The following is a 57,671-nucleotide window of genomic DNA, read 5'->3' as shown; positions in this document are numbered from 1 at the left end:
GGGTAAATATCGAATCGTTGAGGATCATATAGTCCGATTTAATGGATGTTTGGGCTTCGGTTTTTGAAAAGCTAAAAAGGCACAAAATCAAAACAAAAAGACTAAATCCAAATTTGGCTAAGGAATTTCTAAGACTGGTCAACAAACTATCAGAGGCTGAAATAAGATTAAATAAGTCCAAATGTAGCCAGAGTTCCCAATAGTTAAATAGATTACCGTGTTTTATAATAAAAATAATTGAACCTTTAACCAACACCATTCAAAATCAATCCCTCCCAAAGGGACAGATAAAAAATCCACAACTCAAGTGGGTCAAAAATTCTAAATATTTGGGGCAATATTCTAGTTTTATTCCTCCATGAACCGAGAGATTCTAATTGAAATAGTCACCCAAGTCATGCCCTTTGGAAAATACAAGGGCAGACTGCTTTGTGATATTCCCGAATATTATTTGGTATGGATGAAGGGAAAGGGGTTTCCTTCCGGCAAGTTGGGCATGCAGCTGAGTACGCTTTATGAAATTCGACTCAATGGTCTGGAAGGAATCCTTGCCGAACTGAAAAGAACCTACGGAAAGGGATAAAAACTTTACTTTATTCTTTCTTTTTGAAGCCGTTCAAACTCCTCAAGCAAAGCGATGAGTTTTATCCTCAGGTGTTTGTCTGAAATGTCCAAACCCATCGCAGAAAACTGGGTTTGAATAAATTTCAGGGCATTGTAAGGAGTCACTTGGATTTTATTAAAAGCGGCCTCTTCCGGGGTAAGAATATTATTGTACATGTCCATGAGGACATATCCCTTGTCAGAAGTACGCAATACCTCCAAGGCTTTGTCTATGACAGAGTTCCAATTCATAAGAAGAACATTCAGGCAGGAGCAGGTATACTCCGGGATTTGGTGTTAAGCAAGTCAAAAATAAGAGGATAAGTCCATTCAATGCATACCCTAAACCAAGTATTTGATGCAGTGTACACATTTTGTGAAAAAAAATCAGATATGAGCCAGAAAAAAAATTAAATGCTTGAAAGTCCTTATATTTGTCATACTAATTATTTGCATGACACAAGAACTATTTGCCCGCTATTCCTTCCTTCTCGACCGGACCGCGCGTCGAGTGAAGCAATATGCCCAACAGCAATTCAAGCAGGGCGAATTTGACGTGACTGTGGATCAATGGCTGGTCCTGAAGAATCTCTCCGAAAATGGAACGATGAGTCAGACTGAACTAGCCAATTTAGTCTTCAAAGACCATCCTACACTGACCAGAATTATCGACTTGCTTTGCAAGAAAGGGTACGTGGAGCGGGTCACGCATCCACAGGACCGGAGAAGTTTCCAGTTACATCTTACTTTCTCAGGGATTTCAAAAGTGAATGAACTCAAACCTCAAATTCTAGAAATCCGGGAAAAAGCCTGGGAAAACCTCAACGAAAAGGATTTCGAAGAATTCAAGCGGATTTTGAATACGATTTATGAAAATTTGGAAGGGCAAAAAATAGAAGATTAAAATAATTAGCATACTAATTATAATCACACAAACATTACTCCCCATCCGGGGTTAAAGGAGATAAGAAATGAACACCAATATGATCCATACAGATCTTTGCATCATCGGAGCCGGACCCGTGGGGCTGTTTGCAGTCTTCGAAGCAGGCTTGCTCAAAATGAGATGCCACCTGATTGATGCCCTGCCTCAGATAGGCGGTCAGCTTTCAGAAATTTATCCTCAAAAACCCATCTACGACATTCCGGGATATCCTGAAATCAAGGCTCAGGATCTGGTAGATAATCTGATGGAACAAGCCAAGCCCTTTCAGCCCACTTTCACCTTAGGAGAGCGAGTGGACCACTTGGATAAGCAGGCTGACGGGAGCTACATCATCACCACCAATGAGAAAACCAAAGTGCACGCCAAAGTGATCATCATTGCCGGTGGATTAGGCTGCTTTGAGCCTAGAAAGCCTGTCTTAACCAATCTGGAAAACTTTGAAGGAAAAGGGGTTACCTACATGGTCAAAAATCCGGAAACCTTTAGAGAGAAAAACGTAGTCATAGCTGGTGGGGGTGACTCTGCTTTGGACTGGACCATTTACTTGGCAAAAGTGGCCAATAGAGTGACTTTAGTACACAGAAATGAAACTTTCAGAGGTGCTCCTGATTCAGCATCCAAAGTGTTTGACTTGGCCAATAAAGGGAAAATCGATCTGATCCTCTCTGCCAACCTAAAAGAACTCGGAGGAAACGGAAAACTGAATTCAGTCACACTCGAAGGCAAAAATAAAGAGGAAATCAAGATTGACGCAGATTATCTGATTCCTTTGTTTGGTCTCAGTCCAAAGCTTGGACCTATCGCTGATTGGGGCTTGACAATCGATAAAAACGCCATAGAAGTAGATACCCGTGACTACTCCACAGGGGTGGAAAGAATCTATGCCATCGGAGATATCAATACCTATCCCGGAAAACTGAAGTTGATCCTTTGCGGCTTCCATGAAGCAGCCATCATGATGCACTCAGCATTCAAATATGTGTACCCTGACCAAAAGCTCAGCTTCAAATACACCACAGTAAACGGTGTCAACGCATTCTAAATCTACCCCAGCCATGATCAAATTCACCGTAGAGGACCAAGAAGGAAACAGACAAGAAGTCGAAGCTCCTGCAGATATGGGACTTAGCCTAATGGAAGTCCTCAAAGCATCGGAATACCCCATTTTGGCTACCTGCGGAGGTATGGCCTTGTGTGCGACTTGCCACGTGGAGATTTTGGAAGGAAAGGATGGGCTAGGAGATGCCACGGATGCCGAATTGGATCAGTTAGAAAACCTCCCAGAATACTTCCCTACTTCAAGACTTGCCTGCCAAATCCGCATCGGAGATATCCTAGAAGGAGCTGTGATCAAGCTGAGAGGAGAAGATGTGGTCTGATTGAAAATTAGAGATTGAAAATTTGAAAAAACCATCCGGAAACGGGTGGTTTTTATATTTTAGTCAAATGAAATACCTTCTTTTTGGATTCGTCTTTTTTCAGATCTTCACTGCTGAAGCCTGTATGTGTGCTCCGACCCCTATTACTGAAGATTTTCAAAATTCTGACTTCGTGGCTGTTGGAAAAATTCTCAAGGTTTATCCTAATGAATCTCATTAGGAGATTTACAAAGCAGACATTCAACTTATCGACCTAATCAAAGGACCTGAAATCTCTACACTTTCTGTACTGGGGAGAAGTGACGGGAAAACGGGGTCTTCCTGTTCCATTTTCACTCCGGAAAATACAGAATATGTCTTTTTTGGGAGAAAGGATGAGCAGGGTCGAATCTTCTTTGGGGCTTGTTCGGGAACAAGAGAAACTGAAAGGATAAAAAAGTACTCCCCTTACCTAATGGAATTATTTGACGTCTTGAAAAACCTTCAAGAAGATTATTCAGGAAAACCTGACCCGGGTTTTTACTTGAACATTCATGAAAGTTTGGAACAGTTTAAAGGAAAAACCTTTTCCCAAAAGTTTGCTTTGTATGAAGTCAATTTTAACGAAGACTTAACCGTAGAAAGAGTAAAAATCATTCATGGTTTTGGGAAAAAGGTAGACCAAGTATTGATGAAAGGGCTTTCCCAACCGGGTTGGATGATTCTCCCGAATAGAAGTCAGCTTAGCGTTCCTAGGGGAAGCAAAAAACTGGAAGGGATTTTTTACTATGAGTCCAAGGAGGGTAACCCAAGTTTTTTGAGTTCTTTTGATTTGTAGGATAATTTGATTTAAATAAACCCCAAATTTGGTTGATTTTTCCATAAAGATTCTTTCCTCATTTATCCGTATTTTGAAAAGGAAAAAAATGAATTCTCTATGAAAAATCTATTGTGGATAGTCTTTTTGATTCCAGGATTAGCCCTTTCCCAAATCACCTCAGATCAAAAAGATAATGCTCTGAAAATCCACCATCTGATCGGAGAATATTCCAAAGCACGGGAAACTCAGGACACCGTTTTGCTCAAAAAAATACTTACCGAAGACATGGATCAACTCGTTTCCTCCGGAGAATGGAGAAATGGAATCTCCGAAGCCATCCAAGGCATGCTGTCCAGCACCCAATCCAACCCGGGAACCCGGACCCTCGAAGTGGAAAAAATAAAGTTTCTTTCCGACGAAATCGCGCTGGTGGATTGCCGGTATTTCATCCAAAATCCCAATGGAGAACAACGGAAAATGTGGAGCAGTTTTGTGGTCATCTGGAAGAAAAAAGAATGGAAAATAGCCGCCATCAGAAATATGAGTCCTACCCGTCCCTCCGATTAAAAAAATCTGCAATATGCAGTAGCAAAATGCCGGCAAATCTCGTCTCTCAGACAAATTCTCCATGCAATGAAATCTCTTCTTTGGACCTCCCTATTTATCCTCTTGGTCAGCTTTAGCTGCATTGACGAAGAAGATGCCCGGCGTCAGGACCTTTTGGTCCTTGATCAGCTCAGGTCAGAAATCATTGCCCTTTCGGAATCTGTCTCTTGTACCAATGCCGATCAATGGAAATTTTCACCGATGGGTAGCAAAGCCTGTGGTGGACCTGAAAGATACGTCGCCTATCACCAAAGTGTAGAGACCTCTATTCTTGCTCTGATCGAGCAATACACCTTTCAGCAGGCGCAATACAATCAGGCCAATAATGTCGTTTCAGATTGCTTGCTCATCCTTACTCCGCAAGGAGTAAAATGCGAAAACGAAAAGCCGGTTTTGTTTTAGAGAGCTAGGTCTATTTGCCTAGGCTATCCTGATCAATGAGTCAAAGAGGTTTTTTAGCCCAAGACTACCTACAAAGCAGGTATATATCACCGTCCTTCAAATAGGCCAGTTGAAAGAAATTTCAATCGCCTTTCCAATTCATACAACTTGTCAGTTTGATCTTTATGCTCCGCATAAGGGTACCGGAGCCAAAGGAAGCTTTGCGTCATTTAGGTTGCTCTTTGCTTGGGGCAAGGGTAAGATTCGGGAGGAAAAGAAGGTCATCCAAAGTTCTCCATCCTCTTTTTTACTGATTTTTCAGCCTAAGATTTACCGGAGAATTTTGGAATTCCTTTTTCGGGCCGTCGGCTTTCATTTTTTTTTTCCTCCAAGTGAACCTTAGGTCAGCTTAGCAGCATAGAGCAAATAGAAACCAATTCAAAGATCCAAAAAAGGCCGGTTTCCCGGCCTTTAGTCGTCCTAGGACCTTGTGTTAAGTGCAATCAGGACAATTTTTATAAAATCCTCCGGATTTTGATTGAGTTTCTTTGAGTTGGAATGGTTTGAAAAAAACAGACTTTAGGAGCCGTATCGCTTATTGTTTCTCTGTGAGACAATAATAATTGCTTCTATAGAAAAATCCTACTTAATTAGGCATACAAAACCTGAGTTTATGTCTCTACCGGAATCTTCACAATACATTCCCCACTTGGCTTATGATTCGGTAGTCTTTGGATTTTCCAGAGGAAAGCTCAAGATTCTGCTCATGGAATACCATGATACAGGTCTATTGGCCCTTCCGGGGGGATTTGTCAAGAAAAATGAGAACCTTGATGACGCAGTAAAGCGTGGCCTTTATGAACGGACCGGGCTCAAGGAAGTTTACCTGGAGCAGGTTCATCTCTTCGGAAAAGTAGATCGATTTGATCCTGGAATCATGAAAAAGATCCTGGAAGCCAATGGCTATGCAGTTCCGGACCAGTATTGGATGCTCGACCGATTTTTTTCCATTGCCTATTACGCATTGATCGATTGGGAAAAAGTGACTCTCAAGCCCGACACGCTCTCCGATTCTATCGGATGGTATGAAATCGACCACCTTCCTGACCTAATCTTTGACCACAATCAGATCGTCAGCAAGGCGCTGATGACGCTTCGCGAAAACTTGGACCGAAAACTCATCGGTGGCAACTTATTGCCCGAAAAATTCACGATGAATGAACTTCAGTCGGTCTATGAGGCCATTTTAGGACAAAAAATGCGGCGGACCAGTTTCCAAAGAAAAATGCTTAGCATGGATATTTTGGACCGACACGAAAAGCTTTTTACCGGAAAAAGTCACAAAGCTCCTTACCTCTACAGCTTTAAATCCACCTAAAGCATGAAAAAATACGTCATTCATTCAATTCTATTCCTAGCCTTCCTTTCTTTTTCCTGCGAAAAAAAAACCAGCCCAATCCAAATTCAAGTGGAATCAGTGAAGGTAGAAGGAGGCTTGATTTCAGGAAAAACAGATGAGACGGGAGAAATCAAAATTTTCAAAGGTATTCCGTTTGCCGCCCCACCACTGGGAGATCTGAGATGGAAAGCTCCACAGCCTGTGACTCCATGGACGGACGTGAAATCCTGCATTGAAAACCCTCCTGCTCCTATGCAAAATCCCCCTGTTCCGTTTTTTGCATGGACCGAGGAGTTTTTGATCCCTAAAGAACCCATCTCTGAAGACTGCCTTTACCTCAATGTCTGGACTGCTGCTGAGCGCGCTGATGAAAAGCGTCCTGTCCTGGTGTGGATTTATGGAGGAGGCTTTAGTTCGGGCGGAAACACCGTCCCGCTATATGACGGAGAGGATCTGGCCAAAAAAGGAATTGTAGTCGTCGCACTCAACTACCGAATCGGCATGTTGGGATTCTTGGCACATCCCAAACTCAGTGCTGAAAACCCCGATCAAACCTCCGGCAACTATGGTCTATTAGATCAGATTGCGGGTTTGGAGTGGATAAAAAAGAACATCGCCGCTTTTGGAGGAGATCCGAACAAGGTGACCATCGCCGGCCAGTCTGCTGGAGCCTTCAGCGTCAATGCATTGGTCGTTTCCCCAAAAGCAAAAGGCCTTTTCCACCAAGCCATTGCACAAAGCGGGGGCATGTTCAGTCGGGGTACTGGATTAATTTCCGGTCTCCAAGGAGCTGAAGAACGGGGAAAACAACTGACCGACACCTTGGGAATTTCTTTAGCTGAGCTTCGGGAATTACCGGCGGATAGCCTGCTTAAGCTACCAGGGAGATTTGGACCTGTAGTGGATGGTAAGGTTTTGCCAAGCGTGAGGCAGGCTTTTGAAGAGGGCTCTTTCTCAGATGTTCCTCTTCTGACCGGTTGGAATGCGGATGATCGGGTTTCAGGAAATCCTCCTACGACTACTGCCGAATTCAAAGCCAATGCCAAGAAACAATACGGAGGTCGCGCCGGAGAATACCTTGAGCTTTTCCCTGCGGGAAATGAAGTAGAACTGGAAGAAACTCTGAAAACAATCGGAGTCCTCGGATTCGGATTTCAAAACTATACCTGGGCTAGAATGCAAACCGAAAAGGGTCAAAAAGATGCATACCTCTACTATTTCACCCGAGTGCCTCCTGGAGAGCCCAACTATGGCGCATTTCATTCGGCTGAATTTAGCTACGCCCTCCACACGCTCAAAAACTGGAACCGGCCTTTTGAGCAGGTGGATTATGACCTGGAAAAGATCATGAGTACGTATTGGGTGAATTTTGTAAAATCCGGAAATCCAAATGGATCTGATCTTCCGGAATGGCCGGTTTTTGATCCCGCAAATCCACTGGTTATCGAACTGGGGCCGGAAGTCAAAACCCGGGCGATGCCGTTTTGGCCTCAAATGAAATTTATGGAAAGCATGCTCCGCTGATGGTTTTCATTTCACCATGACCCCCAAAGTCAGCTCCAGCTCTATGGATTGGCCCAAGCTTTCCTCGATTTCACTTTTGATTTGAGAAAAATCTTCCGTGTGCAATTCCTTGTCTGAAAGAATGGTGACGGATATCCTCAGGGGACTGAGGTTTCTGATTTTCACTCCCCGAAGCGTTCCATGCGGGATGTGACTGCCGCTGAGCCTCTGAATCAGTTGATTTTCTCTCACCATCTCCCGAAAGCTCAAAACCAGAGGAGCAGTAACCAAAATCAAAAGCCCCAAGGAAATAAAGAGGCCTTTTTTTGCCAACTGAAAAGGACTGAATCCCAAAACCAAAAAAGTCAAGGCCGCAGCCAGTACAATCCCTGCGAGGTTAGTCCCAAGAAGAAGGGCGGCTCCCCAGAAAACATTCCACTCCCCCCAACCCAAACCGATTCCAGAGACAGCCAAAGGAGGCACAAGGGCCACTGAAATTGCTACTCCTGCCAAGGTTTTGGCTATTTCCTCCTTGGAATGAGCATAAGCCCCGGCCACACCAGAAGCCACAGCAATACCCAAATCGAGCAGATTCGGCCGGATACGTGCAAGAATTTCCGTATTCATGGTCTTCAAAGGGGTAATCCAAGTGATCACTACAGCAAAAATCAACCCCAAAACGATCCCCCAAAATAGGGTAATCAGACTGGATTTGATCAAAATACCATCTTGCCGGAGTGCTCCCATAGCCAAAGATATAATTGGGCCCATTAAAGGAGCCAAAATCATAGCTCCGATCACCACCGGGCTTGAATTGGCAAAAAGACCAAACGTAGCAATCAAGGTAGAAAGCGCCATCAAAACCAAAAACGAAGAAGTGGTTTCCGAATTTTTTTTCAACAGAGTAAAAAGCTCTTTGAATTCTTCGGTGGTGGCATGTCGTACCCAGGGCAAATATCCTCTGGTCAAAGCTTCCCGGAGCTTTCCCGTAGGAAGTCGGCTAAGGTTGATTTCTTTTCTTTTGACTTCCGCCTCTTTGGGCTGCTCGAACCCCGCAAGTATACTCACTTCCTGTTCGGAGACTTTAAGTTCAAGTTTTTCTGCCTGACCTTCCTCTCCATCCAAGGCATAGGTAAACCCTTTTTTGCAGGAAACTTCGAAGTATTCGGTGGAAACATAGCTGACAAAATCAGGGATTCTGCCTCCTTTGATGGGGAAAAACAGATTTTGAAGACCAAATTGGATGATGGAAAAAAGACTCTTCGGTGCCAGTATCAGTACATGCAGCAAGCCGTCATTCAGCCCAGAGTCCTCAATCAGCCGTTTAAATATAAGGCTGCTCTCGTTGTGCCCAGCCGCCAAAATCCCCATAGCTGCCACCTCAAGGACTTTTTCTTCTTCTTTGTTTTTTAATTTAATCCTGAAAGTCTCCAGTTTGACTTTCCGAAACAACTTTAAAAATCGAGAAAAACGCTTTCCAAAAGACCGAAAGAAGTCTGATTCGGTGGGATCAAAAAGCACGCTCAAGGACTCACCAATCACCAAAGAACTGATACAGATTTCCCCATTTACTGACAGAAGATCAAAGGTTTGGATTTTTTCCTGCTCCAAAAACCACTTGAATGCCTTTTCTTTGGAGGAAGCTATCCCAAGGGCTTTGGCAAAAAGCCTTAGCTCAGGATGAGGCAACAGCCCCAGACTTGGATTTTCCTGTTGTCTCAGTTTTACGAGAATATTCCTGCACTGCTCGTCGGACAGCCAAAGCAACAGGTGGTCCTCCGAAGAAAAATCCTCCAAATCAAACGCTTCCCAACTTATCCGTTTTTGAGGTTGGGGATCCAATTTTTCAAAAAAGGAGGCCCTTTCCTCATCGGGAAGAGCAGAATCAAAAATCAAATAATAGGTTTTCATAAAAAGGAAAGAAAAAGATCCATGGTCAAACCAAATTGGAAAAAACCCGGATGATTTAAAAATTGTCGAAAAACAAAGTTCTTAAATCACCCTTATTCAATGCCGAGATGCCCCACTATTCCTCCATAAGCTGTTTCAGAATCTCCGTAGCTGCCTCTGAAAGCACCGTACCCGGCCCAAAAACAGCAGATACTCCTTGATTTCTCAGATATTCGTAGTCCTTGGAGGGGATCACTCCACCCGCTACCACCATGATGTCGGGTCGTCCAAGATCCCGGAGTGCCTGGATCAATTGCGGAATGAGTGTCTTGTGACCTGCGGCCAAAGAAGAAGCCCCTACAATATGTACATCGTTTTCTATCGCCTGCTCAGCTACTTCCTGAGGAGTTTGAAAAAGAGGGCCGATATCCACATCGAAACCCAAATCAGCAAAACCGGTGGCAATCACCTTTGCTCCACGGTCATGTCCGTCCTGCCCCATCTTGGCAACAAGAATCCTAGGTCTGCGGCCTTCCAGAGTAGCAAACTTATCCGACAACTCCTGAGCTTTCTTGAATGATTCCTGATTTTTCACTTCTGATGCATATACCCCTGAGATGGACTGAGTTTGAGCTTTATGTCTCCCAAATACCTCCTCCATCGCCAGGGAGATTTCTCCCAAAGTAGCTCTTTTTCGGGCAGCATCCACTGCTAGTTGGAGCAAATTCCCTATTCCAGATTTGGCTGCTTGAGTGATTGACTTCAAGGCCCGATCCACTTCATCCTGGTTTCTTCGGCTTTTGATTTCTTTCAGTCTTCGGATTTGAGACTCCCGGACGGATTGATTGTCCACTTCCAGGAGATCTATTTCAGTGGAATCCTCTACCTGATAGCGGTTGACTCCTACAATGATGTCTTGGCCACTGTCTATTCTAGCCTGCTTTTTGGCTGCGGCTTCCTCGATTCTCAGCTTGGGGAGCCCAGCTTCGATGGCCTTAGCCATTCCTCCCATTTCTTCCACTTCCTCGATCAGAGACCAAGCTCTTTTTACCAATTGATCAGTCAAATATTCTACATAAAATGAGCCTCCCCAAGGGTCCACTACTTGAGTGATTCCTGTTTCCTCTTGGAGAACCAGCTGGGTATTCCTTGCGATCCGTGCGGAGAAATCAGTCGGAAGTGCGATCGCTTCATCCAAAGAATTGGTATGTAGGGACTGGGTATGTCCCATGACCGCTCCCAAGGCTTCCACAGCTGTTCGGGTGACGTTGTTGAAAGGGTCCTGCTCCGTAAGAGACCAGCCAGAGGTCTGGCAGTGGGTACGAAGGACCAGAGATTTGGGATTCTTGGGCCCAAACTGCCGGACGATTTTGGCCCAAAGCAATCTTCCTGCGCGCATTTTGGCAATCTCCATAAAATAATTCATCCCAATAGCCCAAAAGAAGGACAGTCTGGGAGCAAAGTCATCAATATCCAGCCCCGACTTAATTCCAGTGCGGAGGTATTCCAACCCGTCGGCCAAGGTATAGGCCAATTCCAAATCTGCTGTGGCTCCTGCCTCCTGCATGTGGTAGCCGGAGATGGAAATGGAATTGAACTTCGGCATGTACTTCGAAGTGAACTCGAAAATATCACCGATGATGCGCATGCTGGGCTGCGGAGGATAGATGTAGGTATTGCGCACCATGAATTCCTTCAGGATATCATTCTGAATAGTCCCACTCAGCATTTCCGGACTTATACCCTGCTCCTCCGCAGCCACGATATAAAAAGCCAGAACAGGGATCACTGCCCCATTCATGGTCATGGAAACTGACATTTGATCCAAAGGAATCTGTTCGAAGAGGATTTTCATATCCTCCACCGAATCAATTGCCACTCCAGCCTTTCCTACATCTCCCTGCACCCGCGGATGGTCTGAATCATAGCCTCGGTGTGTGGCCAAGTCAAAGGCTACAGAAAGGCCCTTCTGCCCCGCAGCCAGGTTTCTTCGGTAAAATGCATTGGATTCCTCTGCCGTAGAAAATCCAGCGTACTGCCTGATTGTCCAGGGCCTTTGGACATACATGGTACTGTAGGGTCCTCTGAGATAGGGTGGAATCCCGGCTGCAAAGTCCAATTGTTTCAATTCCAGGATGGCTTCGGCATCGAAAACGGAAGGTATAGTGATTTTCTCCGGAGCTTCCCATTCCACCAGCGGAGTGGATGGAGAATTGGATAGCTTAGGACCTTCCCATTTGTTAAAATCAAGTCTCATAGGGCAGTTTTGGTTTGAAGCTCAAACAGGTAAGAGGCCCTCGTGGGGCGGAGTTGGAAGCTTTTTTCTTCAAAAAACTCAAAGTCAAGGTCATTCCTGAGCTTTTCGCCAGCGGGGAATACATTAACCCCGATTTTGGATTTATTTTTCTCCAAGACCTGCTCCTGAATCTTTTCCCGCTCACTTCTGACTCTGGAATGAATAGTTTTGCTCTCCAGAGCCTTCAGCCACCCGCCGGAAGACTCCAGTTGTTGCAAGCCCTCACGGATTTCATTGAGTATTTTTGCCTGTAGCGTTTCCAGAAAAAAAGAACCCGAAGCAGGATCCATGACTTTGTCCAAATAGGCTTCTTCTCTGAGTACGGCAGATACATTTCTTGCTATCCTCCGCTCCCTTGTTCCGGCCCGGTCCTCCAGCAAAGGAGGTACCCAAAGCCAATTACAACCTCCAAGGACTCCAGCCATCGCTTGATACGTCTGACGGATCAGGTTGGTATTTATATCCAGGATAGACTGATCCCAATGAGCCGTTTTTACTAATAAGCTTACCTCCTGATCCGGTAAGTCCAGATGATACAGCTTTGCCAGTCGGCTCAAACCGTCCCGCAGAGCCTTAAGCCGGGCAATTTCACCGAAATAATGCTCCCCGACTGCTGCCTCTACCAAAAGCTTTTGGAAAATGTAATCGGGCTTCTGAGCCGATCGATCCAAAATCTCCACCAATTCTCCAAGTAGGAATACGGTCCCATCCACTGGACTAGCACCTGACTCGGTATACCTGCTCGATTGAAGGGTAAATGCTTTGAACTGGGCATACGGCTCCGTCATCTCGAAGATCTCTTCCAAAACCTCCAGACCCAATCCATAAGCTTCATTGTGTTCAAAAACCAACTCTGAAGGCGACCAAAGCAAAGCCCCATGGATCTGATCCAAGGAAGCATTTTGCCTATCCACCCAGTCAAAAAAGGACCTTAAGGCAGCTACAGGATTGCCAAGAGGACGAATGGCAATAGCAATATATTGGGGCAAAACACCGGAGAGGAGCTGATCCAAATCCTCCATTCCGGTCAAGTGAAGCACCAAACCTTCAGAGCCTTTTTGCAAAGCCTCCACTACCTCTTCAGAAGTGTCTCCAGGAAGCACACTTGTCATGTTTTGCCAAATCCGTGCAGATTCCCCTGGAATAGCCGATGCAGGGTGAAAATTGAATTGATGAGTAAAGGTCGCTTCCAAATCCTCCCGGGTATAAAACGGATCAATGGCAATCCTCCCCCACAAATTGGACTTTAGCTCCTTTTCAAAATCCTTTCCCTTCAAGTCTTTTTTTGCTTGGGTTATCCACTCGTCCTTGGTTGTCCTCGGAAAATCAAAAAAGTCTTTTTTCATGCGATTTGGGTTTATTTTCCTTCCAAAAATAACCAATCCATCGATGTACACCAGAAGAAATCCACCGATGCGCTTTCCCTATTCAGGAATTATTCAAATCACCTGAAAATCAACCCTTAACCCATTATGTCGACAATCTTCAAAAAAACAGTGAAAAAAAATGAAAAAAATCACCTTTACCGAAAAGACAACTGAATCCTATCCACACACCGAATAAAGTATCAAATCCTCCTTCCAAATATCTATTTATTCACTTTTTCAAGCCTTTTTCAATTTTTTATTTAGGTTAATTTTCCACAAATTTGACGCCCTCGTCTTAGCCAAGACGGGAGGTTTTTCAAGAAAATCTTTACTAATGAGTCTAGAAGCCAGTGCAGTTTGGAATGAATGCTTACGTGTGATCGAACAACACGTCAATGAGCAAAGCTATTCCACCTGGTTTAAGCCCATCAATCCCGTCAAACTCGAAGGGTCGAGTCTGACCATTCAGGTTCCCAGCCAGTTTTTTTATGAATGGCTGGAGGATAACTACGTCCAAGTACTGAAGTTGGCTATCAAAAGTACCTTGGGCCAAAATGGAAGACTGGAGTACGCTGTAGTAGTGGATAAGGGCAACTCGGCCAATCAGCCCTATGTGGTATCTTTTCCCCAAGGAAATACCACAGGAAAAAAACCTACCCATGCTCCAGCCGAGGTAAAGACCCCTTTCGAAATGCAATCTCTCGATGCAGATATGCTCACCCAAAGCAATCTGAATCCCAATTATACCTTCAATACCTACATTGAAGGAGATTGCAATAGATTGGCTCGCTCGGCAGGATTTGCAGTCGCTACCAAGCCGGGAATCACCTCTTTCAACCCGCTTATGGTGTATGGAGGAGTTGGTCTGGGCAAAACCCACTTGGTCCAAGCCATAGGCAACGAAATCAAAAATGGTCCTGAGGACAAGTTTGTACTTTATGTGTCCTCCGAGAAGTTTGTGAATCAATTCATGGATTCGATCAAAGACGGAAACGTGAAAAGCTTCACCAACTTCTACATGCAGGTCGATGTCCTGATCATCGATGACATTCAGTTTTTGGCAGGAAAGGACCGAACTCAGGAGATGTTTTTTCACATTTTCAACCATCTCCATCAGAGTAAGAAGCAAATCATCATGACCTCCGACTGTCCTCCGAGAGATCTCAAAGGACTGGAGGAGCGACTGCTATCCCGATTCAAATGGGGCTTGACCGCAGACTTGCAGATGCCGGATTTCGAAACTCGTGTGGCGATCATTCGGAGAAAGATGCAGTCTGAAGGGATTTTTATTCCTGACGATGTGGTCGAATACCTTGCCTACACCGTGGACACCAATGTAAGAGAGCTTGAAGGAATCTTGATTTCACTGATTGCTCACGCTTCTTTGAACCGCGTGGAAATCGACTTGGGACTGGCAAAAACCGTGATCAAAAACTTCATCAAGGACATCGAAACCGAAGTTGGGATTGAATTTATCCAAAAGGCGGTCTCTGAATACTTTGGCATCCATGCCGATGAACTGAAGGCCAAAACGAGGAAAAAGGAGATCGTGATCGCCAGACAGGTGGCTATGTTTTTCTCCAAGGAATTCACCAATCACTCGCTCAAATCCATCGGCTATCACTTTGGAGGCAGGGACCACAGCACAGTCATCCACGCCATTCAGACTGTCAATGATATGATGGAGACGGATTCCAGCTTTCGAAATTCAGTGAATGAGCTGAAGAAAAAGTTTAAGATCAGATCGTATTGATTTGAAATTTGAGATTTTCTCAAAGCTCAAACTTTTTATTCCCCTGCTTTTACCAGCGGACAATTTCTTTCAGTTCTTCTCTGGAAAATTCCAACTCGGTATAGCCCATTGCGTAAGACCCGATCTCATAGGGGATGTAGATTACCTTGAATCGATCTTCCTGAAAGCCCATGGCATTCGCCAGAAAAAAGCCAGTTTCAGGAAGGAAGAATTTCCCGGACTCTTCCAAAGAAACACCTTCCTCTACCTCGTGATACTCCCTGAATTTATGCTCGGTTAGCTTTAAAAGCTCCTTTTCATTCAAAACTAACTGATTACTCTCCAGGGCTTTACCCGAGGTATAGTCTAGGTTCAAGAAATAAACCATACTGTTGGGATGAGCTCCGCCGAGGTAGGTGTATTGGGAAAAGAAAATGCTCAGGGTTTGATCTGAGGAATAAGAGACCTCCCCTTCTACCTGGATTTCCCATTCTTGAGCAGATTCCGGGAATTCGGATCTGAAGCTGAGGAACTCTTCGAAAAATTGATCCACTCCCGCTTCCAAATCAGGAGAATCCTTCTCTCCGTATTGCATCAAATTCTTGACAGTTTCGCGGATTTGACTGTTGATCATATCTGCTTGGTCTCCACCTTTGGCCACCGGCCATACCAGACGGATTTGGGCACAGCTCTCATCGGCACATTGCTCCCGGATTAGGGAATCCTTTTCAAATTTCAACGGGGTCACGTCCTGATCCAGTCCCTGTCGGGAGATTTCTCTTGGACCGCAGGATAGGAGGAAAGCCATAAACGAAATGAAGAAGTAATTCATAGCTTAGGATTTTGAAAGAAAGAGATCCAGCAGTTGTTGTGCCAAAATCCGGGGATTCAATTCACCGGATTTGACTTTGGGCTTTTCGGCCTCCAGCTTTTGTTTCACTTCTGGATGCTTTAAAAATACCTGCGCCAGAAGATAGTAAACCTGGTCATCTAGCCACGTCAGTCTTTGTCCGGACCGATTCCTGTCCCAGAATCCCGAAGCTTTCATCTTCTGCTCATATTCCTCCAGATTTTTCCAAACCTGATCCAAACCAAACCCGGTCAGGGAACTGGCCAAAAGAACCTGAGGATACCAGTTATTCTCTGTCTCGGGAAAGAGATGAAGCGCATTTTGGTAATTGACTTTGGCTTTCTTGGCCGCATCCAGATTCTCCCCGTCGGCTTTGTTGATGACCAAAAGATCAGCCATCTCCATGATTCCTTTTTTGATTCCTTGAAGCTCGTCTCCCGCACCTGAAAGCATCAACAAGAGGAAAAAATCTACCATATTCTTAACGGCAGTTTCACTCTGTCCTACCCCCACGGTCTCTACCAGAATCACATCAAATCCCGCAGCCTCACAAAGCAGAATTGATTCTCTGGTTTTGCCACTGACCCCACCAAGCGTACTCCCGGATGGACTAGGTCGGATGAATGCCCGCTTGTCGGAGGACAGTTTTTCCATGCGGGTTTTATCCCCCAGGATACTTCCCTTGGTCAGCTGACTGCTTGGGTCTACAGCCAAAACCGCTACCTTTTTTCCCTGATCCAACAGCCAGCTTCCAAACGCTTCGATGAAGGTACTTTTCCCAACTCCTGGGACTCCAGTGATCCCGATCCGAATAGACTGACCTGAGAAGGGAAGAATTTCCTGTACCAAGCGGGCAGAGAGTTCTTGGTCTGCATCAAGAACGCTTTCCACCAGCGTGATCGCCTGACTCAAAACCACCCGGTCACCGCCGAGAACTCCTTCACGAAAAGCTTCAAAACTTAGTCTCTTTCTCATGGCTTGGCAGGTAAAAAGCGGGACTCTCCCATGGGAGTTTTTTCGTATTCTGCGAGAAGGAAAGTAGCGAACTGCTCGGGGAAATGGGGTGCTGTGGGGGAAAGTTCTATTTCTTGGTTTAAATCCCGGGAAAAGAAAAAAACCAGCGTCTTGCCATATTTGGTGTGGGGCTGGGCATCTGCAAAATCTTTCATCCAAGACAAATCCTCATCCAAAGCTCGAATGGCATACACCCGTATGACAGGTCCGGTGTTGTTCTCATTTCTGAAAAAAGCCAACTCCTCATACTTCCCTTCAAAAACAGACAAGCCGGGTTGAGAAAGGCTTTCATTGATGATTTTATACAAAAGAATACCCACCAGAGTGCCCAAAACATAAATTATCCACTTGTTGTTTTTCATTTTCGGAGTGAAAGCAAGGTTTGTTCCTTTATGGCAGTAATTTAGCTCAAAATTCTGAAAATGGGATTCGAGTACATCAAAGCACTCCACATCATATTCGTAGTCACTTGGTTTGCAGGGCTGTTTTATATCGTCCGCCTGTTTATCTACCAGACCGAAGCTCTGGAAAAACCTGAAGCCGAACGCAAAATCCTAAAACCTCAACTGGACCTCATGGCCAATCGTCTTTGGTACATCATCACTTGGCCTTCAGCAGTGTTGACTTTGATTTTTGGGATTTGGGTGTTGACTTATCGATGGGGATATATGCAACTGGGCTTTATGCATGCCAAACTCGCCTTCGTGTTGCTATTGTATGTATACCACGGCTTTTCTCATGTTTTGTACAAAGAACTACAGCGTGGAAAAGCCCGCTGGACCTCTACTCAGCTGAGATTATGGAACGAAGTTGCCACTCTTTTGCTTTTTGCTATAGTATTCCTGATCGTACTGAAAAGTACCCTGAGTATGGTCTGGGGAATCGTAGGCCTAGTGGGATTGGGAGTTTTCCTCATGCTTGGGATTAAGATTTATAAAAAATACAGAAAAGATTAAAACATGAAATTGATTCGATTTTTGCTTGGTTTTGGAGTGATTGTAGTAGCGATAAGTGCCTGCTCTTCGGGTTCAGAATCCGGAAGTTCCGCCATTGAGCTCCCAATTTTGGGAGAAAGGTATGTAGATGACAATCAGGACACCGTATATCACCAGATCGCTGAGTTTTCTTTTATCAATCAAATGGGAGATACGATCACCAAAGCAGACATGTCAGGAAAAATCTACGTGGCAGACTTCTTTTTTACCACCTGCCCTACCATCTGTCCCATCATGAAAAAGGAAATGCTTAGGGTATATGAGCAGTACAAGGACAACCCTGATTTTAAAATCCTTAGTCACAGCATTGATCCGACCCACGATACTCAGGAAGTACTGAAGGACTATGCAGAAAAGCTTGGAGTGGAAGATGCTCAAACATGGAACTTCCTAACAGGAGATCAGGAGAAGATCTTTGAAATTGGGCAAACCAGCTACCTGACTACAGCAATGGCCGACCAATTGGAACCGGGAGGCTTCCTCCACAGTGGTGCTTTTCTTCTCGTTGATGGACAGGGAAGAATCCGTGGGGTCTACGATGGTACCAAATCGGACCAAGTGGACCGATTGCTCAATGACATCCCCAAACTACTGAAGAAATGAAAGGCGTTTTCTCTTTCCTTTTTTTATCAGTTTTGGTATTTTCCTGTAGTCCGAAATCAACCAATGAGGAAAATACCCTTGCTCAGATTTCTGATCCTGAGGTGATGAAATTCGCTGTGAATGGGAAAAGGCTCTATGAAAATTATTGTGCGAATTGCCATCAATCCGATGGTCGGGGGCTGGGGAAACTGATACCTCCTCTCAGGGATGCGGATTATTTCAAAGCCAGCATTCATCGGACTGTGTGGATTATCCGAAATGGGCAAAAAGGAGAAATCACGGTCAATGGCCAAAAATACGATCAACCCATGCCGACCAATGCTCAACTTACTCCATTGGAAATCGCGCAAATCACCACTTATCTCTACAATATCTGGGGATTGGAGGAGGGGGTAATTTCTGCTGCTGATGTCGAAAAATACCTTCGAGAATCCCCCAATGGCTACTGAAACTACTGCTTGATCAGGGAATCGGCCTTTTGGAGCACATTTTTGATATCCTCATTCACTTTAGTGACCTTGACCATTTGATCTTCCAGGTAGGCCTTGACTTCTTCAGGAGTTTTTTCCCCGTCTTCGATTTCATATTGCCTCATCCAGACAAACATCCCCTCGTAGGCTTGGTCCAAGTCTACGGCAAGTGTCTTCAGTGCATCAATTTTTTCCTGATCGGGATCAGGGCTTGCAGACAGTTCTTCTACCATCTGTAGAGCTGTTTTTTCCAGAGATTTAAGCTGCCCCATTTTTGGCATTACCTCATCGTGAACAGCAATCACTTCTTCTCTAAGCTTATTATTAGCTTCAACTTGCTTATTTCCACAGGATTGAAAAAGAATTATCAGGCCAAAAAGCAAAAAAACAATGGAGTATTTCATATTGATGTGTTATCTATGACAAACATACAATAAAATCTTATTTTAGTTAAAATTAAACCTTCAAAATTTAGTCTGATGATATTTCGCCTTCCATTGGCTAATTTTGATTCAAACTGAAAAATTATGAAACCCTTTTGTTTTGCTGACGGCTCGATCATTGATTCTCAGACTGCTACCATTCACCCAATGGACTTGGGGCTAATCAGAGGCTATGGAATCTTCGACTTTTTCAGGACCGTCGATTATCAGCCCCTTTTTCTCGAAGACTATCTGGATCGTTTTATCGCATCAGCAGAAAAAACTCATTTACCCTTGCCACTTTCCCGAGAAGAACTGAGGAGTGTCATTTTTGAACTGATTGAAAAAAATGACCTTCAACAGGGAGGTTTCCGGATGGTATTGAGCGGAGGAGTTTCGGACAATCACTTCTCTCCCGCAGATGGAAAACTATTCATCTTTGCCGAATCTCTAGATTTCCCTGCGGAAGAAAAGTACCAAAACGGAATCAAACTACTTACTCTTGAGTATGTTAGACCAATTGCCGAAATAAAAACCACCAATTATACCCTGCCTGTATGGCATAGTGTCAATTGGAAAAAGCTAGGGGCTGAGGATGTACTCTATCACTGGAACGGATGGGTCAGTGAAAGCTCAAGAAGTAATTTTTTCATTGTGAAAAATGGAATAATCCACACCCCAGACCAGCATATTCTTCAAGGGATTACACGAAAACAATTGCTGAAAATAGCCCAAAATGCCATCATACGACCGATTTCTTTAGAAGAGGTCTGGGATGCAGATGAGGCTTTCATCTCCAGTACGACCAAAGTACTCCTACCGGTAACTCAAATAGACACACGTAAAATCGGCAACGGAAAAGTGGGGCCTGTCACTCAGACGATCTTGGGAAAATTCAGAGAGTTGGAAAAAGTAACCGTATCCTAACAAAAAAGCTCCGAAAGGAGCTTTTTTGTTATTCTAGGATCAATTCTGCGTCCTTGAGGATATACATCAGTTTTTCCGGGTCAGATGCATTTAAGGTAAGCTTCCCCTTGACTTTGACCCGCTTGGAGGTGTATTTGATGGGTTTGCTTAGCATCACCTCCATCACGGTCTCCGGACCACCTGAACCGCAGAAAAAACATTCGGCGAGAGGTAAACTGGACAGAATTATATGGTCAGGCTTGAACATCCCCTCAAAAGGGATGATGTACCCATCTGCCTCGACCACTTTGCCTTCCAATTTGGTGATGTTTTCGGAAAAGACCGGAACATATAGCTCCCCAAATTGATCTTCGCTGATTTTGTAAGAAACCTCAGCGAGGTTTTTCCAAACTCCCTGAGCGATTACCCCCTGTATTCCAAGCAGGAAGACTACCAGCAGGAGGGTTAAAGACCACTTTTTCATTGTTATCTGATTCTAATTTTTGCCCTAGTTAAGCTTTTGTCAGTTGCTTTGCAATACTGGTCTGATAAGCGGACCATGCCGGGATAGCAGAAGCAACTACACCTACACCCAACGCATAAGCTACTATCCAAAGTTCTTGTTTGAGAAAAATCCATGGGTCAAGGGAGGAAGTCATCATGGGATCTCCCTGACCTAGGAGAAAAGCCAAAAAGCCATGCCCAAGACCAATGCCAACCAAAGCTCCCAATAAAGTCAATAGTACCCCTTCCAAAAACACCAAAAAAACCAACTGCAAACTGGAAGCTCCCAAAGCCCGAAGTATGGCCAAGTCATATTTTCTTTCCTTCAGAGAATTGTATAAGGCTATGAATATCCCAAGGCCCGAAACTCCGATCAAGATGAATGCAATTCCTTGCAATAAACTGATACCAATACCCAAAAGCTCAAACAAGCGGGAAATCTCAAACGAAGGAGAAGCTGCCTGCATGGATGTACCTGAATTGATCATCCGGGGTAGTTGCACCGCAGCCATGGGACTTCTGAATTGAACCAAAACCGTGGTCACCTCTCGGGGTTCTTCCGATTGTGGAAACCCTGTTTTAGCTACCGGATGATGAAAGTGATCATGGTGAGGTTCTTCTTCTTCATGGACCTCATCTTCCCCGCCTTCCTCATCGTGGGTATACCAGACCGATTCAATACTGGTCAATACCAGCCGATCGACGACATTGCCCCGGGGGGATAAAATGCCTTTGACGACAAAATTATGCTGATCATGATCGTGGCTTCCTACACTGATTCCATGACTTCCTGAAAATTCGCTTCCGAGGGTCAACCCTGATTTTTTTGCCACCTCGGCCCCAAGAACCACCTCGAAAGGCTCTTCCCAAGCCGCACCCTGCTCCAGCTCGACCTCATGCAGGGCCAAATAGTCGTGATTGGTCCCGACGATTCGGAATCCCTGATAATTGTCTCCCAAGGCAAGAGGAATCACATTCTTGACCAGACGATTTCTGGATAATCGCTGGGCTTCATCCATGGGAATATTGCCGGTAGGGAAATCAATATGGTAGACCGAAGAAAGGATCAATTGAAGTGGACTTCCTTTGGCTCCTACCACCAGATCGATCCCTGCAGCATCCTGATTCATTTTCTTTTCGAACTGATCCTGGATGAGAAGCAGAACAGTAATGATTGCCAATCCCAAGGCCAACAGGAAGACATTTAGTCCGGTCGAAAGCGGTCTGAACGTGAGGTATTTCCAGGCTATTTTGAAGAGATTCATGAGGCTTTGACTTCGATATAGTTGGGAATATGCTGCTTGACCCGTTGATCATGGGTCACAATAATCAAGGCAGCTCCGATTTTGGAAGCTTGGTTCTGAAGCAATTGGATTACTTTCTCGGTATTGGTATCATCCAGGCTTGAAGTGGGTTCATCAGCCAGGATCAGTTTGGGAGCATTGGCTAGGGCTCGTGCAATGGAGACCCGCTGCGCTTCCCCCTCACTGAGTGTGAGAACTGAGGACTTGGCTTTATCAGACAAGCCCAATTCTTTCAGCAGCTCAATGGTTTTTTGCCCTTCTTTTTTGCCGAAAAAATGAGCCAGCTCCAAATTTTCCCTGACATTCAGTGCTGCCAACAAATGAGGTTTTTGAAACACAATCCCAATATTCTTTCCCCGGAACAAATCCAATCTTTGGCCTTTCAGCTCATGAAGCTTGACTCCGTCCAGAATTATCTCCCCGTTTTTTGGCCTCAAAAGCCCTCCCAGAAGATGGAGAAGGGTAGTTTTACCGGAGCCGGAATTCCCCAAAACCAAAAGGGACTGCCCTGCATCCAGATTGATGTCCGGAAAATGAATGGGCTTTTGGCCCGGATGGGAAAAGCTGAGTGATTTGGCTTGTAAGCGCATAGTTTATTTTACTGGAATAGAGACCCGGAAAACAGTACCTTTGTTTTGCTCACTTTCAAATTCAATTTCACCTCGGAGTACTTCGAGGCATTTTTTGACAATGGACAGCCCCAAGCCGGAGCCTTCAATAATCCCGACATTCTTGGCACGAAAAAACCGGTCAAAAAGTTGGTTTTGTTCCGATTTGGGAATTCCGATTCCCCTATCGGCCACGATTGCTTTCAAGGTTCCATTTTCGATGGTCAGTTTAAATTCTACCTGACCTCTGTCTTTGGAGTATTTGACTGCATTGGAAAGAAGGTTTTCAAGCACCTGATAAACCAAATCTGGGTCAGTAGTCAGGGTTTTGGGCATTTCTCCGATTTCGGATTTGATGGTGACTTCATTTTCAATTCCAGCTTTTACGGTATCCATGACCTCTTTGACAAAGGCCCCCATAAAAACCTTCTTGGGCTTAAACTCCAGCTTGTTTTCGTCCGCCTTGCCAAAAAACAACACGCTGGTCAGCAGATTATTCAGTGCACGGACCGAGTTTTCGATTTTGGAGGCGTGTTTGGTGATTTTCTGACGAAAAGGATGGTCTTTTTCCGCATATATCTGAAGTAACTGGGCAGAACTGAGGATGGACGTAAGCGGGGTTTTGAAGCCGTGGGACACATTGAGTACGATCCGGGATTTGAGCTCATTGATCTCCCTTTCTTTCTCCAGGGCTTTGGTCAGTTCTTTGTTGGCTTCGTAAAGCTCTGCCGTCCTCAGCTTGACTTTTTCTTCCAACTCATTGTTGAGTTTTTGAAGCTCCTTCTCCTTCCGATCTTTGAATATGGCCAACTCAATGACCATGTTGAGCTCCCGGATATTGAAAGGTTTGATGACGTAAGCGCTTGGATTGGTCCCTACCACCTTATTGAGCGTCTCTGCATCCGAACTGGCACTGAGGTACACGACCGGGATGTCGTATTTCTCATTGATGATCTCGGTAGTACGAATTCCATCCAGCTCACCGGCCAGATTGATATCCATCATCACGATATCCACAAGGTCGCATTCCAAAATCTCCAGAGCTTTCTCTCCAGAATCAGCAATACCTACAATTTGATGGGCATTTTTCTCCAAAGCCCTCTGAAGAAGCAAAGCTGAAACTGAATCATCCTCCACAATGAGGATTTTTAATGTAAACATACGGCTGGATTCTTGGGTCAGATTTGGGCCAAAATACAAAAATTAATCTTTTGGCAAGGGGATTTCCACTCGGACCCGGGTTCCTTTAAACTTATCACTCCAAATTGAAATCTTCCCTTGAAGTAGCTCCACGAGATTTTTGGTAATGCTCAGCCCCAGTCCTGTACCGTCAAAGAGCCGATCATTCCCTGTGCTTTCCTGCTCAAAGGGATGGTACATTTTATTCTGAAACTCGACAGACATGCCTACCCCCGAATCCTCTACTTCCAAAATCAAGCGATTCGATTTTCTTGAGATTGTCACCTCAATTCTTCCCTCTTGGGTATACTTGATCGCATTTCCAAGCAAGTTATTGAAGATAATCTCCAGAAATCGTCGATCCACTTTCGCCTCAAAATCGGGAGTCTGGAAACTTAGATCCAGACCCAGCCCTTTTTTGTTGGCAGAGAGCTTAAGGGGCTTGATCAAGGATTCAAAAAAAGTATGGATTGGAGTAGAAGTAAAGACCACCGGCATTTTCTTGGCTTCTATTCTGGCCAATTCTAACAGGGAATTGATGGTCCCCAAAAGGCGTTCTCCACTCTGAAGGATAATTTCCACCAAATCCGAGAGTTCTTCGTCGCCCTTCTTGAGCAAAAGGATCTGCTCCGCTCCTCCAATGATTCCATTGAGCGGAGTCCTGATTTCATGGCTGATATTGGAAAGCAGGCTGGTCTTGAACCTATTGGCCTCTTCAGCCTTTTCTTTGGCCACTTTTAGATTTTTCTCGGCCAGTTTTTGAGCAGTAATATCTTTGAATACACAGAGAATCAATTCTTTTCCTGAGAAATCCGGCTCCAGCAATACGCAATAGACTTCCATTTCCAAAGAACCCGACTTCCAGTCCATCCTGGTCTCCAAGGAAATCCCATCCCCTGGATTTTGACGGATTTTGGCCAACACTTTCACCAATTCTGATCTCAGGTTGGAATTGGGTATCAAAAGCTCAGAAAAAGAAGTGTTTTCCAAAAGAGGCACCTGCTTTTTCATCAACCGGGCAAAGGCGGGGTTGGTGGTCAGGATATGATCCACCCCGAGAAACAAGACCATGCCGTCCTGAGAGCTGTTCCAGACATTCTTAAATTGCTGCTCAGCAAGAAATTTGTCCCGGTTTTTCTGATCCATTTCTGATTTGAGAAGTCCCAAATTCTGAATTTGTTTGAAAACTAAGCTGATTAGAATCCCGATTCCCACAAGGACCAAAACAGCGAAGGTGAGGAAGAGCGGCTGAAGGTAAAAAGGTTGATTGATCCGAAAAGGAGATGATTTCACGGTGGGTGAAAAAATCTCGCCGTCGTAGGAAGCCTTCAGTTCGAACACATAGTCTCCCGCAGGCAAATTGGGAAAAAACAGCTCATTGGAACGTGGGTCCTGAATCACTTCCCAAGGGGTGTCCTCTGAGCTTGCCAATCGATAATGGATGAAAAGTTCTTTGGATTCATTGAATGCAGGAGCCGCGTAGGTGATTCTTAAGGCGTTTTTTTCATTAGGAACTTCAAATGCCCCCACGGAAGACACATCGGAATTTCCAAGGATGGCACTTTTAAGAAAAATTTGGGGTGCTATATGACCAATATCCTCCTCTTCGGGGTAGTAAATGGATAATCCTTTGTGGGTACCGATCATCACTCTACCGGATTGAGCTTGAAGCAGGGCTCCTCGGTTCACCTCATCCCCCACCAGTCCCCCTGCCTCGGAAAAATTAGTCACCTTTCCATCGGCAAGAATGAAAACCCCGTGGTCCGTACCTGCCCAGATTTGGTTTTGCCGGTCTTTCATGAGGACAAAAACCGGATGAGTAATCGTTTTGCCGCCGATCGAAAAAAGGCCTAATTGATTATCCCGATACAGCTTCAATCCATATTCTGTACCGATCAAAACTCCTCCTTGGTCCAATTCTAGGAAATCATACCCCTCTGCCAATACAAACTTGGAGTTTTCCACCACCGGATATTGATTCTCCAGCCGGCTTGCCCGCATGACGATGATTTTCCCATTTTTCAATCGCCCGGATTTTCGTTGAAAAATGGTCACATCTCCCAAATTTTCTTTGATCTCAGCAGTAAGTTCATGCCCATAATCCCCGGTTTTCAAGGCCGCTAACGAAGAATGGAAAATCCGCTCGGAATTGGTAATCAAAATACTGTCCCCATCTACCGACACCGAGGACACATTGACCCCCTTGGGAGGAGGGATCTGCCTAAGTCTCTTCGTGACCGGATCATAGTAGCCCACCCCACCCCAATTGGCAGAAAACCAGACTTCCCCTGACTTGGCACTGGAAAAATTAATGATTCGTTGATTGGGATTCCCTTTGGGGTTGTTGTCTCGCAACAAAGTACTGATCCCCGACGGGGCAAATTTTTGGATCCCATTATTAAATCCAAAAAGGAACTCCCCCTGCCCCAATTCAGTAATTGCCGTAATTTCCTCACCCAAGAAATCCAGGGACTCTGAGCCGAAATTTTGGAAGAGTTGACTGTTGCTGTTGGCCAGACCGCGGCTACTTCCTACCCAGAGGATTCCTTCCCGATCCACAAAAAGAGTGTGAATGTAATTGGACCGAAAAAGATAAAACAGATCCAGCATTAATGGCCTCCCTCGTGAAGGATGATAGCGCCTAAACTGTGAATTGTAGTGATAATACACATAATCTCCTTTGAAATCCAGGGTAAAGTAAGGTGAGCTGATTACTTCTGGATTGGTAAAATTTCTATCCAGGATTTCTTCGGGGTGGTCGGGTGTCTTTCCTTTGGCCAAAAATCCATTTCCGAGGAAGAAAAAGTCACCTGATGGACTCTGCTTTACCACTACCGGGAAATCCGGAAGGGGAATTCCACTGAGATTAAAGTCTTTGAGATACCCATTTTCTAAAAAATAAACTCCTTTCTGGAAAAACAGGATGTCCTTTTCCTTCCATCTCAACACAGAAGTGAGGCTACCCATAATCGAAAAATCCCTGGCAATTACCCGCTTGTCCGGGTCCCCATAATTCCAAAAAATCATCTGGGTCCCGGTGTCCACAAAAAAACGTTTTTGCTCCCCCTTGCCCAAGGTAAAAAAACGGATTTCAGAAGAAAACTTGGCAGTCACCTGTGGAGGGAAGCTAAGTTCCGACCACCCGGATTCCGTCCCTTGCAAGACCACAGGCACCCCACTGCCATTGTAAAGCCAAAAATGTCCGTCTTCATCTTTATGGATAGAAATACGAAAAGCGAATTTTCTCAGAAGGGTATCGGTAAGCTCATAAGTTTGAATCCCGTCTGAATAGACTACTCCTCTGGACGTGGCAAACCACATCTGACCCAAAGTATCCTGCTCGATCTGGAGAATAGTCTGCACCGGGAGTCGGACTCCATTTGGCTGAAGATTAAACTTAAAGCTCTGGGCATAGGCAAGGTGGAGTCCAAGGAAAAGACAAAAACAAACCGTCAAAAGGTGGATAAATCGCCCATGCATGGAGCTAAAATCTGAAAAAGATTCCTCTTCCCAAATTCATTGGAGAATGTTTAGCTTTTCTTTTGTCAGCGGGTGGTTTCTTTTATTTTTGTGCCAAACTTAAAAATGCGTATCGATGAGTGTACTAGTCAATAAGAATTCAAAGGTTATCGTCCAGGGATTTACTGGTTCTGAGGGATCCTTTCATGCCCAGCAAATGATCGAATATGGAACCCAAGTAGTGGGAGGAGTCACTCCCGGAAAAGGCGGTTCCACTCATTTGGAAAGACCTGTTTTTAATTCCGTGGAAGAGGCAGTTCAAAAGACTGGTGCAGACACGTCGATTATTTTTGTTCCGCCGGCTTTCGCTGCTGATGCAATTATGGAAGCGGCAGACGCAGGGATCAAAGTGATCATTGCTATTACCGAAGGAATCCCTGTCGCAGATATGATGAAGGCTAAGCCTTACATCAAAGAAAGAGGCTGTGTCCTGGTGGGACCCAACTGCCCCGGAGTAATTACTCCAGGAGAAGCCAAAGTAGGAATCATGCCCGGTTTCGTATTCAAACCCGGCCGTATTGGAATCGTCTCCAAATCGGGAACATTGACCTATGAGGCAGCAGATCAAGTAGCCAAAGCAGGCCTTGGCGTATCGACTGCCATCGGCATCGGGGGAGATCCCATCATCGGGACTTCCACCAAACAGGCTGTAGAAATGCTGATGAATGATCCCGAAACGGATGCCATCGTCATGATCGGAGAAATCGGAGGAAACTATGAAGCTGAAGCGGCTAAGTGGATCAGGGAAACCGGAAACAAAAAGCCCGTTGTAGGCTTTATCGCAGGACAAACAGCACCTCCGGGCCGAAGAATGGGCCATGCCGGAGCGATAATCGGCGGTGCTGATGATACTGCAGCTGCCAAAATGAGAATCATGAGAGAGAATGGTATCCATGTGGTGGAATCTCCCGCTGAGATTGGGGCTACTATGGCCAAGGCTCTGGGTGTAAATGCCTAAGTGAACGGAAAAAACCAGATTCCCAAGTTCAATTTATTCTGCGCCTCGGATCCTCTTCTGGGGCGCTTTTTTTTGGAGAATTTTTCCGGGCCTTTTGTATCTTCCAGCATGCAAGCCCCTCAGCCCACCCTTTCTGATCAATTTTACACCAAAAAGGTCAAAGACCTGTTGGTCAGATCCATTCGGTGGGTCACTCCTGAGACGCCCATCCAAGCCTGTGCTAGGTACATGGCACAAGAACAGGTAAGCTGTCTTTTTATTGGAAAGGAGTCCAATGACCTCGCTGGCTTCATCACTGACCTTACCCTCCGTGACCAAGTGTTGGCTCAAGGATTGGATCCCTCTACACCCGTGGTATCGATCATGGAACCCCACCTGATCAGTATCTCTCCGGAGGCTAGTCTGGTAAAAGCACTCCTGCTCATGTTCCAGTCCAAAGCAAGGTACCTTTTGGTCAAGGATGAGCAGGGATTTCTGGGATGGATAAGCCGGACCAAAGTCCTTACTGAACAAAGTCAGGGCCCCTTTCTCTTTATCCAATCTGTAAAAGAAGCCCGACAGATTTCCGAACTCCGGGAAAAATGGCAACGCATGCCTGACCTTATCCATCTTTTGGTCAGCCGGGGGATGAAAGCTGCCTACGTCAATCAAATCATCACCACGGTAGCCGATACCATCACGCAGCGGGTGATCGAGCGAGTCATCAAATCCTTTGGCCCCCCTCCGGCTCCCTTTGTGTTCTTTGTATTCGGAAGTGAGGGCAGGGGAGAATTAACGCTGAAGACAGATCAGGACAACGGAATTATCTATGCTGACAAAGCCAACGAACAAAGGGAGCAAGTAAGAGCCTATTTTCTCGAGTTTGCCACTCGGGTATCTACGGCCCTTGACCAAATCGGCCTTGCTTTCTGTGAAGGGAATTTCATGGCTATGAATCCCAAATGGTCTCATTCTCTATCCCACTGGAAAAACAACTACCAACAGTGGGTCTCCGACGCTTCTCAGGAGACCGCCATGAATTACTCTACCTTTTTTGATTGCAGAGGAATATACGGGGACCTGGCTCTGATAGAGGAATTGAAAACTTACATGGCCAACCTGATGGACCAAGCTTCCGAGCGGTTTTTTCTCAGTCTGGGCCAGAATGCCCTTCAGTATGAAGCCCCTTTGACCTTTTTCCGTAAGATCAAATCCGAAGAAATAGACGGGGAAAAACAGCTCAATCTCAAAAAAACCATGCGATCGATTGTGGACTTGGCAAGAGTCTACGCACTCAAATACAAGATTCCCGAAACCAATACCATCCAAAGAATCGAAAATCTGAAGGACAAGGGAGTTTTTTCGGAAAAAGAAGTACAAGAGCTCACCCATGCCTTCGAATACCTGATGAGTCTTCGCCTGGAAAATCAGGCTATAGCCATGCTCAACTCGGGAAAAAGTCCCCGAAATTACCTTTTGATCAAAAATCTGACGAAAATCCAACAAGTAACCCTGATTGAGATTTTTAAAGTTATTGAAGAATTTCAGGCCAGAATTCGAATTTCTTTCACTAGAACTCTATAATTTTCTGATAAGAAAGATACTTTTATAATTTTTTTAAAAAAGTTTATTTTTATTCAATAAAGTTTTTTAATTTTGAATGAAGTTTTAATTTCGGACATATCGGAATTAAACAGGTTCAAAACAGGGATTTTATTGACTTACCCACGATTCGGGAAATAAAACCCAAAATAAAATTTGGAAAAAAGAAGATTTATCTCAATTCACACCTAACCCATCCTTCCTACATGCTCAGTAAGTATCCTCTATCCGATGTTGAAAAAGCCTTTTTGGCAGAATCAGGAGTAGACAAGATCTCCACACTGATTCCTTATCTGACCGTAGACAATTTTCCCAAATTGGGATTGATGACAGCTTGCCGGTTTTTGGAATGGGCCGCTGCCAATCCAGAGGGAGTAATCAGCTTGCCTACGGGCAAGACTCCGGAGTTTTTTATTAAATGGACCCAGTACCTGCTTGAAAATTGGGACACCAAAAAGGGGAAGGAAATCCGGGAGAAGTATGGACTTGGTGCCACCAAAAAGCCGGTCTTGAACAATTTGACGTTCGTGCAGATTGATGAGTTTTATCCGATTTCTTCCAAGCAGCACAATAGCTTTTTCGACTACGTCAATAAGTTTTACCTGCAGGGCTTCGGCCTTTCCAAAGAAAAAGCAATTCTGATCAACTCCGATGAAATTCCATTGGCAGGAGGAAAACACTTCAGTGAGGTATTCCCTGATCTCAAGGTGGACCTCAGCTTGAGATTCAGAGACCCCATCAATGAGCTTGAAAGGATCCAGCAGGAATCCATTTATCTGATCGATCAATGGTGTGGTGGGTATGAGCAGAGAATTCGGGATTTGGGAGGAATTGGGTTCTTTTTGGGAGGAATTGGGCCCGACGGACACATAGCCTTCAATACCCGGGGATCACACCTTTATTCCGTCACCCGACTTACCGAGACCAATTTCGAAACCCAGGCAGTAGCGGCCGGAGATTTGGGAGGAATCGAAGTCTCTGCCAACAGACTCGTGATTACCATAGGGTTGGATACCATCGTCTATAATAAAGACGCGGTAGGCATCATCATCGCAGCCGGCGAGGCCAAGGCAGGCATCGTCAAGGACTCTTTGGAGACCAAAATGAGCAATGTCTATCCTGCCACCGTACTCCAAAAACTGAAGAACGGACGTTTTTATCTCACCAAGGGGGCTGCTGTAAAGCTTACCGATTCTCTTGATGCCTATTATGAAAAGGGAGAATGGACTTTTGAAAAAACTGAACGATCTGTAATTGAGCTTTGCAAAAAGGTGAACAAATATGGACACCGACTGAAGCTTTCGGACTTGAAAGCAGACAAATATACCCGCCTTATCCCAGGGCTGTCCGAAGACACCGTCAATCAGGTGATGAAAAGCATAGAAGGAAAGCTGAGCAAAGGCTTGGAAAAAGAAACCGATGAGGTCCTTCTGCATACCGGTCCTCACCACGATGACATCTCGTTGGGAATTCTTCCCCATATTACCAATCAACTCAGTGAACCCAGCAACGAGGCCCACTTTTCGGTTTTGACTTCGGGGTTCACGGCTGTGACCAATACTTTTGTCATCGATACGCTTACCTATACCCGAAAACTCTTGGATGAAGGCAAAATCCAAATGGTCAACTATGAGGATTTCTTTCAAATCGGCTATAGCCTCAAAACCGACAAGGACGTTTACCACTACCTGACCAATGTAGCCTCAGAAAATGCCGATGCACGAAGGAGAGGGCTTTCCCATCGAGTAGTTCGGGCTTTGGTGATCATTTGGTCCATCAAAAACAAAACCCAACTCCGGGAGACCATCAATGATGTGATCAGCATCCTTAGAAACTCCTACGATGGGGAGAAAAACCCCTCCAAAATCCAAACCCTGAAAGGCATGATTCGGGAGTTTGAAGAGGAATTGGTTTGGGGTTATTTTGGAGTGCAGGTGAAAAATGTTCATCACCTTCGTTTGGGATTCTACACCGGAGATATTTTCACAGAGCAACCTGACAAAAACCGGGATGTGGAACCGATCGTGGAAATGTTCAGAAAAGTAAAGCCGACAAAGATTAGTTTAACCTTGGATCCAGAGGGGTCAGGACCGGATACGCACTACAAAGTACTTCAAGCCACGGCTGCGGCTGTGAAGAAATGGGGAGAAGAGCATGACACTAGCAAATTGAGAATCATCGGGTATCGGAATGTCTGGTTCAAATTTGAACCCCACGAAGCCAACGTCATCGTGCCGGTGTCTCTTGGGGACATGTCAGTGATGGAAGATTCATTTACCAACTGCTATCTCAGTCAAGTCAACGCCTCCTTCCCCAGCTATTCGCACAATGGCAAATTTAGTACAGTAGCCAAAAGGACCTGGGTAGGTCAGCTTAATGACATCCAGCTACTATTGGGTAAAAACTATTTCTATTTGCATGAAAGAGCCAAAGTACGAGCCAGTCACGGATTGATTTTCTTCCGGGACATGAGTGTGGAGGAGTTTTTGGCTACCGCCAGAGAATTGGAAAAATCCATCGAAGGGATGCTTTAAATCAAGCAAAATCCCGAAAGATGGAATCTGAAAATATATAAACCTATTAATAACCTTAGCCTATGGGAAAGTCCATTCTGGGATTGGATATTGGCGGTACCGGTATCAAGGGAGGTGTCTTGATCGACGGGCACTTAGAAGACATTCGGTCTATTCCTACCCCTGCCTTGGAAAGCAAGGAGTTTATTTTGGAAACGATCGCAGAATTCATTCAATCTTACGAAATCCATGATCTCCTGGGGATCGGGGTGGGTATTCCAGGACTGGTGGAGACGGAGTCTGGAGTGGTGGTTGGGCTTTCCAACATCCCTTCTTTTCAACACGTGGAATTGAAAAAATTCCTCACCGAGCGTTTTGGACTTCCTGTATTTGTAAATAATGACGCCAATTGCTTTGCGATTGGCGTTCACAAATTTGGAGTGGGAAGACCCTTCAAAAACTTGGTAGGCATCACGCTGGGTACGGGTACAGGAGGAGGAATTGTCATCAATGGACATCTTTATTCAGGGGTCAACTCAGCAGCTGGAGAGTGGTGTAGTGCACCATATCTGGACAAAAACTACGAGTACTACTGCAGCGGGAAGTTTTTCCAGAACTTTTTTTCGAGTAAGCCCAAAGCCTTGGCCAAACGGGCTCATTCCGGTGATCCTGAGGCGATCCGGGCCTTTGAGGAGTTTGGGACTCATCTAGGCGAATTGCTAAAAATGATCTTGTATTCTCTCGCTCCGGAAGCAATCGTTTTGGGCGGATCCATTCGAAAATCCTACCCGCTCTTCAAAAAGTCCATGTACCGATCCTTGGAAACTTTTGCTTATCCGACGGTACTTGAGAACCTCAAAATCCTGATTTCCGAACTCGACGAAACAGCCATCCATGGTGCGGTGGCATTGGTAGACGTGGAAGAAGATTTGGTAAGAGTGCTGTGAATTGACCGGTTTCCATCTCCAAATGGATGGAAGGTTTAGCTTTCCCCTCAGAAAATCACCAAGGGGACAGTTAAATCATTTATTTTTGGATAAATCTTCCAATATCCCCTGTGAAACGACTGGCAATACTTGCATCCGGAAACGGAACCAATGCTGAAAAAATCATGGAGTTTTTTAAATCCTCCTCCAAAGGAAAGGTAGTATTGGTAGCCTCCAATAAGCCCGAAGCTTTAGTTTTGGATCGGGCGAAAAAATTCGGAGTTCCTACCTTCGTCTTTACAAAAAAAGAAATGGAAACCGGAATTCTGGAAGAAAGGCTCAAGCAGGACCGTGTAGACTGGGTAATTCTGGCCGGCTTTTTATTGAAAATTCCGGAGAGCTTGATTCGTTCTTTTCCCGACTCCATAGTCAACATCCATCCTGCCCTACTGCCCAAGTTTGGCGGAAAAGGCATGTATGGAGCGCATGTCCATCAAGCCGTAAAAGATGCCGGTGACAAGGAAACAGGAATTACCATTCATCTGGTCAATGAGCAGTATGATCAGGGAAGAATTATTTTTCAAGCGGCAACCCCCGTTTATGAAGAGGACAGCCCTGAGCAAATCGCCGAGAAAGTACACGATCTGGAGCATCGGTTTTTCTCCCAAGTAATTGACAGCCTGCTTTAATCCCCTTCCCAATATATCCGAACAACAAAGCCGCTTCCCTCAAGAAAGGTGGATTTACTCCACCAGGGTAAAGACCATTTGCCTGAATTTCCAGCCGGTCTCATCTCCATTACCTGCACCGGAGGTCTGCTTGAAGATCAAGCCAATCAGTTTTTCCTTGGGTGCTGCAAAGTATTGTGTATTGAAATAGCCTCCCCAATCGAAAGTTCCCAGACTTCCGAGACCTCCCAACTGCACCCCTTTGGCATCCACCAGTCCAAAGGCCAAGCCATAATCTTTTCCCCCATCACCCAAGAGATCACCCACTTGATTGGTCATGATGGTTTCAATGGTAGTAGGACTTAAGATCCGTTTTCCGTTGTAAATCCCACCATTGAGATACATCTGCAGAAACTTCGCATAATCCTCCACTGTACTGGAAAGGCCCGCTCCTCCTGAGAAAAAAGTCTTGGCCCCGGTTTTGGGATAATCCGGGTCATAGAAGGTCACCGGAAATGAAACCCATTGGTTTTCTTTTCGGGTATGTACTGTCACCAATCGTGACGCTTGGGCGTCATTCAGGTAAAACCGGGTATCGTTCATGCCCAAAGGATCAAAAATCCGCTCTTTCAAAAACACATCAAATGGCTGTCCAGAAATGATTTCTACGAAATACCCCAAGACATCCAAGCCTTCGCTATAGGTATACTTGGCTCCAGGCTCATGATGCAAGGGAAGTTGAGCCAGCCGCTTCACGCTCTCCCCGATGGAAATATTTTCGGTAGTGAATAGGTCCACTACCCCAGCCTTATGGTAAATCATCTTCATCCGTTCATCTCCATCAATGACCCCGTACCCAAGACCGGAAGTGTGGGTCAAAAGGTGTCTGATAGTAATTTCCTTCGAGCTTGGTTTGGTGGTGTAGGTAGTATCTCCGTAGCGAAAGTTCTGCAGAACCTGCGGGTTCTTGAATTCCGGAATGAATTTGGAGATCGGATCATCCAGTCGGAACTTTCCCTCTTCCCACAATATCATCACGGCAGTAGAAGTAATTGCCTTTGTCTGTGAGGCAATTCGGAAAATGGAATTTTTCTCCATTTTTTTCCCCAACGCCACATCAGAAAGCCCCTTGGCTTCGTGATAGACGATCTTTCCATCCTTAACTACCATAGCCACCAAACCCGGAACTTGCTGTGTGTAAACCGCCTTTTCAAGCATAGCGTCCAGGTTATCGAATCTTCCTTTGGAAATTCCCCGGACAGGGTCGTTTCCTGCAGGACTTAAGGTTTGCGAATGGAGTGAATCCAGCAGGAGAAAAACAAGAAAAAAAGATAGGATAGGTTTCATGATTATGGGCTTTTGCTTTTCCTCAATGTACTAAAAATGAGACAACAAAAAAGCCGGCAAATCACATTTGCCGGCTCCAAGCTGCCAGGTCATGCCTAGTTCAGCTCCAATTCAAAGTAATATTCGGTACCATCCGGGAACATCCCCAAAACCACAATCTCTTCGCCTTGGTGATCTGACAGAAAGTCGATCAGCTCTTGGGCATTGGTGATTTTTGAGCGGCCGTTGTCTGCAATCACCGAAGTGATGATGAATCCGTTTCTTGCCCCAGCTTTTCTCCAAGTTTCATTGCTGTTCATTTTGATGACAGCGCCACCTGCAATATTCAGCTGCTCTTTTTGACTTGGTTTCACATCTTCAAACTGTATTCCTTCAAAAGCATAGGATTTCGGTGCCTCCCGCTTGATGATATTGGTATCCCCGGAAAAGTTTTTCAAGGTAGCTGTGACCTTTTTGGTCTTGCCATCTCGGATATATTCTACTTCAACTTTATCTCCCGGTCTTTTTCTGGCTACCATTTCCTGAAGCATAGCCACGTTGTTTACCTGCCGTCCATCGACTGAGATGATGATATCCCCTTCTTGTAAGCCCGCCTCCTTGCCAGCAGAATTTTCATTTACTCCCCCGACGTAGACTCCTTGCTCCACGGGGAAGGTTTTATTCAAATAATCCGCCAATTCGGGGGAAACACTTTGGATATTCACGCCTAACAGACCTCTTTGGACTGCTCCGTATTTCATCAAGTCATCCATTACCTTCTTTACCAAGGTACTCGGTACTGCGAAAGAATACCCCGAAAATGTACCCGTCCGCGTTGCGATTGCCGTATTGATTCCGATCAGTTCTCCTGCCAGGTTGACCAAAGCGCCTCCGGAATTTCCAGGATTGACTACTGCATCAGTCTGGAGGAAGGATTCGATCTGGAGATTGTTTTCCACTCCTTGGAGAATCCCGATATTTCTTGCTTTAGCGGAAATGATTCCGGCAGTCACTGTAGAGTTCAAATCAAAGGGATTTCCGACTGCAAGTACCCATTCTCCAATACTGGTTTGATCAGAATCACCAAACCGTACAAATGGAAGGTCTTTGCCGTCAATTTTCAGCAATGCCAAATCAGTAGTCGGATCCGTGCCAATCAGTGTGGCCTCGTAGCGCTTATTGTTTTCCAAGGAAATGTCAATCTTGGTCGCCCCATCAATCACGTGGTTGTTGGTGACAATGTAGCCATCCGGCGAGATGATGACTCCTGAACCTGAGCTCATGGGCATGGCACCACCAGGATTCTGTCTTTCCCTCGGGTCAGGGAAACCAAAGAATTCCTGGATTGGATCTCTTCCCGTTCTTGGGGTATAGGCGATTTGGCTTTTGACGTGGACAACAGCTGGAGTGACTACCTGAGCTGCGGCCACAAAATTGATTCCGTCCGGAACGGTGAAATTTTCCCCACTGAGGAGATTGACAAAACTGGCTTGTTGCTTTTCATCGAACGAAGAAGCACTCTGAGGCTTCAAAAGAAAATTAACCCCAGCCATGGCGACTACTCCTCCAATGAGGGCAGCCATCAGCATTCCAAGGAAGAATTGTCTCTTACTCATATATTTTACAGTCATAGTTTTAATTTTTTTTGCAGTAGTTAACAAGACTCAAAAAACGAACCTTAGGATGCGATCACTTTTCAAATTAACAAGAATTAACCGCAAGCGCATTCCTTTTCTTTCAACCGAAAAAACGAAGAGTGGGTTTTTCCCACTCTTCAATTATTTGATTTCTATGGACGCTTTTTTTACCACTTTTTCCCTTTTTGGTAATACGATCTTCAGAAGTCCATCCTCATAGCTCGCCTCCACTTCCTCTTCTTTCACATCTTCCGGAATGAAGAAAGATTTTACAAAAGAGCCAAACTGTGTCTGCACACTGTGGAAATTCCTTCCTTCTTTCTTTTCTTCCATCTTTCTCTCTCCTGAAATGGTCAACTTCCCATCCAAAAGGTCAATTTTAAAATCCTGCTTTTTTACTCCGGGCACGGCCACATGGATTTCGTAGGACTTCTCGTCCTCAGCGATATCCACAGCCGGACTAAACTGCCTCAAAGCAGGAGCAAAGGAATCATTGAAGAATCGGTCAAGCATGCCGCTAAAAGTCACGGGCATTTGAGGGTCCAATTGATTGTTTCTTACTAGTTTCATCGCTGTTGTTGGTTTATGAATACAAAACCCCTATCCAAAAATTCCATACCAACCTGATTTTTAAGTCATTTTGTCTGTATTTTGGATTTTACAAGATGAAATTGAGTCAAAATGTCTTGCTTTTAACTAGTCGCTGGCCAAGACCTTTTTTCATGTTTTGTGATAGAAATCCTTATTTTTAGGTTAAGAACCACTTCCGTATGCGCTTTTTTTTCCGACTTGTCTTCCTTTCGATCTGTATTTATTCATTCCCTTCATCCGGGCAAGGGATTTTGGGGATTCCGTTGGTGGATACCCTTTTGGTTTCCAAAACCGACAGTCTATTTGTGCGGTCTTCCCCGGATACGCTAGGGCCGGAAAGCAAATCGGAAATGGTACCCAGCCTTGAGGATTTGATCAAAAAGGGGAAATTGTTTACTCTCCAATCCAATCAGATCAAGCTTGAACTGTTGAAACCCTTGGATACAGCAGGAATCCAATCAGAGTTGGAAGGGATCGAATTGGTAATTTCCAGCCTTGAAAACCGAAAACTGGACAGTTCCTTTCAGTTCAACTTTCGCTACATCAACACCTTAAACGGAATCCTGAAAAAAACAGAAGAGCATAATCAGACTTTGGACAATACCATCCAAAGCAAACTCAATCGGCTATCGGAAATAGACAGCATTCTCAGGGTATTCAGAAAAGACGACCTGTTTCAGTTAAGAATCAAGGATTCCCTCCTCGTCCCAAGGTATGCCCAGGAGATTGTAAATCTTAAAAGAAATCTCAGCAAGTTGGACAGTACCCTATTCAAACAGATCGTGCAGGCGGCCCGGATTCAATCCTATCTGAGCTTCCAATTGGTCCGGATTCAGGATCTCAAGCAGTCGCTCTTACAAAGTCAAAAACAACTTGAGTCCAAACTTTTCAGTAAAGAAATCAATTTTATCTGGGAAGATCCGAAAATCCCTACTCCCAAATCCATCATTGAGATCACTCTTGATTCCTTTCGAATCAACCTGATCGTCTTGCAAAGGGAAATGAGAGGTCAGGAAATCAGTATCGTTTTGTCCTTGCTCTTCATCCTGATTCTCTACCTCTGGATCTCCAAAATCCTCAAAAAAGTGAGAAATCAGGAAACCGATGGGGAATTCTTCCTCAACAGGCTACGATTTCTCCCCCGGTCTCCCTTTGCCTCAACTATGATCTGTGTGCTTCCGATTGTCTACTTCCTTTTTGAAGGGGGCACCATTACCTTTCTTTCCCTCATCCTGTTTCTTCTGATTTGCTTTTCTACCCTCATCATTTTTCGTTCTTATTCGCCTTCTATTCGGCTAAAATGGGTAGGACTCGTATTTATCCTGATCTTTTTTATTCTCAGTAACCTATACTTTGAAATGGTCTACCAAGAAAGAATGTATCTGCTGATCGGCAGTATATTGGTTTTGGTGATTTACGGAAGGTTCGGTTCTTTTCGGTTTTCCTCAGAGATTCAGACTGAGATCAAGTTTGTCAATGCTTTCCGCTTGATTTCTGCTTCCTTTCTGATCTTGGGAATTGTGGCCAATCTTTTGGGAAGGTATAGTTTGTCCAAAATTCTCAGCATCTCCGGTCTGGTCAGTTTCACCTCAGCTGTTACCCTTTTCCTATTTGTTCAAATCACTATGGAGGTGATCTACCTTCTTTTGGAAGGCAACAAAAAACAAAATCCTCTGGACATTATCCTTAATTTCAAGGAGTTGCAAAATCGAATGCGAAGCTTGATTTCCATTCTTGCTCTGATTGGCTGGGCGATCATCTTACTTCATCATTTAGCCTTTTACAGTTATTTCAAAGAAGGATTGATCAAATTCCTCAATACCCCAAGAATCCTGGGGGACTCCAGCTTTACTTTTGCCAGTATATTTCTATTTATAGGCATTCTTTTTCTTTCTTCTATCCTAGCCAATAATACGGCCTTCTTTTTCTCCCAAAAAGACCAAAGCAATTCAGGATCAAGAACCAAAAAGCTGGGAAGCAGCATACTGATTATCCGATTGGGAGTACTTGGAGTCGGGTTTTTTATTGCCGCAACAGCTGCAAAAATCCCACTGGATAAAATCACTCTTGTCCTTGGCGCGCTATCTGTAGGGATCGGTTTTGGACTGCAAACCATCATCAATAATCTGGTATCCGGTCTGATTCTGGCTTTTGAACGGCCGATCCAAATCGGGGACGACATAGAGGTGGGAACCCTCACCGGTAAGGTAAAGGAAGTAGGAATTCGGGCTAGCAAAATCTTAGCATACGATGGTTCGGAGATCATCGTCCCCAACGGAGACCTGCTTTCCCAAAGCTTGATCAATTGGACGCTGTCTGATAAGCGAAGAAGAATCGAACTCCTCATCGGTGTCGCTTACCAATCGGAAATGGAACGGGTACAAACCCTCATTCAGGAAGTCTTGAATGAGGCCAGGATTTTGAAAATTCCACCCCCAAAAATCCTGATGCAGAATTTCGGTGAAAGCTCGGTGGATTTCCGGGTTCTTTTTTGGGTAGAATCCATGGATATCTATCTGGACGTCCGCAATGAAGTCATGCATGCTATTTTTGAGACCTTCCTGAAAAACGGCATCGAAATCCCCTATCCCAAAAGAGACTTATATCTCAAAGAGCTTCCCAAATCAGATCAAAAACCAGAGAAAAAAGAAAAATCCCCGGGAGATGACTCCGGGGATTCGAACACACAAACATAAAATGTATGCTTAGGCCTTTTTGACGTTGATGGCGTTGGGTCCTTTTTTACCATCTTTGACGTCGTAGGTTACCTTGTCGTTTTGGGCAACTTTGTCAACCAACCCGGTAGCGTGAACAAACACGTCACTCTGGGATTCGTCGTCAACGATAAATCCGAAACCTTTGGCTTCATTGTAAAATTTTACTGTTCCGGTAAACATAATGAATTGTGATAAATTGTAATTGAAAGTGCTTTAAAAGTAAATATTTGATTGAAAAAAACAAAATAATCGTCTTTTTTCAGCCGATATGAAAAAATTTATTCTGATACGACATGCAAAGTCCGCTTGGGACCAGCCATTTCTCCAAGATCATGACCGACCATTGGCTGAGAGAGGTTTGAAAGATGCCCCGAAAATGGCTCTAAAGCTCAAGAAAAAGGGAATTTTCCCGGACCTGATGATCAGCTCTTCTGCCTTGCGTGCTTCGGAAACAGCCAAAATCACTGCCAAAGAACTGGGCTATCCCAAAAAGGAAATCAAGGAGGATTCTCGCCTTTACCATGCCAGCCCTCACGCCATTTTGAAAATCCTGAGAAGCCAATCGGACTCGGTGAATTCCTTATTTCTTTTTGGACATAATCCCGGCATGAATGACCTAATTACCTATTTGGGTGGGGATTTGGATAATTTACCCACCTCAGGCCAATTTGGCTTCTACTTGGATGCAGATTCTTGGGAAAAGTTAAGCCCTCAAAATGTAAGGGTTTGGTTTATGGATTTCCCAAAAAATAAAACTTAAAAGTTCCTCACATCCTGAATCACTTCTCCAAACTCCTCCGGACACTCTACCAAGCGAAGAATCTTCTCTGCTACTTCCCGGGGAGCACTGAGCTTTTGGCTTGCTTTGTAGTCTACAAACCTCTCTAAGGCAGGAAAGTCATCCGATTGAGCACCCCTAATTTCGGCCTGCATTTCGGTATCTACGATCCCCGGAGCCAAGGAATACACCCTAAACCCGCTATCTTTTAATTCTTCATGGGCAACTTTGGAAAACATGGCCAAGCCTGCCTTACTGCTGCAATACGCCGACCAGCCAAAAAGCGGCTTATGCGCAGCTCCTGAACTGATATTTACAATTACTTTTTCTCCCGCGCTATCCCGATAAGCCTTAACAAATCCATTCGTGATCATGAGCGGAGCGAGGAGATTCAGATTCATTGCCCTTTGAATCCCCTTGGAATGAAGCTTTCCGACGGGCTTTATCTCCCCAATCCACCCGGCATTATTGATCAGAATGTAGCGATCAAACGAAGCCTTGGGAAAGAAGGCCGGCAATTGAGCCTCCAATGCGCTCAAATCGCTCAGGTCGAGGGAAATTTGGGTAACATTTTCCCTGGATATATCCAGTGGAGTTCTTGAAATAGCGACCACGTGATTTCCTTCAAGGTTCAAAAACCGATCAAAAATTGCTTTCCCGAGCCCTTTGGAATGTCCTGTCAAAATAAGAAGCGTTTTCATGATTCTATTCTATGCTGATGGATGATACTGATGATAGTTTAATCGACTTTCCAGAGCGTTTTCAGTTCCCAAATGATCAGGGTCTCGTTTTTTTTCAAAACCAACTGGGTTTGTCCACACTTCTACCGGCTGGTAGATGATCGATGGATTTACCATTTCATCCAAAAATAACCTGAGGCCCATGGCTGAGTTCGATCCTTGGGCCATCCAAAGTCCCGAGGCTTTTTTGGTCTGCTCCAGAAATCGTGGACATGAATAAAACCAAAGAAAATGAATTTCTTAACCCTAAGTCCGATTCTTTATTTCAAAAAGTAAGCTTTTTATTGTTCGAACCCCTTGATTTTTGAATATTAGACAAAAGTTGAAAACCACCCGTAGCGTCAAGAGTTGTACCCTCTCTGCCTGATGATATTGGGTATTATCTTAGTATATCCTATGAAACTGAATTATTCATATCTATTGATCCTGCTTTTAATCTTTTCCTTAGGCTGTGAAGAAGAGGAGGATTTTATTCCCACACCAGGAGTACTGTACACCTCTTCTGACGCGATCAACCGATTTACAGAGATGGAAGAGGCAGGCTTGCTGGTTGTCAATACCAATTTCAGCGAGGAAGTCTTCCACTTGGTTCTGGAAAACAGGGATACCCTCAAGTTGGATGCACGGATTGTAGACGAATACTTGTCCAAGCCTACAGAGTGGAGCACCCAAATCAAGTTTAAAGATGGGAAAATCGGCAATGTCCCCTCTTTGGGAAGCAACATGAATATTTTGCCTGAGCAAATCCAAATCAATCCAAGTGGATATGGTCCACTGAGTGCAAAAATCACGGTATCTATGCCAGTCAAGGGGAAATTCAGGTTTCGAATACTTGGAAAAAACGGCCCAAAATCAGATCTCACCTTTTCTCCTGCGACCTTTTCCAAAGACCATCAGCTGGATGTATTTGGACTTTATGGAAACCATGAAAATACCGTGGAAATCACTTTCCTAGGCAATTCTGGAAACGAGCGAATCAAAAATTCACTGACTCTCACCACTCTCCCCCTACCTGAGAAACTACCCCTGATCGAAGTTGACGTCGCCAATCGGGAAGCGATGGAAGGAGACCTTACCCTAGTCAGTTATCGGGGATTGGGTATTCCGTTTATGCCCTTCATTATGGATTCTTTTGGAGATATCAGGTGGTATTTGAATTATTCCGAACACCCTGTTTTGAACAGACTTTCGTACGGGTGTGGTATCGAACCCCTTCTGAACGGAAATCTTTACTTTGGAGAAGATACGCTGCACGAGGTGTTTGAAATCGATTTTCACGGAAATGTGGTCAACTCCTGGAAATTTGAAGGGTATACCTTCCATCATAATGTCATCGAAAAGTCCAACGGCAATTTGCTGGTAGCCGCATCCAAGAATACCAGCCAGCACCTCAATGGGAAAACGACAATCAACGACATCATCCTGGAATTGGATCGGGCAAGTGGACAAATTCTGAAAGAATGGGACCTGAAGCAATGTCTGGATGAAAACCGCACAGTCTGGATGAATAATTTGGGCAATGCAGTGGTCAATTGGCTGCACAACAATGGCCTGTATTATGACCCAAACGATGACTCCATCATCATTACCGCCAGATTTCAAGGAGCCATGAAAATCACCTCAGATAACCGGGTTAAGTGGATTTTAGCCCCGCATTTAGGCTGGGGTACAGATCGGAATGGAGTTGATTTGAACACGAAACTCCTCCAACCTTTGGACCAAAACAATCAGCCCATTTCCGATTTGGATGTGTTGGAGGGTAGGACTAATCACCCGGATTTCGAATGGGCTTGGTATCCCCATGCTCCTTTGGTGAAATCCAAGGGCGTATTTATGTTTTTTGACAATGGAGACACTCGAAACTATTCCACCTCCGAACTGTACAGCAGAGCTGTGGAGTACCGAATCGATGAAGAAAAGATGACCGTAAAGCAAGTATGGCAATATGGAAAAGAGCGAGGAATAGAAACCTACTCTCGAATCCAGTCGGATGTGGATTATTTGCCCAACAAAAACAACGTTCTGTTTATTCCGGGATGGAATGTAAACAATGGGGGTAAATTTGGGGGAAAAGTTGTCGAGGTAGATTATTCGACAAGAGAGGTGGTTTTTGAAGCTAGAATTTCGCCTTCTTCGGGTCAGCAGGCCCTTCACCGTGCCGAAAAAATCAGCTTTTATTGAGCACAAAAAGTCACGTCATCAATCTTGGCTTGCATAAAAAAAGCCCTGAACCTCACATAAGTGTTCAGGGCTGCTGGAAGGACGAGTAGACTAAACCTGGAGTTTTTAAAGAATATACTGGGACAAGTCCCTGTTTTTCACCAGCGTGGTCAATCGCTCCTGCACCATATCCTTGGTAACCATGATTCTGGAATTGGGTTCTATAGTATCCGGTACCTCGAAAAGAAAATCATTCAGCAAATGGCTCATGACGGTATGCAACCTTCTGGCTCCGATATTTTCCACCTCTTGATTGATCAAAAAGGCCAATCGGGCAATCTCCTCGATAGCTTCATCATTGAACTCCAAAAAAACCTGTTCGGCCTCGAATAGTGCTTGATATTGCTTGGTCAAGGCGTTTTTGGGCTCTCTTAGTATTCTAGAAAAATCTTCCTGAGTCAGACTGTTGAGCTCCACACGAATCGGGAATCGACCTTGAAGTTCTGGAATCAAGTCCGATGGCTTGCTCACATGAAATGCCCCCGCAGCTATAAACAGGACGTGATCGGTATTGACCACTCCGTATTTGGTATTCACGGCAGAGCCTTCGACAATAGGCAACAAATCCCGCTGGACTCCCTCTCTACTGACGTCAGGACCTCCTCCGTTTTTACTGGACTTTGATGCTATTTTATCAATCTCGTCGATGAAAATAATCCCGTTGTTCTCAGCAAGTTTGATGGCTTCTTCCTTGACTTCATCAAAATCTACAAGCTTGGACGTTTCTTCTTCCAAAAGCACCTTTCTGGCTTCGGCAATGCTCAGTTTTCGTTTTTTGGTCTTTTTGGGCATCATCCCGGAGATCATATCCTGCAGTCCTGCCATGCTGGCATCGTCAATCATTCCGTTGCCGATCATACCGATTCCCACTGGAGCGCTGGCCTTGACGTTGATTTCAATCTTTCGGTCATCCAGTTCTCCGTTTCTGAGTTTTTCTCTGAACCGCTCTCGAGTTCGCTCATTGAGCTCCTCATCCGTGCTGGGTTCGGTATTGATCTCGGGCAAAACGGATACGTTGCGGGTGAACCCTGGACTTTTCACAGGGGGAATCAAAATGTCCAAAATAATTTCCTCCACTGCTTCTGCGGCTTTGATTTTTACTGCCTCGTTTTTAACCTCACGCACTAAGTGAACAGATTGCTCAACCAAGTCGCGAACCATGCTCTCCACATCTCTGCCGACATAGCCCACTTCTGTAAACTTGGAGGCTTCTACCTTGGTGAATGGTGCCTGAGCCACTTTGGCCAGTCTTCGGGCGATTTCAGTCTTACCTACCCCGGTGCTTCCAATCATCAGGATATTGTTTGGTACGATGTCCTTTTGAATTTCCGATTTCACCATCATCCTTCGGATTCTATTCCGGAGAGCAATGGCGACATTTCTTTTTGCGTCTTTTTGACCTATGATGTATTTATCCAACTCCCCGACTATCTGCCGGGGGGTGAGTGAATCAATTGAATTCATGCTAAAATGGTTAAGTTGAAAGGCTTGGTTAGCCTTATACACTAAATCTTTCCCAAAGGACTTCCGTTAATCCTTGGACTTATTTTCATCAGTGAAAGTAAACTTCATCGGCTTGTCCACTTTGGATTTGGTCAAGGCTACTTCCAAAACCTCCCCTACCCGATCCACAAAGTGGAAGGTAATTCCCTTTACGTACTGAGGATCGATTTCCTCGATATCCCTTTTGTTCTTTTTACAAAGGATAATTTCTTTGATTCCGGCTCTTTTGGCTGCCAGAATCTTTTCCTTGATCCCGCCTACCTGCATCACTTTTCCAATAAGGCTTATCTCTCCAGTCATAGCGACCTTCGCTTTCACCTTCCTTTGGGTGTAGACGGAGGCCATTGCAGTGAGCATGGTGATCCCTGCTGAAGGTCCGTCTTTGGGTACGGCACCAGCAGGCACATGGATATGCAGGTCGTATTGATCAAATACCCGATGGTCAATTCCCAAAGTTTCCGCCTTGGACTTGAGATAGGAAAGTGCCGTCATTGCAGATTCTTTCATGACCTCTCCCAGCTGCCCGGAAAGGGTCAATTTTCCTCTTCCTTTGCTCAAACTGGATTCGATGAAAAGAATCTCTCCTCCCACACTGGTCCAGGCAAGCCCGGTTACCACCCCCGCTTCACTATTGTCCTGATAGCTTTCTTTGTCGAAGATTTCGGATCCCAAAATCTTTCTTACTGCATCCGGGGTTATTTTATGGTCGTATTCCTCCTCCATGGCGATGGATTTGGCGATGTTTCGAACCACCTTGCCAATAGCCCTCTCCAGATTTCTGACTCCGGATTCGCGGGTGTAATCTTCAATAATTTTGGTAAGAGCTGCTTTTTCAAAAGCAATTTCTTTTGTCTTCAAGCCGTGCTCTTTTCTTTGCTTGGGAACCAGATGCCTCTTGGCTATCTCCAGCTTTTCTTCCATGGTATACCCTGTCACCTCAATGATCTCCATCCGGTCTCTCAAGGCAGGCTGTATGGTGTCCAAGGAATTGGCTGTAGCGATAAAGAGCACCTTGCTCAGGTCGTATTCTACCTCCAAATAATTGTCCAAAAAGGCGAAGTTCTGCTCCGGGTCCAAGACTTCCAGAAACGCAGAAGAGGGGTCTCCCCTGAAGTCAGAGGAAAGCTTATCAATCTCATCCAAAACATAAACCGGATTGGAGATTTTGACTTTCTTCATGTTTTGGATGATTTTGCCCGGCATGGCCCCGACGTAGGTCTTGCGATGGCCCCGAATCTCTGCCTCATCGTGAAGTCCTCCCAGGGACATGCGGATGTATTTTCGCCCCAAGGCTGCAGCAATGGATTTTCCTAAGGAGGTTTTTCCTACCCCGGGAGGTCCATACAAGCAGAGAATGGGTCCTTTCAAATCGTTTTTCAGCTTGAGTACAGCCAGATACTCAATAATTCTGTCTTTTACCTTGTCCAGCCCAAAATGATCTGCATCCAAAATTGCCCGGGCATGCTTCAGGTCAAAATTATCCTGTGTGAATTCATTCCATGGCAGCTCGACCATTGTCTCAGCATAATTGAGGGCGATGGGATACTCTGCAGCCGAAGGATTGATTCGCAGGATTTTATCCAACTCTTTCTCGAAGTGCTTTTTCACCTCAACGGGCCAGTTTTTTTGAGCTCCTCTGGCTCTCAGGTCTTCTACCTCTTTCTCCGGCCCTTCTTCTCCCAATTCGGTCTGAAGCACCTTCATCTGCTGACGCAAAAAATAATCCCGTTGCTGCTGATCAATATCGGTATGAACTTTTTTCTGGATTTCGGACTTCAATTCCAGCATTTGGATATCCTTCATCATGAATTCCAAAAGCAGGGTGGCCCGCTCGACCCCATCATTGATCTCCAACAGACGTTGCTTGGCCTCAACGGGAGCATTGATATTGGAGGAAAGAAAATGAGTCAGAAAAGGGGTATTGTCAATATTATCCAAGGCTACCTGAGCTTCTCTGGGAATCTCCGGATTCAGATGCAGAATCTTGGTCGCTGCTTCTTTCAGCGATTCTTCCAAAGCTCTGATTTTTTTTGAATTTTTCGGGAAGTTCTCCTCCAAATAATCCACCTTGGCCACAAAATACGGGTCGTCGGAAAGAGTCTCCTTGATTTGAAACCGCTTTTTACCCTGGATGATAATTGTGGTATTTCCATCGGGAAGGACAATCATCTTGATGATTTTTGCCAATGTCCCCACATGGTAAATGTCCTCCCAGGAGGGATCGTCATTGTTGGGGTTGATTTGGGCACAGACGCCGATCAACTTATTTCCTTTGTGGGCTTTCTTGACCAGTCGGATGGACCTTTGCCGACCCACAGTGATAGGAATGACCACTCCGGGGAACAGCACGGTGTTGCGCACAGAAAGTATGGGGATTTCCTCAACGAAGGTTTCGCTGCCCGGATCCTGCTCTTCTTCATCGGTAATCAGTTGAATCAGATCTCCTTCGGCGGCAAAATCACCATTCATCAGGTTTTGGAAAATATTCGTTTCGTATTGGCTCATAAAGACAGGATGACAGACAAGCTGTCGGTGTATAGCTAAAATAAGAGAAGAACCCTCAAATAACGAAGGTTCTTCCATAAGGTTCAAGGTCAATGCCAAAAGAGAAGCGGGTCAAAATGGCAGGTCATCCCTAGTTCATTTTAATAGAAATAGTTCGGATCAAACTCCACAATGCCTCCAAATCCAAAATAATAAAATTTGTCCCCCACCTGGAATCCTCCATATTGTGGGGCATACCCATAGCGTTCATTCCAAAAGGATGGAGTTTCAATTTGCCAGGTATCCATGTTTACCACAGTCCAGAAATGCTCCGATTTGAAATAGACCTGATTGCCAATTCTCACTGACTGATTAGCCCAAGAGCCAAAGGTCTGGTTTTCGAAGAATCGGATCAGTTCCCACTCCCATTTGGTTTTATTGAACTGAAAAATCCCGGTTCCATACCTGGTCGTCTGATCAAACGCGACGTAAGAAGCTGAGTAAATCTCGTTGTTCCTTTCAAAGGAAGTGTAAAAGTTAAATACCCCGTCGTGTTGACTTAAGCTTGGTAGCTTTTTCCACTGATTTGTTTTCAGATCAAATAGATAGCGCTGAATGTCACCGTCATAGCCCGTATTAATCTCTATTCTATCACCTTGGTAATAGAGTTGGCCCTGATTATAGACGATGGATTGAAAGGAATTATCCTCGCTGGGAATGGAAGGAAGTTTTCTGACTTGTTTGGTTGCTGGATCAAAGGAGTAGAAAAGCTTTTCACTGGAAGTCTCCTCAGTAGCTTGGGTGGCAAAGTAAACTTTCCCCTCTGCTGCTATGGCAAACATTCTTGATGGATTTCTGGAAGAAATTGGGAGCTGGGCTACCAATTTCATAGAGGAAACACTTGGATCTATTTCAAAAATTCCTGCCGATGAAATCCAATACCCTTTGTTGCCCAAGGAGACGGTCCTTCCCTCATGTCCGTAAAAAAAATCCTCAAAAAGAATAATTGGAATCCCAGGAGCTGTCCAGGTAATGGAAAATGCATTTTCACTTCTTTTTCCTCCGTTGGATAGATAGAGTAGCGTCTCCCGCTTACCTGGATTTTCTCCATTGAATTCAAAGGAAATCTCCATTTCATTAGATTTCAAGGAATTCACTTGATACCTAAATATTCCCGGAGAAAACTCAAGGCTGTTAAAATCAATAGAAAAAGGATTGAAATTCTCACCCTTTAGCGTAAAAGAACCCGAGAAACCGTTGAATGTAGTTTTTTGATCAGGATAAATGACCGTTTCTTTCAAAGCCAAGAGGTTGTTTATCAGGTAAGAATTCCCCCTGATGATCAGTTCGAGGGAAGGATTCAGCTCTGTAAATAGTGCATTTAATCCCACTTTGATTTCCTGATCGCCATTACCCTTGACATCCAAGAGATAGGTATCTCCCTTCTGATTCTTATACTTCACCTGAACAGAATTATCCTGAAGGTACTTTCCCTTGATCACCAGGTCTTCGGTATAGCCCAAGCTAGCACCTTGCTCAAGAAGAATTTCCGGCGCTTTGAAGGAGAATATTTGCTGGACTTTCAAGACTTTTCCGGCTACACTGAGTTCCACCTCAAGGGTTTGAGCCAATCCTTCACCGGACGGGAAGGTCAGACCTCTTGGAATGATCACCTCGAAAAATTGATCCTCCACCCTTCCGATCGGGGCAATGACCTCTTGGATTTTGGCAGCGTACTTGTTTTCTACTTTGGATAGATTTCTTGCAAAAACTCTCAGCGTATCACCAAAATAGACTTCATTGGGTACTTCGATCCGCTCAAAAATAAATCCTTCGGATCCCTGACTGGTAAAACTGTAGGGTTTCGAATACACGGTCCCTTCGCTCGTTCGGAGAAAAGCAGATACATAGATCGTCTCCCCAACTCGCATGGAATGGGTGGCCTTTAGCTTAAACTCCTTTTGCGGCTTACCCGCTTCACTGACCCGGTCCGAATTGCTTAAAGTAAGGTTAATCGTATTTCCATAGACGAATCCGTATTCCAAAATATCATCTGATCCATAATCCAAAATACTCGCCGAAAACTCCGCTCCCGTGGCATCCACTAATTGAACGAGCGCCACTGTGAATCTCGGGTTGGTCCTTGGTGCTACTTCTTCTTCAGAGCAGGCGATTCCCAGCAGGGAAATAAACAGAAAAGTAAAAATTCTTGATTTCATGACTTAAAATTCGATTCCAAACTGAACGGATAATCTTTGACGGGCATATTCTGAACTTCGGTTGATCAGGCTGAATTGATAATACCCCCCTTGAGAAGTCCATTCCAACTCAGCAAAAAATCGACTTTTGCCCTTCATCTGAAAATTAGATCCCAACTTGAGACCAGGGATAAATTTGGGATTTAGTGGATTAGTAATCGACTCCTCCGAAATTCTGATTTCATTTCTCGAAAGCAATTCTTCATCCACGATTCCTCCACTCGTGGTTACCTTCCCCAACCACAAGCCGGCAGACAAACCAGCATAAATTTCCACTTGACTTTGTTTTAGAATACTGTATTGAAAAGACCAAGGAATATAGACTGCCGTTTCCTTCAGCTGTTCTGATCCGGTCACAAGGACCGTGTTGTTAAAATAACTCGAAGCTAATTCGGTCTCAAAAAAAGAAAAGGCCACCCGAAGTTCTGTACTAAATCGGGGCAACACTCTCAGCTCGTGAAATCGGACTCCAACAAAACCGAAATAGCCCAGATGAGCGCCTAGCTGATTGGCCTGATCAATATAATTCTCTTCAGGACTAATGGAAAAGTAGGAAAAGCCACCCCCAAAAATTGGAGAAACCTGAACCAGAGGAATTTTACTCAAATGAAACTCAAAGCTTTGATTGCTGCATTGGAGGTATTCCTGAACTATTCGAACAAAGGATTGGTCTCCAAATGGGAGTTTGTCAATCTCAGAGTAGCGAACCACTCCACATTCTCCAGTTAGGAATTGTTTCAAAGTGGCAATATAGGGTTTGGCAAACCGTTTTACCGACCGATCGTTGATTATCACATCTTCGTACTTGGCTTTCAGCTCCTCAAACCGGGATCCATTATCAAGAAAATACCTTCCCCGGTACTTACTGAGTTCAATGGTCCCTGAAACCATCACCTGAAGAAATACCAACTCTCCACCTTCCGGCAAAACTCGGGAATAGAATAATTGTCCGTTATCCAATCCAAAACCCTCCAATTCTCCAGGCGTGTAAGTCACTTGTTTTCCGTCCTTCTCAAAAATCACCTCCGCGTAATTGGTCAAATTATAGCTTCTGACCACTCTTCCAAAGACCTTCTCGCCTGAGACTAAAATAACAAAATCGGATTCTTGGGTACTACCAATAGAAATGTTGGACCAATGCTCTCCAGAGAAATTCTTCGTCTGTCCATGGGCTGTAAAAAAAGCCAAGCAGAAGAGCCCCAGTGCTAAAAACCTAATCATATTGCTGAATTTTGGTCCGATTTACAAAAGAAAAAGCTTGCATCAAACTAATTTTAAAAAAATTAGTTACCCTTTAGGAAAATCATCCCCCCCCCTTTTTTAATTAAAATTCACCTTTGGGATTAAATTCTTTTTCCAGTAAAAAAAAAGCCCGGATAAACCGGGCTCTTCCCATTATTGGGTATTGATTTCTGAGGGAAATGCTATGAATTTTATTATTTATAAATTTGGATATACGGAATTTTGCAATTAGCCTATTTAGAAGCACAAATGAACTATTAATTGTCAACTCTAGCTCTTCTTCTGTCTTCCGTCTTCGGTCTTCCAGCCCCAAATCAGGAGAATATTTGTCTACTGGCAGAATAGCGTATAATCAGATTTGCAAATCAGCATTTCTTGACTTTAGCTGAACAGCTTCAAAATATCATTGCCTATCGCAAATACCATCAGGGCAAGCAAGATCACCATGCCGACTTTCTGTGCATTCTCCAAAAACTTATCCGAAGGTGCTCTTCCGGATACCATTTCATAAAGCAAAAACATAACATGTCCCCCATCCAATGCCGGAATTGGCAATAAGTTCATGAAGGCCAGAATCATGGAGATCAAACCCGTAATACTCCAGAATTTAACCCAATCCCACCGATTACCATAAATTTTGGCCATTCCGATAGGACCACTGACATTCTTTGCCGATACCTCCCCGGTAAACATTTTGCCCAAAGCCTTGGCATTGACAATCACCACACCAAAAGCCCGGGAAGTCCCTTTGGAAAGAGCCTCTCCTATGCCATATTCCCTTCGGACAGGTTCGATAAGCGGGTTAGCTGCAATGCCTATGGTCCCTTCGGCAGATACAGGCACCATCAGGGTATCCATACTTCCCGAAGAGGAAATTACCAATTCGGCTTCCTTATTTTTTACCTCAGCCAAAGCCGACTGAAGCTGGTCAAAGTAATTGATTTCCTGACCATTGACTGATACAATCTTATCTCCTGCATCGATTCCTGCTGCCTTGGCAGCTCCATCCGGAGATACTTCCAACACATCAAACGGAAACCGGACAGACACAAACTTGCTGAAGGCTTCTTCTGAATTGAAGGTATTGATGAATCCTCTTGGTATTTCAACTTTAAGTTTTTCGCCGTTTCGATCAACTGTGTAATATCCATTTTCGCTAAGCAAAGCAGATCCACTTGTCAATTCGGTGATACTTTGGTAAGGAACACCATTGATATCCAAAACTTTGTCTCCAGTCTGGAAACCGATCGCTTCTCCGTATTCATAGGCGACGATGCCATTTTGGATTACCTGATCTCTTGAAAAGTAGGTCTCACCATTTTTGTAAACCAAAACCACAAAAATGACAATTCCTGTAATCACATTGACGATAATCCCTCCCAACATCACGATCAATCGCTGCCAAGCTGGCTTGGATCGGAATTCCCAAGGTTGTGGCTCTGAGGCCATTTGGGCGGTATCCATCGACTCGTCCACCATTCCGGAGATTTTCACAAAACCTCCCAAAGGAATTGCTCCGATGGAATATTCCGTTTCTCCCCATTGGAATCCAGCGATTTTCGGAGGAAATCCGATGGAGAATTTTTCCACTCTCATGCCAAACATCTTGGCGGTAAGCAAGTGACCCAGCTCATGAAGGCCCACTAGGATCGACAATCCCAGGAGTAGCTGTCCCACCATAATTAAAGTTTCCATTTATACTTTTGACTTAATTAAATTTTCTGTAATCATTCTTGCCTCCGCGTCGCTTGCCACATAATCTTCCAGACTGGGATGAGCTACGAAAGAGGCCTTTGTTAAAGTTTCCTCGATCAAATCAGACATTTCCAAAAATCCAACTTCCCGATTAAGGAAAGCGGCCACAGCAATTTCATTGGCCGCATTGAGAACACAGGGAGCGTTTCCACCCTTGGCCAAAGCGTCAAAGGCCAGCTGAAGGTTCCGGAAAGTTTTCATATCCGGCTGCTCGAAGGTCAATTGGGGATATTTGGTAAAGTCAAATCGCTCAAAGTCACTCTTGAGTCGATGAGGATAGCTCAAGGCAAACTGAATGGGGATACGCATATCCGGCAGTCCAAGTTGTGCTTTGATCGACCCATCTTCAAACTGAACCAGCGAGTGGATGATGCTCTGAGGATGGACCACAACTTCGATTTGCTCCGTTTTCAGGCCAAAGAGCCATTTGGCTTCGATTACTTCCAGGCCCTTATTCATCAAAGAAGCAGAATCAATCGTGATTTTAGCTCCCATATCCCAATTAGGATGCTTGAGCGCTTGCTCTCGGGTGACGGTTTCCAAAAAGGCTCTGTCTTTTCCACGGAAAGGGCCTCCCGATGCAGTAAGAATGATTTTCTCAATGGGATTGTGAAATTCCCCAACCAAACACTGGAATATGGCGGAATGCTCCGAATCCACGGGATAGATATTGACCCCGTTTTCTTTGGCTAAAGCGGTGATAATTTCTCCCGCTACGACCAGGGTTTCTTTATTGGCTAGCGCAATCTGCTTACCTGCTTTGATCGCATGTACCGTAGGAATCAAACCTGAATAACCCACCAAAGCAGTTAATACCACATCGATAGTATCCATCTCCACGACTTGAGCAATCGCCTTTTGCCCGGCAAATACCTTAATATCGTGTGAAATCAGCGCCTCCTTTACTTTTGGATAGTTGGCCTCATTGCCGATCACCACGGCATTGGGCTTAAACTCCAAGGCCTGAGCAATCAAAAGATCACAATTGTTTTGAGCAGTAAGGACCTCCACTTCAAAATCTTCAGGATGTTGTCTGATCACATCCAGGGTTTGGGTACCTATACTTCCTGTACTGCCAAGAATGGCTATTCGTTTGGGTTGGGTCATTCAGAAAGACTTTGGGATCAAACAAAAACCTTCCGAATGCCGGAAGGTTCGATCCAAGACTGACAAAATTACCAAATGCAGGGAGTTTTCCTTGTACACTTCGTCACATTTTGCCGATTGGGACAATTTTTGATCCTTTTAGGGCAGATTTAGGTCTTAAAAAATGTGAATGGAAAGTCCATTACCCAACCAAAATTCTGTGAATAAGTAAATGAATACCATGAACAACGCATTGAAATCATTTGCCATTCCTTTTGTCTCAGGCATCGCCGGGGCGGCACTTTGGATCGCAATTCAGACTCCGGAAAAGCAGGATTTAAGCCCCTCTTTTTCTCAATTCTATGAAATACCCACCCAAACGGCAAGTCAAACGGTCTCGTCCTCACTTCGGACTGACCCACCGATTTCCTTTATTGAAGCTTCACAAAACAGTACTGAATCAGTTGTTTTTATCAAAAACTTCAGCGGGACAGACTATCGAAGATACAGCATGTTTGACTATTTCTTTGGAACAGGGCCTACCCAGCAAGTCAGTACCGGCTCAGGGGTGATTATCTCCAAAGACGGCTATATCATCACCAACAATCACGTGATCGACCGGGCAGAAACCATCGAGGTGGTTCACCAAAAACGAACCTACAAAGCCAAACTGGTCGGAACAGATAAAAACACAGATATCGCGGTACTGAAAATCGAAGCCGAAAACCTTCCCGAAATCAAGCGGGGCTCCAGTCGCAATCTTCAAATCGGAGAATGGGTACTGGCAGTAGGAAACCCTTTCAACCTGACCTCGACCGTGACCGCAGGAATTGTATCAGCGAAAGAGCGTCAAATCAATATTCTTGGAGGTGACTTTCCTCTGGAAAGTTTCATCCAAACCGACGCCCCAATCAACCCAGGAAACTCCGGGGGTGCACTCGTGAATGTCAACGGAGAATTGGTCGGAATAAATACTGCGATTCTTTCCCGCACCGGGTCTTACACCGGCTATGGTTTTGCTGTGCCGGTAGATGTGGCCTTAAAAGTGGCCAATGACATGATCAAATACGGAGAGGTACAAAAAGCCATTCCAGGCGTAGATGTGGTAGAAATCACACCTGAACTCGCCGAGGAGATGAAGTTGAAAAGCCTGGACGGAGTGATCGTCACTCATACCCTCAGAAACGGGGCAGCGGAAGTGGCCGGATTGCAAAAAAATGATGTAATCACCCGAATCGGAGACTGGAAAATTATGGGGAAAGGAAGTTTTGAAGAGGCACTATCCTATTATTATCCCGGAGATCAGCTCAACTTGGAATATACCCGGGATGGGTTGTCCAGAAACGCCTCTTTGACCCTTCAAAACCTGGAAGGAGGCACAGGCATCATAAAGCGGGAATATTACTCTTCTGCACTGATCGGGGCAAGATTGGAGGCTGTGAATACCATCGAAAAAGACCGTCTCAAAATCCCTTATGGCGTCAAAATCAGTTCCCTGACCCGTGGCTATCTTCGGGATTTGGGATTCCGGGACGGATTTGTCATCACCCATGTCAATGAAATGCCTGCCAAAGATCCCAAGACCTTGGGTGAATATTTGGAAAAATTCAGCGGAAGACTCAAACTGGAAGGCGTAGCCCCAAATGGTCAGCCTTTCATGCAGAGTTATAATGTGAGGTAATGAGGACTTTAAACCAATAAAGAGTATCTTCAACTATGGAATCGATCGCTTTAAATCTCGACGAGCTGGCAAAACTCAAGAAAATATTATCCGAAAACGGAGTTTCGAAAGCATTCCTTTTTGGATCTGTAGTCACGAAAAACTTTGATCCCGACAAAAGCGATTTGGATATCTTAGTTGACTTGGAAGAAAAAGACCCTTTAAAACAAGGGGAAAAATTACTCTCTATTTGGGATGAAATTGAATTCGCCTTAGGTCGAAGGGTGGATTTGGTCACTCTTCAGTCACTAAAAAATCCAATCCTAAAAAAAGTGATTCTTAATTCCAAAGTCCTTTGCTATGACCGAGAAGGAGAAAAAATGGATGCTTGACTTAATCAATGCTATTGGAAACATTGAAAATTTCATGGGAAAAAGCTCATTTGAGGATTATTTGAAGGATTTCAAAACCCAATCGGCAGTAGAAAGGCAACTAGGAATAATTGGAGAAGTCCTTTCAAAACCTAGAAATTCTGAATCGAAACTGATACTCAGTGAAAGCGAAAAAATAATCGGACTTAGAAACCGAATAATCCATGCGTATGATGGGATAGATCAGTCAATTATCTGGAAGATCATTAAAAGCCATCTACCTTCTCTTAAAATGGAGGTTCAAAAATTTATCTAGTTAACACTTTGCAACCTGATGAAAACCCTACCCCAATCCTGCGAACAATGCCTCGAGCAGTTTTCCATTGCCTTGGAGGATTTGAAAATACATGTCGACCGAGCCAAAAAAATCGAATTGAATGAATCCCAATCCAGGGAATTGATCATTGAGTTTGAAGTAGCTCATGAGTTGGCTTTGAAAGTGATCTCAAAATTTTTCCAGAAAATGGGAAAAGGTCCGTTTTCCGGATCGAGAGATGCCACAGCTGAGGCTTTTCACGCCGAACTCATCGATGACGGAAAGGCTTGGCTGGACATGGTCATCGACCGGATCAAATACAATCCTGTCTATGCCCTGGATAGTCAAAAGGACTTCTTGGAAAGAATCAAAAACAAGTACATCCACCTCTTCGAAAAGTTTGAAGAAACCATGGGCAAAAAGCTGGAAGAATAAAAAAAGTGGCTGTCTCATAAATCGTCTAGTAGTCAGCCTTAGCGGAGTCGAAGGCCATTTCCAGCTTTCTGGACGACATCTCGACTTCGCTCAATGTGACAAACTTTACTTTAGAGACAGCCTCTTTTGGTTTTTGAGGATCTTATCTTGCCAAAATCCCCGACGGTCCTCTTCCCACTTCCATGGTTTTTACGACTGAACCGTCCTTTGAATAAATGGTCACCTCACCATTTCCTTGGAAGCCTTTGGAATTGGCCACGTAGATTTCTTCCCGATCTTGATCATAGCCGATTCCATAAAATCCTGTTCCCGTTTTCCAGCTTGGAATCAAAGTCGTATCAAAAATCGAAGTAACGGCAATTCCATCATTGTAATCCGGCCATCCCGTGCTGGTTAAAATGTATATCCGGTCATCCTCTCCCAATGCAATCCGACTGGTAGCATTCGCAATGGGTAACTGGAGAAAGTTTTTTTTCGTTAGATTATCGAGGTGAAAAGACTGGAAATACACATTTTCGGCATCATAGGAATACACCCACAAGTCATCCCGTTGCTCAAAAAACTGAACGGGAGTTCCAGACACTTCAATCGTTTTGGTTATCGTTTCGGTATCCGCATCGATGATTTCGAT

At 44.6% G+C, this 57,671-nt stretch carries 52 protein-coding genes (2 of these 52 running past the window's edge); 26 read left to right on the top strand and 26 right to left on the bottom strand.

The annotated features are described in order from the left end of the window. Positions 1–28 carry the start of an outer membrane beta-barrel protein gene (locus AAA943_RS09280; RefSeq protein WP_338223951.1) on the bottom strand. 1,007 nt of this gene lie to the left of the window's left edge, so 28 of the gene's 1,035 nt are visible here — the first part of the coding sequence; it begins with the start codon at positions 26–28; the stop codon falls past the left edge of the window. A 330-nt stretch (positions 29–358) separates the two neighbouring features. Here AAA943_RS09280 and AAA943_RS09275 point away from each other — a divergent pair, with 330 nt between their 5' ends. Then, entirely contained in the window at positions 359–583 is a 225-nt protein-coding gene (locus AAA943_RS09275; RefSeq protein WP_338223950.1) for a DUF3820 family protein, read from the top strand. Positions 584–588: 5 nt separating this feature from the next. Here AAA943_RS09275 and AAA943_RS09270 read toward each other — a convergent pair whose 3' ends face one another. Continuing rightward, positions 589–855 carry a hypothetical protein gene (locus tag AAA943_RS09270; RefSeq protein ID WP_338223949.1) on the bottom strand — a complete coding sequence of 89 codons (267 nt, stop codon included), beginning with the start codon at positions 853–855 and terminating at the stop codon, positions 589–591. A gap of 202 nt (positions 856–1,057) precedes the next feature. On the opposite strand from AAA943_RS09270, the gene AAA943_RS09265 reads away from it, so the two are divergent. The 8 genes from AAA943_RS09265 to AAA943_RS09230 all read left to right on the top strand — a co-directional run bounded on the left by AAA943_RS09265 (position 1,058) and on the right by AAA943_RS09230 (position 7,637). Next, positions 1,058–1,507: a MarR family winged helix-turn-helix transcriptional regulator gene (locus AAA943_RS09265; RefSeq protein ID WP_338223948.1), complete on the top strand. Its 450-nt coding sequence runs from the start codon at positions 1,058–1,060 to the stop codon at positions 1,505–1,507. Between the two features lie 79 nt (positions 1,508–1,586). Next, the gene (locus AAA943_RS09260) at positions 1,587–2,591 is read left to right on the top strand and encodes an NAD(P)/FAD-dependent oxidoreductase (protein ID WP_338224071.1); all 1,005 of its coding nucleotides are present in this window, start codon (positions 1,587–1,589) and stop codon (positions 2,589–2,591) included. Positions 2,592–2,604: 13 nt separating this feature from the next. Continuing rightward, entirely contained in the window at positions 2,605–2,928 is a 324-nt protein-coding gene (locus tag AAA943_RS09255; RefSeq protein WP_338223947.1) for a 2Fe-2S iron-sulfur cluster-binding protein, read from the top strand. 454 nt (positions 2,929–3,382) lie between these two features. Continuing rightward, positions 3,383–3,745, top strand: a complete 363-nt coding sequence (locus AAA943_RS09250; protein WP_338223946.1) for a hypothetical protein — start codon at positions 3,383–3,385, stop codon at positions 3,743–3,745. 99 nt (positions 3,746–3,844) lie between these two features. After that, positions 3,845–4,294: a DUF4440 domain-containing protein gene (locus AAA943_RS09245; RefSeq protein WP_338223945.1), complete on the top strand. Its 450-nt coding sequence runs from the start codon at positions 3,845–3,847 to the stop codon at positions 4,292–4,294. Positions 4,295–4,360: 66 nt separating this feature from the next. Beyond that, the gene (locus AAA943_RS09240) at positions 4,361–4,735 is read left to right on the top strand and encodes a hypothetical protein (protein ID WP_338223944.1); all 375 of its coding nucleotides are present in this window, start codon (positions 4,361–4,363) and stop codon (positions 4,733–4,735) included. A gap of 652 nt (positions 4,736–5,387) precedes the next feature. After that, positions 5,388–6,092 carry an NUDIX hydrolase gene (locus AAA943_RS09235; protein WP_338223943.1) on the top strand — a complete coding sequence of 235 codons (705 nt, stop codon included), beginning with the start codon at positions 5,388–5,390 and terminating at the stop codon, positions 6,090–6,092. Between the two features lie 3 nt (positions 6,093–6,095). After that, positions 6,096–7,637, top strand: coding sequence for a carboxylesterase/lipase family protein (locus AAA943_RS09230; RefSeq protein ID WP_338223942.1), 1,542 nt, complete (start codon positions 6,096–6,098; stop codon positions 7,635–7,637). A 6-nt stretch (positions 7,638–7,643) separates the two neighbouring features. On the opposite strand, the gene AAA943_RS09225 is transcribed toward AAA943_RS09230, so the two are convergent. From AAA943_RS09225 to AAA943_RS09215, 3 genes are all read right to left on the bottom strand, one after another. Next, complete coding sequence (locus tag AAA943_RS09225; protein ID WP_338223941.1) at positions 7,644–9,527, bottom strand: TIGR00341 family protein; 1,884 nt, start codon at positions 9,525–9,527, stop codon at positions 7,644–7,646. Between the two features lie 115 nt (positions 9,528–9,642). Then, on the bottom strand, positions 9,643–11,763 hold the full coding sequence (gene scpA, locus AAA943_RS09220; RefSeq protein WP_338223940.1) for a methylmalonyl-CoA mutase: 2,121 nt from the start codon (positions 11,761–11,763) through the stop codon (positions 9,643–9,645). After that, positions 11,760–13,148, bottom strand: coding sequence for a methylmalonyl-CoA mutase family protein (locus tag AAA943_RS09215; RefSeq protein WP_338223939.1), 1,389 nt, complete (start codon positions 13,146–13,148; stop codon positions 11,760–11,762). The genes scpA and AAA943_RS09215 overlap by 4 nt, the downstream gene beginning before the upstream one ends. Before the next feature lie 355 nt (positions 13,149–13,503). Between AAA943_RS09215 and dnaA the strand changes: the two genes are divergently transcribed. After that, positions 13,504–14,922: a chromosomal replication initiator protein DnaA gene (gene dnaA / locus AAA943_RS09210; RefSeq protein ID WP_338223938.1), complete on the top strand. Its 1,419-nt coding sequence runs from the start codon at positions 13,504–13,506 to the stop codon at positions 14,920–14,922. Between the two features lie 49 nt (positions 14,923–14,971). Here dnaA and AAA943_RS09205 read toward each other — a convergent pair whose 3' ends face one another. The 3 genes from AAA943_RS09205 to AAA943_RS09195 are packed head-to-tail and all read right to left on the bottom strand — an operon-like array spanning position 14,972 to position 17,127. Further along, on the bottom strand, positions 14,972–15,733 hold the full coding sequence (locus AAA943_RS09205) for a DUF4163 domain-containing protein (protein ID WP_338223936.1): 762 nt from the start codon (positions 15,731–15,733) through the stop codon (positions 14,972–14,974). 3 nt (positions 15,734–15,736) lie between these two features. Continuing rightward, complete coding sequence (gene meaB, locus AAA943_RS09200; protein WP_338223935.1) at positions 15,737–16,726, bottom strand: methylmalonyl Co-A mutase-associated GTPase MeaB; 990 nt, start codon at positions 16,724–16,726, stop codon at positions 15,737–15,739. Continuing rightward, on the bottom strand, positions 16,723–17,127 hold the full coding sequence (locus AAA943_RS09195) for a hypothetical protein (protein ID WP_338223934.1): 405 nt from the start codon (positions 17,125–17,127) through the stop codon (positions 16,723–16,725). The genes meaB and AAA943_RS09195 overlap by 4 nt, the downstream gene beginning before the upstream one ends. A gap of 60 nt (positions 17,128–17,187) precedes the next feature. Between AAA943_RS09195 and AAA943_RS09190 the strand changes: the two genes are divergently transcribed. Genes AAA943_RS09190 through AAA943_RS09180 form a run of 3 tightly spaced genes read left to right on the top strand, consistent with a single transcriptional unit; the run spans position 17,188 to position 18,812 of the window. Then, positions 17,188–17,721, top strand: a complete 534-nt coding sequence (locus AAA943_RS09190) for a CopD family protein (protein ID WP_338221841.1) — start codon at positions 17,188–17,190, stop codon at positions 17,719–17,721. A gap of 3 nt (positions 17,722–17,724) precedes the next feature. Beyond that, the gene (locus AAA943_RS09185; protein ID WP_338223933.1) at positions 17,725–18,363 is read left to right on the top strand and encodes an SCO family protein; all 639 of its coding nucleotides are present in this window, start codon (positions 17,725–17,727) and stop codon (positions 18,361–18,363) included. Next, positions 18,360–18,812, top strand: a complete 453-nt coding sequence (locus tag AAA943_RS09180; RefSeq protein ID WP_338223932.1) for a c-type cytochrome — start codon at positions 18,360–18,362, stop codon at positions 18,810–18,812. The genes AAA943_RS09185 and AAA943_RS09180 overlap by 4 nt, the downstream gene beginning before the upstream one ends. A 2-nt stretch (positions 18,813–18,814) precedes the next feature. On the opposite strand, the gene AAA943_RS09175 is transcribed toward AAA943_RS09180, so the two are convergent. Further along, positions 18,815–19,237: a hypothetical protein gene (locus AAA943_RS09175; protein WP_338223931.1), complete on the bottom strand. Its 423-nt coding sequence runs from the start codon at positions 19,235–19,237 to the stop codon at positions 18,815–18,817. Positions 19,238–19,360: 123 nt separating this feature from the next. Between AAA943_RS09175 and AAA943_RS09170 the strand changes: the two genes are divergently transcribed. Beyond that, on the top strand, positions 19,361–20,182 hold the full coding sequence (locus AAA943_RS09170; protein ID WP_338223930.1) for an aminotransferase class IV: 822 nt from the start codon (positions 19,361–19,363) through the stop codon (positions 20,180–20,182). 28 nt (positions 20,183–20,210) lie between these two features. Here the strand turns inward: AAA943_RS09170 and AAA943_RS09165 are convergent, their stop codons facing one another. The 5 genes from AAA943_RS09165 to AAA943_RS09145 are packed head-to-tail and all read right to left on the bottom strand — an operon-like array spanning position 20,211 to position 27,236. After that, on the bottom strand, positions 20,211–20,645 hold the full coding sequence (locus AAA943_RS09165; RefSeq protein WP_338223929.1) for a hypothetical protein: 435 nt from the start codon (positions 20,643–20,645) through the stop codon (positions 20,211–20,213). 28 nt (positions 20,646–20,673) lie between these two features. Further along, on the bottom strand, positions 20,674–21,930 hold the full coding sequence (locus AAA943_RS09160; protein ID WP_338223928.1) for an ABC transporter permease: 1,257 nt from the start codon (positions 21,928–21,930) through the stop codon (positions 20,674–20,676). Continuing rightward, positions 21,927–22,559 (bottom strand): ABC transporter ATP-binding protein, encoded by a 633-nt coding sequence (locus AAA943_RS09155; protein WP_338223927.1) that lies wholly within the window; start codon positions 22,557–22,559, stop codon positions 21,927–21,929. Before AAA943_RS09155 ends, AAA943_RS09160 begins: the two co-directional genes overlap by 4 nt. 3 nt (positions 22,560–22,562) lie before the next feature. Next, positions 22,563–23,738 (bottom strand): hybrid sensor histidine kinase/response regulator, encoded by a 1,176-nt coding sequence (locus AAA943_RS09150; RefSeq protein ID WP_338223925.1) that lies wholly within the window; start codon positions 23,736–23,738, stop codon positions 22,563–22,565. A 42-nt stretch (positions 23,739–23,780) separates the two neighbouring features. Further along, on the bottom strand, positions 23,781–27,236 hold the full coding sequence (locus AAA943_RS09145; RefSeq protein ID WP_338223924.1) for a sensor histidine kinase: 3,456 nt from the start codon (positions 27,234–27,236) through the stop codon (positions 23,781–23,783). 115 nt (positions 27,237–27,351) lie between these two features. Here AAA943_RS09145 and sucD point away from each other — a divergent pair, with 115 nt between their 5' ends. From sucD to purN, 5 genes are all read left to right on the top strand, one after another. Continuing rightward, positions 27,352–28,233 (top strand): succinate--CoA ligase subunit alpha, encoded by an 882-nt coding sequence (sucD, locus tag AAA943_RS09140; protein WP_338223923.1) that lies wholly within the window; start codon positions 27,352–27,354, stop codon positions 28,231–28,233. Positions 28,234–28,341: 108 nt separating this feature from the next. Beyond that, positions 28,342–29,796 carry a DUF294 nucleotidyltransferase-like domain-containing protein gene (locus AAA943_RS09135; protein WP_338223922.1) on the top strand — a complete coding sequence of 485 codons (1,455 nt, stop codon included), beginning with the start codon at positions 28,342–28,344 and terminating at the stop codon, positions 29,794–29,796. A 224-nt stretch (positions 29,797–30,020) separates the two neighbouring features. Then, positions 30,021–32,348 carry a glucosamine-6-phosphate isomerase gene (locus tag AAA943_RS09130; protein ID WP_338223921.1) on the top strand — a complete coding sequence of 776 codons (2,328 nt, stop codon included), beginning with the start codon at positions 30,021–30,023 and terminating at the stop codon, positions 32,346–32,348. Between the two features lie 62 nt (positions 32,349–32,410). Next, positions 32,411–33,274, top strand: coding sequence for an ROK family protein (locus tag AAA943_RS09125; RefSeq protein ID WP_338223920.1), 864 nt, complete (start codon positions 32,411–32,413; stop codon positions 33,272–33,274). A gap of 110 nt (positions 33,275–33,384) precedes the next feature. Then, positions 33,385–33,942, top strand: coding sequence for a phosphoribosylglycinamide formyltransferase (purN, locus tag AAA943_RS09120; protein WP_338223919.1), 558 nt, complete (start codon positions 33,385–33,387; stop codon positions 33,940–33,942). Between the two features lie 54 nt (positions 33,943–33,996). Here the strand turns inward: purN and AAA943_RS09115 are convergent, their stop codons facing one another. The 3 genes from AAA943_RS09115 to AAA943_RS09105 form a co-directional block, all read right to left on the bottom strand. Next, complete coding sequence (locus AAA943_RS09115) at positions 33,997–35,268, bottom strand: serine hydrolase domain-containing protein (RefSeq protein WP_338223918.1); 1,272 nt, start codon at positions 35,266–35,268, stop codon at positions 33,997–33,999. Positions 35,269–35,363: 95 nt separating this feature from the next. Then, positions 35,364–36,863 carry a S1C family serine protease gene (locus AAA943_RS09110; RefSeq protein WP_338223917.1) on the bottom strand — a complete coding sequence of 500 codons (1,500 nt, stop codon included), beginning with the start codon at positions 36,861–36,863 and terminating at the stop codon, positions 35,364–35,366. Positions 36,864–37,025: 162 nt separating this feature from the next. Next, complete coding sequence (locus AAA943_RS09105) at positions 37,026–37,454, bottom strand: Hsp20/alpha crystallin family protein (protein ID WP_338223916.1); 429 nt, start codon at positions 37,452–37,454, stop codon at positions 37,026–37,028. Positions 37,455–37,654: 200 nt separating this feature from the next. On the opposite strand from AAA943_RS09105, the gene AAA943_RS09100 reads away from it, so the two are divergent. After that, positions 37,655–40,171 (top strand): mechanosensitive ion channel family protein, encoded by a 2,517-nt coding sequence (locus AAA943_RS09100; protein ID WP_338223915.1) that lies wholly within the window; start codon positions 37,655–37,657, stop codon positions 40,169–40,171. Between the two features lie 9 nt (positions 40,172–40,180). Here the strand turns inward: AAA943_RS09100 and AAA943_RS09095 are convergent, their stop codons facing one another. Further along, the gene (locus AAA943_RS09095) at positions 40,181–40,372 is read right to left on the bottom strand and encodes a cold-shock protein (protein WP_024281570.1); all 192 of its coding nucleotides are present in this window, start codon (positions 40,370–40,372) and stop codon (positions 40,181–40,183) included. An 88-nt stretch (positions 40,373–40,460) separates the two neighbouring features. On the opposite strand from AAA943_RS09095, the gene AAA943_RS09090 reads away from it, so the two are divergent. Then, positions 40,461–40,952 carry a SixA phosphatase family protein gene (locus AAA943_RS09090; RefSeq protein ID WP_338223914.1) on the top strand — a complete coding sequence of 164 codons (492 nt, stop codon included), beginning with the start codon at positions 40,461–40,463 and terminating at the stop codon, positions 40,950–40,952. Here AAA943_RS09090 and AAA943_RS09085 read toward each other — a convergent pair. Beyond that, entirely contained in the window at positions 40,949–41,671 is a 723-nt protein-coding gene (locus tag AAA943_RS09085; protein WP_338223913.1) for an SDR family NAD(P)-dependent oxidoreductase, read from the bottom strand. The genes AAA943_RS09090 and AAA943_RS09085 overlap by 4 nt on opposite strands. A 435-nt stretch (positions 41,672–42,106) precedes the next feature. Between AAA943_RS09085 and AAA943_RS09080 the strand changes: the two genes are divergently transcribed. After that, positions 42,107–43,891 carry an aryl-sulfate sulfotransferase gene (locus AAA943_RS09080; RefSeq protein WP_338223912.1) on the top strand — a complete coding sequence of 595 codons (1,785 nt, stop codon included), beginning with the start codon at positions 42,107–42,109 and terminating at the stop codon, positions 43,889–43,891. Between the two features lie 105 nt (positions 43,892–43,996). Here AAA943_RS09080 and hslU read toward each other — a convergent pair whose 3' ends face one another. The 6 genes from hslU to AAA943_RS09050 all read right to left on the bottom strand — a co-directional run bounded on the left by hslU (position 43,997) and on the right by AAA943_RS09050 (position 54,279). After that, the gene (gene hslU, locus AAA943_RS09075; RefSeq protein ID WP_338223911.1) at positions 43,997–45,394 is read right to left on the bottom strand and encodes an ATP-dependent protease ATPase subunit HslU; all 1,398 of its coding nucleotides are present in this window, start codon (positions 45,392–45,394) and stop codon (positions 43,997–43,999) included. A 66-nt stretch (positions 45,395–45,460) separates the two neighbouring features. Continuing rightward, positions 45,461–47,938, bottom strand: coding sequence for an endopeptidase La (lon, locus tag AAA943_RS09070; protein WP_338223910.1), 2,478 nt, complete (start codon positions 47,936–47,938; stop codon positions 45,461–45,463). A gap of 140 nt (positions 47,939–48,078) precedes the next feature. Continuing rightward, on the bottom strand, positions 48,079–50,136 hold the full coding sequence (locus tag AAA943_RS09065; RefSeq protein WP_338223909.1) for a Kelch repeat-containing protein: 2,058 nt from the start codon (positions 50,134–50,136) through the stop codon (positions 48,079–48,081). Positions 50,137–50,139: 3 nt separating this feature from the next. Next, on the bottom strand, positions 50,140–51,396 hold the full coding sequence (locus AAA943_RS09060; RefSeq protein WP_338223908.1) for a hypothetical protein: 1,257 nt from the start codon (positions 51,394–51,396) through the stop codon (positions 50,140–50,142). Between the two features lie 402 nt (positions 51,397–51,798). Next, the gene (rseP, locus tag AAA943_RS09055) at positions 51,799–53,112 is read right to left on the bottom strand and encodes an RIP metalloprotease RseP (protein ID WP_338223907.1); all 1,314 of its coding nucleotides are present in this window, start codon (positions 53,110–53,112) and stop codon (positions 51,799–51,801) included. After that, entirely contained in the window at positions 53,113–54,279 is a 1,167-nt protein-coding gene (locus AAA943_RS09050; RefSeq protein WP_338223906.1) for a 1-deoxy-D-xylulose-5-phosphate reductoisomerase, read from the bottom strand. It lies immediately after the preceding gene. Positions 54,280–54,499: 220 nt separating this feature from the next. Between AAA943_RS09050 and AAA943_RS09045 the strand changes: the two genes are divergently transcribed. From AAA943_RS09045 to AAA943_RS09030, 4 genes are read left to right on the top strand one after another with little or no spacing between them, the layout of a single operon-like run. After that, on the top strand, positions 54,500–55,939 hold the full coding sequence (locus AAA943_RS09045) for a S1C family serine protease (RefSeq protein ID WP_338223905.1): 1,440 nt from the start codon (positions 54,500–54,502) through the stop codon (positions 55,937–55,939). Between the two features lie 35 nt (positions 55,940–55,974). Then, the gene (locus AAA943_RS09040) at positions 55,975–56,310 is read left to right on the top strand and encodes a nucleotidyltransferase family protein (RefSeq protein WP_338223904.1); all 336 of its coding nucleotides are present in this window, start codon (positions 55,975–55,977) and stop codon (positions 56,308–56,310) included. Continuing rightward, positions 56,279–56,605 carry a HepT-like ribonuclease domain-containing protein gene (locus tag AAA943_RS09035; protein WP_338223903.1) on the top strand — a complete coding sequence of 109 codons (327 nt, stop codon included), beginning with the start codon at positions 56,279–56,281 and terminating at the stop codon, positions 56,603–56,605. The genes AAA943_RS09040 and AAA943_RS09035 overlap by 32 nt, the downstream gene beginning before the upstream one ends. An 18-nt stretch (positions 56,606–56,623) precedes the next feature. Next, complete coding sequence (locus tag AAA943_RS09030; protein ID WP_338223902.1) at positions 56,624–57,040, top strand: nucleotidyltransferase substrate binding protein; 417 nt, start codon at positions 56,624–56,626, stop codon at positions 57,038–57,040. Between the two features lie 142 nt (positions 57,041–57,182). On the opposite strand, the gene AAA943_RS09025 is transcribed toward AAA943_RS09030, so the two are convergent. Continuing rightward, positions 57,183–57,671 carry the end of a YncE family protein gene (locus tag AAA943_RS09025; RefSeq protein WP_338223901.1) on the bottom strand. It continues 564 nt past the right edge of the window, so the window shows 489 of its 1,053 coding nt (coding positions 565–1,053); its start codon lies beyond the right edge, outside the window; the stop codon is at positions 57,183–57,185.

This window comes from Algoriphagus confluentis, from assembly GCF_036245625.1.
GTDB classification, from domain to species: Bacteria; Bacteroidota; Bacteroidia; order Cytophagales; family Cyclobacteriaceae; genus Algoriphagus; species Algoriphagus confluentis.
The sequence above is the reverse complement of the archived record's forward strand: the minus strand, read 5'-3'. Positions and strand labels throughout refer to the sequence as shown.

Excerpts from the sequence above, each read along its gene's own strand:
- AAA943_RS09275 (WP_338223950.1), top strand. The coding sequence starts at position 359 with ATGAACCGAGAGATTCTAATTGAAATAGTCACCCAAGTCATGCCCTTT.
- AAA943_RS09270 (WP_338223949.1), bottom strand. The coding sequence starts at position 855 with ATGAATTGGAACTCTGTCATAGACAAAGCCTTGGAGGTATTGCGTACT.
- AAA943_RS09265 (WP_338223948.1), top strand. The coding sequence starts at position 1,058 with ATGACACAAGAACTATTTGCCCGCTATTCCTTCCTTCTCGACCGGACC.
- AAA943_RS09260 (WP_338224071.1), top strand. The coding sequence starts at position 1,587 with ATGATCCATACAGATCTTTGCATCATCGGAGCCGGACCCGTGGGGCTG.
- AAA943_RS09255 (WP_338223947.1), top strand. The coding sequence starts at position 2,605 with ATGATCAAATTCACCGTAGAGGACCAAGAAGGAAACAGACAAGAAGTC.
- AAA943_RS09250 (WP_338223946.1), top strand. The coding sequence starts at position 3,383 with ATGGAATTATTTGACGTCTTGAAAAACCTTCAAGAAGATTATTCAGGA.
- AAA943_RS09245 (WP_338223945.1), top strand. The coding sequence starts at position 3,845 with ATGAAAAATCTATTGTGGATAGTCTTTTTGATTCCAGGATTAGCCCTT.
- AAA943_RS09240 (WP_338223944.1), top strand. The coding sequence starts at position 4,361 with ATGAAATCTCTTCTTTGGACCTCCCTATTTATCCTCTTGGTCAGCTTT.
- AAA943_RS09235 (WP_338223943.1), top strand. The coding sequence starts at position 5,388 with ATGTCTCTACCGGAATCTTCACAATACATTCCCCACTTGGCTTATGAT.
- AAA943_RS09230 (WP_338223942.1), top strand. The coding sequence starts at position 6,096 with ATGAAAAAATACGTCATTCATTCAATTCTATTCCTAGCCTTCCTTTCT.
- AAA943_RS09225 (WP_338223941.1), bottom strand. The coding sequence starts at position 9,527 with ATGAAAACCTATTATTTGATTTTTGATTCTGCTCTTCCCGATGAGGAA.
- scpA (WP_338223940.1), bottom strand. The coding sequence starts at position 11,763 with ATGAGACTTGATTTTAACAAATGGGAAGGTCCTAAGCTATCCAATTCT.
- AAA943_RS09215 (WP_338223939.1), bottom strand. The coding sequence starts at position 13,148 with ATGAAAAAAGACTTTTTTGATTTTCCGAGGACAACCAAGGACGAGTGG.
- dnaA (WP_338223938.1), top strand. The coding sequence starts at position 13,504 with ATGAGTCTAGAAGCCAGTGCAGTTTGGAATGAATGCTTACGTGTGATC.
- AAA943_RS09205 (WP_338223936.1), bottom strand. The coding sequence starts at position 15,733 with ATGAATTACTTCTTCATTTCGTTTATGGCTTTCCTCCTATCCTGCGGT.
- meaB (WP_338223935.1), bottom strand. The coding sequence starts at position 16,726 with ATGAGAAAGAGACTAAGTTTTGAAGCTTTTCGTGAAGGAGTTCTCGGC.
- AAA943_RS09195 (WP_338223934.1), bottom strand. The coding sequence starts at position 17,127 with ATGAAAAACAACAAGTGGATAATTTATGTTTTGGGCACTCTGGTGGGT.
- AAA943_RS09190 (WP_338221841.1), top strand. The coding sequence starts at position 17,188 with ATGGGATTCGAGTACATCAAAGCACTCCACATCATATTCGTAGTCACT.
- AAA943_RS09185 (WP_338223933.1), top strand. The coding sequence starts at position 17,725 with ATGAAATTGATTCGATTTTTGCTTGGTTTTGGAGTGATTGTAGTAGCG.
- AAA943_RS09180 (WP_338223932.1), top strand. The coding sequence starts at position 18,360 with ATGAAAGGCGTTTTCTCTTTCCTTTTTTTATCAGTTTTGGTATTTTCC.
- AAA943_RS09175 (WP_338223931.1), bottom strand. The coding sequence starts at position 19,237 with ATGAAATACTCCATTGTTTTTTTGCTTTTTGGCCTGATAATTCTTTTT.
- AAA943_RS09170 (WP_338223930.1), top strand. The coding sequence starts at position 19,361 with ATGAAACCCTTTTGTTTTGCTGACGGCTCGATCATTGATTCTCAGACT.
- AAA943_RS09165 (WP_338223929.1), bottom strand. The coding sequence starts at position 20,645 with ATGAAAAAGTGGTCTTTAACCCTCCTGCTGGTAGTCTTCCTGCTTGGA.
- AAA943_RS09160 (WP_338223928.1), bottom strand. The coding sequence starts at position 21,930 with ATGAATCTCTTCAAAATAGCCTGGAAATACCTCACGTTCAGACCGCTT.
- AAA943_RS09155 (WP_338223927.1), bottom strand. The coding sequence starts at position 22,559 with ATGCGCTTACAAGCCAAATCACTCAGCTTTTCCCATCCGGGCCAAAAG.
- AAA943_RS09150 (WP_338223925.1), bottom strand. The coding sequence starts at position 23,738 with ATGTTTACATTAAAAATCCTCATTGTGGAGGATGATTCAGTTTCAGCT.
- AAA943_RS09145 (WP_338223924.1), bottom strand. The coding sequence starts at position 27,236 with ATGCATGGGCGATTTATCCACCTTTTGACGGTTTGTTTTTGTCTTTTC.
- sucD (WP_338223923.1), top strand. The coding sequence starts at position 27,352 with ATGAGTGTACTAGTCAATAAGAATTCAAAGGTTATCGTCCAGGGATTT.
- AAA943_RS09135 (WP_338223922.1), top strand. The coding sequence starts at position 28,342 with ATGCAAGCCCCTCAGCCCACCCTTTCTGATCAATTTTACACCAAAAAG.
- AAA943_RS09130 (WP_338223921.1), top strand. The coding sequence starts at position 30,021 with ATGCTCAGTAAGTATCCTCTATCCGATGTTGAAAAAGCCTTTTTGGCA.
- AAA943_RS09125 (WP_338223920.1), top strand. The coding sequence starts at position 32,411 with ATGGGAAAGTCCATTCTGGGATTGGATATTGGCGGTACCGGTATCAAG.
- AAA943_RS09115 (WP_338223918.1), bottom strand. The coding sequence starts at position 35,268 with ATGAAACCTATCCTATCTTTTTTTCTTGTTTTTCTCCTGCTGGATTCA.
- AAA943_RS09110 (WP_338223917.1), bottom strand. The coding sequence starts at position 36,863 with ATGAGTAAGAGACAATTCTTCCTTGGAATGCTGATGGCTGCCCTCATT.
- AAA943_RS09105 (WP_338223916.1), bottom strand. The coding sequence starts at position 37,454 with ATGAAACTAGTAAGAAACAATCAATTGGACCCTCAAATGCCCGTGACT.
- AAA943_RS09100 (WP_338223915.1), top strand. The coding sequence starts at position 37,655 with ATGCGCTTTTTTTTCCGACTTGTCTTCCTTTCGATCTGTATTTATTCA.
- AAA943_RS09095 (WP_024281570.1), bottom strand. The coding sequence starts at position 40,372 with ATGTTTACCGGAACAGTAAAATTTTACAATGAAGCCAAAGGTTTCGGA.
- AAA943_RS09090 (WP_338223914.1), top strand. The coding sequence starts at position 40,461 with ATGAAAAAATTTATTCTGATACGACATGCAAAGTCCGCTTGGGACCAG.
- AAA943_RS09085 (WP_338223913.1), bottom strand. The coding sequence starts at position 41,671 with ATGAAAACGCTTCTTATTTTGACAGGACATTCCAAAGGGCTCGGGAAA.
- AAA943_RS09080 (WP_338223912.1), top strand. The coding sequence starts at position 42,107 with ATGAAACTGAATTATTCATATCTATTGATCCTGCTTTTAATCTTTTCC.
- hslU (WP_338223911.1), bottom strand. The coding sequence starts at position 45,394 with ATGAATTCAATTGATTCACTCACCCCCCGGCAGATAGTCGGGGAGTTG.
- lon (WP_338223910.1), bottom strand. The coding sequence starts at position 47,938 with ATGAGCCAATACGAAACGAATATTTTCCAAAACCTGATGAATGGTGAT.
- AAA943_RS09065 (WP_338223909.1), bottom strand. The coding sequence starts at position 50,136 with ATGAAATCAAGAATTTTTACTTTTCTGTTTATTTCCCTGCTGGGAATC.
- AAA943_RS09060 (WP_338223908.1), bottom strand. The coding sequence starts at position 51,396 with ATGATTAGGTTTTTAGCACTGGGGCTCTTCTGCTTGGCTTTTTTTACA.
- rseP (WP_338223907.1), bottom strand. The coding sequence starts at position 53,112 with ATGGAAACTTTAATTATGGTGGGACAGCTACTCCTGGGATTGTCGATC.
- AAA943_RS09050 (WP_338223906.1), bottom strand. The coding sequence starts at position 54,279 with ATGACCCAACCCAAACGAATAGCCATTCTTGGCAGTACAGGAAGTATA.
- AAA943_RS09045 (WP_338223905.1), top strand. The coding sequence starts at position 54,500 with ATGAACAACGCATTGAAATCATTTGCCATTCCTTTTGTCTCAGGCATC.
- AAA943_RS09040 (WP_338223904.1), top strand. The coding sequence starts at position 55,975 with ATGGAATCGATCGCTTTAAATCTCGACGAGCTGGCAAAACTCAAGAAA.
- AAA943_RS09035 (WP_338223903.1), top strand. The coding sequence starts at position 56,279 with ATGACCGAGAAGGAGAAAAAATGGATGCTTGACTTAATCAATGCTATT.
- AAA943_RS09030 (WP_338223902.1), top strand. The coding sequence starts at position 56,624 with ATGAAAACCCTACCCCAATCCTGCGAACAATGCCTCGAGCAGTTTTCC.